Source organism: Bacteroidota bacterium (assembly GCA_018692315.1).
Classification (GTDB): Bacteria; Bacteroidota; Bacteroidia; order Bacteroidales; family JABHKC01; genus JABHKC01.
In genome coordinates this window covers 57,672-108,819 of the sequence record JABHKC010000088.1, presented here as the reverse complement: position 1 = coordinate 108,819, position 51,148 = coordinate 57,672, and the positions used below count along the sequence as shown (strand labels likewise).

Annotated in this window: 39 protein-coding genes (1 of these 39 running past the window's edge); 24 read left to right on the top strand and 15 right to left on the bottom strand. The window is 32.6% G+C overall.

All coding sequences use genetic code 11. The features are described 5' to 3' along the window. The 3 genes from HN894_07260 to HN894_07250 all read left to right on the top strand — a co-directional run. On the top strand, window positions 1–253 hold a 253-nt coding region (locus HN894_07260), incomplete at its 5' end, for a hypothetical protein (protein ID MBT7143122.1). A gap of 173 nt (window positions 254–426) precedes the next feature. Further along, entirely contained in the window at window positions 427–2,100 is a 1,674-nt protein-coding gene (locus HN894_07255) for a hypothetical protein (protein ID MBT7143121.1), read from the top strand. Window positions 2,101–2,223: 123 nt separating this feature from the next. Continuing rightward, window positions 2,224–2,676, top strand: coding sequence for a transcriptional repressor (locus HN894_07250; protein MBT7143120.1), 453 nt, complete (start codon window positions 2,224–2,226; stop codon window positions 2,674–2,676). Window positions 2,677–2,871: 195 nt separating this feature from the next. On the opposite strand, the gene HN894_07245 is transcribed toward HN894_07250, so the two are convergent. Beyond that, window positions 2,872–3,468, bottom strand: a complete 597-nt coding sequence (locus HN894_07245; GenBank protein MBT7143119.1) for a DUF479 domain-containing protein — start codon at window positions 3,466–3,468, stop codon at window positions 2,872–2,874. Between the two features lie 12 nt (window positions 3,469–3,480). Beyond that, on the bottom strand, window positions 3,481–4,359 hold the full coding sequence (gene era / locus HN894_07240) for a GTPase Era (protein MBT7143118.1): 879 nt from the start codon (window positions 4,357–4,359) through the stop codon (window positions 3,481–3,483). A 137-nt stretch (window positions 4,360–4,496) separates the two neighbouring features. On the opposite strand from era, the gene HN894_07235 reads away from it, so the two are divergent. The 3 genes from HN894_07235 to HN894_07225 are packed head-to-tail and all read left to right on the top strand — an operon-like array spanning window position 4,497 to window position 6,487. Beyond that, the gene (locus HN894_07235) at window positions 4,497–5,186 is read left to right on the top strand and encodes a MotA/TolQ/ExbB proton channel family protein (protein ID MBT7143117.1); all 690 of its coding nucleotides are present in this window, start codon (window positions 4,497–4,499) and stop codon (window positions 5,184–5,186) included. A gap of 23 nt (window positions 5,187–5,209) precedes the next feature. Then, a complete protein-coding gene (locus HN894_07230) occupies window positions 5,210–5,617 on the top strand; it encodes a biopolymer transporter ExbD (GenBank protein ID MBT7143116.1) in 408 nt (135 codons plus the stop codon). An 18-nt stretch (window positions 5,618–5,635) separates the two neighbouring features. After that, complete coding sequence (locus HN894_07225; protein ID MBT7143115.1) at window positions 5,636–6,487, top strand: energy transducer TonB; 852 nt, start codon at window positions 5,636–5,638, stop codon at window positions 6,485–6,487. Between the two features lie 13 nt (window positions 6,488–6,500). Here the strand turns inward: HN894_07225 and mreD are convergent, their stop codons facing one another. From mreD to HN894_07195, 6 genes are all read right to left on the bottom strand, one after another. Continuing rightward, complete coding sequence (gene mreD, locus HN894_07220) at window positions 6,501–7,007, bottom strand: rod shape-determining protein MreD (GenBank protein MBT7143114.1); 507 nt, start codon at window positions 7,005–7,007, stop codon at window positions 6,501–6,503. Further along, window positions 7,000–7,827, bottom strand: a complete 828-nt coding sequence (mreC, locus tag HN894_07215; GenBank protein MBT7143113.1) for a rod shape-determining protein MreC — start codon at window positions 7,825–7,827, stop codon at window positions 7,000–7,002. Before mreC ends, mreD begins: the two co-directional genes overlap by 8 nt. A 123-nt stretch (window positions 7,828–7,950) precedes the next feature. After that, window positions 7,951–8,973, bottom strand: coding sequence for a rod shape-determining protein (locus tag HN894_07210; GenBank protein ID MBT7143112.1), 1,023 nt, complete (start codon window positions 8,971–8,973; stop codon window positions 7,951–7,953). A gap of 56 nt (window positions 8,974–9,029) precedes the next feature. Next, a complete protein-coding gene (gene purH / locus HN894_07205; GenBank protein MBT7143111.1) occupies window positions 9,030–10,553 on the bottom strand; it encodes a bifunctional phosphoribosylaminoimidazolecarboxamide formyltransferase/IMP cyclohydrolase in 1,524 nt (507 codons plus the stop codon). Between the two features lie 122 nt (window positions 10,554–10,675). After that, window positions 10,676–11,452 (bottom strand): DUF3108 domain-containing protein, encoded by a 777-nt coding sequence (locus tag HN894_07200; protein MBT7143110.1) that lies wholly within the window; start codon window positions 11,450–11,452, stop codon window positions 10,676–10,678. Between the two features lie 55 nt (window positions 11,453–11,507). After that, window positions 11,508–11,891 (bottom strand): methylglyoxal synthase, encoded by a 384-nt coding sequence (locus tag HN894_07195; GenBank protein MBT7143109.1) that lies wholly within the window; start codon window positions 11,889–11,891, stop codon window positions 11,508–11,510. Window positions 11,892–12,026: 135 nt separating this feature from the next. Between HN894_07195 and HN894_07190 the strand changes: the two genes are divergently transcribed. Together HN894_07190 and HN894_07185 are read left to right on the top strand one after the other, a co-directional pair. Then, window positions 12,027–13,595 carry a T9SS type A sorting domain-containing protein gene (locus HN894_07190; protein MBT7143108.1) on the top strand — a complete coding sequence of 523 codons (1,569 nt, stop codon included), beginning with the start codon at window positions 12,027–12,029 and terminating at the stop codon, window positions 13,593–13,595. A 96-nt stretch (window positions 13,596–13,691) separates the two neighbouring features. Next, complete coding sequence (locus HN894_07185; protein MBT7143107.1) at window positions 13,692–14,489, top strand: ABC transporter permease; 798 nt, start codon at window positions 13,692–13,694, stop codon at window positions 14,487–14,489. A 229-nt stretch (window positions 14,490–14,718) separates the two neighbouring features. Here HN894_07185 and HN894_07180 read toward each other — a convergent pair whose 3' ends face one another. Together HN894_07180 and HN894_07175 are read right to left on the bottom strand one after the other, a co-directional pair. Continuing rightward, a complete protein-coding gene (locus HN894_07180; protein ID MBT7143106.1) occupies window positions 14,719–16,053 on the bottom strand; it encodes a response regulator in 1,335 nt (444 codons plus the stop codon). 24 nt (window positions 16,054–16,077) lie between these two features. Further along, window positions 16,078–18,372 carry a tetratricopeptide repeat protein gene (locus HN894_07175; GenBank protein MBT7143105.1) on the bottom strand — a complete coding sequence of 765 codons (2,295 nt, stop codon included), beginning with the start codon at window positions 18,370–18,372 and terminating at the stop codon, window positions 16,078–16,080. A 318-nt stretch (window positions 18,373–18,690) separates the two neighbouring features. Between HN894_07175 and nhaD the strand changes: the two genes are divergently transcribed. After that, window positions 18,691–20,139 carry a sodium:proton antiporter NhaD gene (gene nhaD, locus HN894_07170; GenBank protein MBT7143104.1) on the top strand — a complete coding sequence of 483 codons (1,449 nt, stop codon included), beginning with the start codon at window positions 18,691–18,693 and terminating at the stop codon, window positions 20,137–20,139. A gap of 286 nt (window positions 20,140–20,425) precedes the next feature. On the opposite strand, the gene folB is transcribed toward nhaD, so the two are convergent. Continuing rightward, window positions 20,426–20,779 (bottom strand): dihydroneopterin aldolase, encoded by a 354-nt coding sequence (gene folB, locus HN894_07165; protein ID MBT7143103.1) that lies wholly within the window; start codon window positions 20,777–20,779, stop codon window positions 20,426–20,428. A 196-nt stretch (window positions 20,780–20,975) separates the two neighbouring features. On the opposite strand from folB, the gene HN894_07160 reads away from it, so the two are divergent. The 6 genes from HN894_07160 to HN894_07135 all read left to right on the top strand — a co-directional run bounded on the left by HN894_07160 (window position 20,976) and on the right by HN894_07135 (window position 27,902). Next, window positions 20,976–22,652: a glutamine--tRNA ligase/YqeY domain fusion protein gene (locus HN894_07160; protein MBT7143102.1), complete on the top strand. Its 1,677-nt coding sequence runs from the start codon at window positions 20,976–20,978 to the stop codon at window positions 22,650–22,652. A 113-nt stretch (window positions 22,653–22,765) separates the two neighbouring features. After that, a complete protein-coding gene (locus tag HN894_07155; GenBank protein ID MBT7143101.1) occupies window positions 22,766–23,428 on the top strand; it encodes a hypothetical protein in 663 nt (220 codons plus the stop codon). Window positions 23,429–23,563: 135 nt separating this feature from the next. Continuing rightward, a complete protein-coding gene (locus HN894_07150) occupies window positions 23,564–24,796 on the top strand; it encodes an ABC transporter permease (protein ID MBT7143100.1) in 1,233 nt (410 codons plus the stop codon). A 114-nt stretch (window positions 24,797–24,910) separates the two neighbouring features. Then, complete coding sequence (locus HN894_07145; GenBank protein ID MBT7143099.1) at window positions 24,911–26,173, top strand: ABC transporter permease; 1,263 nt, start codon at window positions 24,911–24,913, stop codon at window positions 26,171–26,173. 70 nt (window positions 26,174–26,243) lie between these two features. Further along, window positions 26,244–27,344: an efflux RND transporter periplasmic adaptor subunit gene (locus tag HN894_07140; protein MBT7143098.1), complete on the top strand. Its 1,101-nt coding sequence runs from the start codon at window positions 26,244–26,246 to the stop codon at window positions 27,342–27,344. A 96-nt stretch (window positions 27,345–27,440) separates the two neighbouring features. Further along, window positions 27,441–27,902 carry a DUF5606 domain-containing protein gene (locus HN894_07135; GenBank protein ID MBT7143097.1) on the top strand — a complete coding sequence of 154 codons (462 nt, stop codon included), beginning with the start codon at window positions 27,441–27,443 and terminating at the stop codon, window positions 27,900–27,902. A 69-nt stretch (window positions 27,903–27,971) separates the two neighbouring features. Here HN894_07135 and HN894_07130 read toward each other — a convergent pair whose 3' ends face one another. The 4 genes from HN894_07130 to HN894_07115 all read right to left on the bottom strand — a co-directional run bounded on the left by HN894_07130 (window position 27,972) and on the right by HN894_07115 (window position 32,751). After that, window positions 27,972–28,655: an outer membrane lipoprotein carrier protein LolA gene (locus tag HN894_07130; protein MBT7143096.1), complete on the bottom strand. Its 684-nt coding sequence runs from the start codon at window positions 28,653–28,655 to the stop codon at window positions 27,972–27,974. A 73-nt stretch (window positions 28,656–28,728) separates the two neighbouring features. Then, on the bottom strand, window positions 28,729–31,236 hold the full coding sequence (locus HN894_07125) for a DNA translocase FtsK (GenBank protein MBT7143095.1): 2,508 nt from the start codon (window positions 31,234–31,236) through the stop codon (window positions 28,729–28,731). A gap of 111 nt (window positions 31,237–31,347) precedes the next feature. Beyond that, window positions 31,348–32,013, bottom strand: a complete 666-nt coding sequence (locus tag HN894_07120; protein ID MBT7143094.1) for a hypothetical protein — start codon at window positions 32,011–32,013, stop codon at window positions 31,348–31,350. 24 nt (window positions 32,014–32,037) lie between these two features. Then, a complete protein-coding gene (locus HN894_07115; GenBank protein MBT7143093.1) occupies window positions 32,038–32,751 on the bottom strand; it encodes a hypothetical protein in 714 nt (237 codons plus the stop codon). A 342-nt stretch (window positions 32,752–33,093) separates the two neighbouring features. Between HN894_07115 and HN894_07110 the strand changes: the two genes are divergently transcribed. The 9 genes from HN894_07110 to HN894_07070 form a co-directional block, all read left to right on the top strand. Continuing rightward, window positions 33,094–35,169 (top strand): serine protein kinase PrkA, encoded by a 2,076-nt coding sequence (locus HN894_07110; protein ID MBT7143092.1) that lies wholly within the window; start codon window positions 33,094–33,096, stop codon window positions 35,167–35,169. Between the two features lie 99 nt (window positions 35,170–35,268). Continuing rightward, window positions 35,269–36,630: a DUF444 family protein gene (locus tag HN894_07105; GenBank protein MBT7143091.1), complete on the top strand. Its 1,362-nt coding sequence runs from the start codon at window positions 35,269–35,271 to the stop codon at window positions 36,628–36,630. A 77-nt stretch (window positions 36,631–36,707) separates the two neighbouring features. Continuing rightward, a complete protein-coding gene (locus HN894_07100) occupies window positions 36,708–38,306 on the top strand; it encodes a SpoVR family protein (GenBank protein ID MBT7143090.1) in 1,599 nt (532 codons plus the stop codon). Window positions 38,307–38,317: 11 nt separating this feature from the next. Continuing rightward, window positions 38,318–40,636 carry a serine protein kinase PrkA gene (locus HN894_07095; GenBank protein MBT7143089.1) on the top strand — a complete coding sequence of 773 codons (2,319 nt, stop codon included), beginning with the start codon at window positions 38,318–38,320 and terminating at the stop codon, window positions 40,634–40,636. 199 nt (window positions 40,637–40,835) lie between these two features. Continuing rightward, the gene (locus HN894_07090) at window positions 40,836–42,647 is read left to right on the top strand and encodes a T9SS type A sorting domain-containing protein (GenBank protein ID MBT7143088.1); all 1,812 of its coding nucleotides are present in this window, start codon (window positions 40,836–40,838) and stop codon (window positions 42,645–42,647) included. 213 nt (window positions 42,648–42,860) lie between these two features. Continuing rightward, window positions 42,861–45,761 (top strand): hypothetical protein, encoded by a 2,901-nt coding sequence (locus tag HN894_07085; GenBank protein ID MBT7143087.1) that lies wholly within the window; start codon window positions 42,861–42,863, stop codon window positions 45,759–45,761. 301 nt (window positions 45,762–46,062) lie between these two features. Next, a complete protein-coding gene (locus HN894_07080) occupies window positions 46,063–47,535 on the top strand; it encodes a PKD domain-containing protein (GenBank protein ID MBT7143086.1) in 1,473 nt (490 codons plus the stop codon). A 54-nt stretch (window positions 47,536–47,589) separates the two neighbouring features. Further along, window positions 47,590–48,699 carry a glycoside hydrolase family 16 protein gene (locus HN894_07075; protein MBT7143085.1) on the top strand — a complete coding sequence of 370 codons (1,110 nt, stop codon included), beginning with the start codon at window positions 47,590–47,592 and terminating at the stop codon, window positions 48,697–48,699. Between the two features lie 195 nt (window positions 48,700–48,894). Further along, window positions 48,895–51,148, top strand: the 5' portion of a protein-coding gene (locus HN894_07070) for a TonB-dependent receptor (protein MBT7143084.1). Its footprint extends 845 nt past the window's final position; only the first 2,254 of its 3,099 coding nucleotides appear in the window; the start codon lies at window positions 48,895–48,897; its stop codon lies beyond the right edge, outside the window.

The window sequence follows — 51,148 nt, the reverse complement described above, 5'->3', positions numbered from 1 at the left end:
TGCGATTGTCCCGGAGTGGTCGCCATTAGCACTATTGCAAGACTGGAACATAATTGGCTACCTACGCCAAAATAGCGGTGTAATAAGCACTATGCTCAATGATATTTCACAGAATATTGTAATGGTAAAAAATGGTAATGGGTTAATCTATTGGCCAATGTATGGCATCGACAATATTGGAAATATGAACCCGGGCGAAGGCTACCAAATAAAAATGCTGGCGGCTGATACTTTGCTTTATCCGGCGAATTAGATTTTAGCAGCATCTTTCCAAAAGTTCAAAACTTTTTGAAAGTTTCTGATAATATAAAGTTTATATATTTTTTATCGTAATACGAAATAGTAATTACTTTTCAATACTTTCGTTAAAATTAATCGTCTTTGATAAATTTGGAATTATTAACTATTTTTGAAAAAAATATATTTATGAAAAAATTATTACCCATTATTATTTTTCTATTATTTCTGAAAATTGGAAATGCCCAACATCCTCCCTGGTATTTTGTTAACACAAATAAAAATCATATAATTTTATTTCATAGTAGTGCTATAATTACGATTGACAATGTTCAGATTGAACCCGGAGATTTTATTGCTGCATTCTATTACGATGAATTTAATAATTTGAAATGCGGGACAGGTGTTGGAATGACCGGCGATATTGGCGGATTAATGTACACCGGAGAAACTTCAGCTGCAACTTGCTGGGGCTCAGAAGATAATGTTTTCAATGGTTTTCAGTTGAACGAGGAATTTAAATGGAAAATCTGGAGATCGTCAGACGGAAGTGTTTTAGATGCAACTCAAATGGAATATGATACCCAAAGCTGGAATATCCCTGATTCAAATTTATATGTTACCGATGGCATCAGTAGTTTATTGATGATGAGAGCTGAAACAATTCCGGGAATCGATATGAGCGTAAATTCGCTATTGTCGCCACAAACCGGATGTACACTTAGCGAGACAGAAGAGATAACAATTCTCATTGAAAATCATCATACTGAAGTTGCTACAAATTTTAATATTTCGTATTCGATCACAAAAAACGATACACTGATGATTTCTGATACGGAATTTTTTACTGATACTATTCCAGTAAATTCTACTTATGAATATACTTTTCAACAAACTGTAGATTTTTCAGATTCGGCTGTATATGTGGTTTCAAATTTAGTTGAAATTCCAGGTGATGTAAATTTTACAAACGATGACAATCACAAGGAAATTCTTTCATTAGGACTTTTATTTGTCGATTTGGGCGAAGACAATCAAATTTGTGAAACTGGAGGGATAAATATTTATCCTACTGATAATTACACAGAATATTTATGGAGTGATGGCTCCACGACAGAATCTATTTATGTAAATACTCAAGGAACATATTCCCTAACTGCAACCGATCAATATGGTTGTTTAGGAAGTGGTTCTGTATATGTTTCAGTAGTTTCAAATCCCTATTTTAATTTAGCCGATGAGGTGTTTTTTTGCGAAGGAAACAATTATACCCTTGATGCCGGAGGTAGTTTTAATTACTATTATTGGAATACTGGTTCATCCAATTCATATCTAAATTTGGTGCAAGGTGGTACTTTTTCAGTAACTGTTACTGACGAAAATGGTTGTAAATCGAGCGATACAATAATTGTTACGCAAGTTTTAATTCCAGAAATTAATCTTGGAAATGATACTTCTTTAGTGGCTCTAAATAATTATATTTTAAATATTGATGAGCCCTATGATTCGTATTTATGGAATACCGGCAGTACAAATTCGGCAATTGAAATTTCAGAATTTGGAGAATATTTTGTTGTAATAAATGACCATGGTTGTTTTGCCAGTGACACAATAAATTTTACTAAAGATGAGAAACTATCTTTCATTATCGACTATAAAAATGAGAATCTGACTATTTATATTCCTGAATATTCTAATGGCGACCTATCTATTTTTAATTATTTGGGACAGGAAGTATTATCGTATCCGCAATTGGTTGATAATGTGTTGCCTATTTCAATAAGACCTTTTCGACAAGGAATTTACTACCTTAGAATTTCAGTTGATGGAATTCAAACAGTTAAAGCTTTCTTTTTCAATTAGTAACTATTGGAAAAATTCTGCATCTTTCTTTTTTTTTGTAAAATTATTTTTATTAATTCTAAATAATGATTTCAAAATATGGAGTAAAAATATATTTTGAGTATCTTTGTGAAAAAAGATATTATGATTTGTAGTAGCACAAAAGACACTGTAAGACAGATATTTACAGAATATTTGGAAAGTAGAGGATTTAGAAAAACTCCAATTAGATTTTCTATATTAGAGGTAATATATTGCATCGAAGGTCATTTCGATATTGAGCAGCTTTATATTCACATGAAGAACAATAATTATAGTGTTAGTAGAGCCACTTTGTATAACACTATTGAAGTGCTTTTAGATTGCAAACTTATTGTGAAACATCAATTTGGCAAATTGGTTGCTCAGTACGAAAAGTCATACGAATGCAAACAACACGATCATTTAATTTGCACTGAATGTGGAAGTGTTAGCGAATTTTGCGATCCTCGAATAAATGAGATAAAGAAAACAGTTGGCGATTTAATGGTTTTTAAAATTAAATCTCATTCTTTATATTTTTATGGATTGTGCAAATCTTGCTTTAAACAAAACTAAGGGTTTGTAAATAAATAAAGTATTCAAAATGTACGAAGATATTTTGTTTATTTTCAAGGCGTAAAAGTTACGAATAGCCACAGTTTATTTAATGCTTTTACAACGAAGAAAATGGACAAAAGAGCAAGTAAAGATGGATAGTTTATTTATTTACGAACCCTAATATTTTAAAGAATTAAAATTGTATCTGGTTTCTCAGGATACTAATTTTTGGTGCTCATTCTTTCTATTTAAAAATGTAATTAAATCTCCATAAAATTCATTAAATTCCTGATTAAATGAAATATAGTGCTCATTTAGAATTTCAATTCCAAATTTAGCCTCACTCGGGAGCGATGTTCTATTTGGCATTCGTTGTAAAACTAATTCTATCATTTCAATTTTTTTGTATGATTCAAGCCAATTCCCAAGAATCATAAAAGGCACCATTCTTTTTGCCTTTGCAGGAAGAGAGAAATAATTTAATGCCATCAAAACGTAGATTTCTCTGGCAAAAGAAGGAAGAGTTTGCTTGGAATAAGAATCCCAATTTGTAGCTAAAAAATGATCGTAAAAAATATCAACTACAACTCCGGCATACTTTTTATACTTTTTTCGCAGTCGAGTTTTACTTTTTTCAACAAGTTTATGCGAATCTGTGAACGCATCAATTTTACGATGCAACAAAATCCCGGATTTTATTTGTGGCGAAAAATTATGAAAATCGTTTCCTTTTATAAAATCAGCAATAAATCCTCCAATTCTTATGTCATCATTTTGTCCGGAGAAGTATAAATGTGCAAGAAAATTCATTTTGTAATATTGCTAATAATATCCGAATTTTTGCAACTGAGTATCTTTATTTCTCCAATCGGGATTAATTTTGACATAAGTTTCTAGAAAAATCTTTTTATTGAAAAAAACTTCCATTTGTTTTCTCGCTTCTGTCCCAATTATTTTAAGCATTTTTCCTTTATGCCCGATTAATATTCCTTTTTGCGATTGCCTTTCAGCATAAATTATTGCACGTATTCTAATAATTTTTTCATCTTCTTTAAACTCTTCTACCTCAACTTCAACAGAGTAAGGTATTTCTTTTTTGTAGTGCAATAAAATCTGCTCTCTAATCATTTCTGAAACAAAAAACCTTTCTGTTTTATCTGTAAGATCTCCTTTCGGATAATATGCCGGCGATTCAGGCAGCAATTCCAAAATCATATCGAACAATTTTTCAATATTGAATTTTTCGAGTGCTGAAATCGGTACTATTTGGGCATTTGGCAACAAAGTTTTCCATTGGGATAATAGCTCTTTAGTTTTTTCTTCAGTTGACTTGTCTATCTTGTTCAACAAAAGAATAATCGGAATAGAGATGTTCTTTAGTTTTTCAATGAAATCTTTGTTTTTGTTGATATTTTCCACAACATCGCTCACATATAGAATAATGTCTGCATCTGTCAAAGCATTTTTTACAGAATTCATCATAGATTCTTGCAAGCGATAATTTGGCTTTAGCACACCCGGAGTGTCAGAATAAACTATCTGAAAATCTTCACCGTTGACAATACCCATAATTCTGTGTCGCGTAGTCTGTGCTTTCGATGTTATGATTGAAAGTTTTTCGCCAACCAAGGCATTCATTATTGTCGATTTGCCAACATTCGGATTTCCAATAATGTTTACAAAACCAGATTTATGTCCCATGTTATTTTGTTGTTAAAAGCATTTTTCATCATTAAAAAATGCAAATTTAAGAAAAAGCTGATTAAGTATCTTTTAAATATAATAGTTACAAGTTTATATCGTTTTTTGTATTTTAGCCGAAAATTAAATATTTAAAAATGAGCTTGTTTTCAATCTTACAAATTAACATTGCTGATACTTCAGCTGTATCGGCAGCAACCGAAGAAAAACTTTCTTTCATTGAGTTAGCTTTAAAAGGAGGATATATTATGATTCCTATTTTGGTTTTATCCATAATTGCTGTTTATATCTTTTTCGAAAGATATTCGGCAATTCAAAAAGCTGCTAAAATAGACTCTAACTTTATGAACAATATCAAACAATACATTCTTGATGGAAAAGTTGAGGCATCGTTAACTATTTGTAAATCAATAAATAGTCCGGTTGCCCGAATGATTGAAAAAGGAATTAACCGAATAGGAAGACCTCTGAACGATGTGAATGCCGCCATTGAAAACGTAGGTAAATTGGAAGTATCGAAACTCGAAAAAGGTTTACCAACATTAGCTACAGTTGCAGGAGCTGCCCCAATGATAGGATTTCTTGGAACTGTTATGGGCATGATTGATGCATTTTATAATATGTCGAATGCCGGAAACAATATTGATGTTTCATTGCTTTCAAGCGGAATATATGCTGCAATGGTAACAACTGTAGCTGGTCTGATTGTTGGGATTATTGCATATTTTGCCTATAATATATTAGTGGCAAAAGTTGAAAAAGTTGTATTCAAACTCGAAGCTTCAACCACAGAATTTATGGATCTTTTAAACGAGCCTGCCAGTTAAAAAAACAATTTAATTCAAAAGAAATGGCTTTACGTTCAAGAAATAAAGTAAGTGCAAGTTTTAGTATGTCTTCAATGACAGATATAGTTTTTTTATTACTTATATTTTTTATGGTAACTTCAACTTTGATTCATCCAAATGCCTTAAAGTTGTTATTGCCAAAAAGTAATAATCAAACCGCTGCAAAACCAAACCTTGCGGTTTCAATTGATAAAGATTATAACATTTTTTTGTATAATCCTTCATCAGGAAATCAGGAGCAATACAATATTAATTCGCTTGAATCTGTTCTTCAAGAGAGATTAGGTTTAGGATCAGATATATACATTTCGTTACATGTAGAAAAAACCGTTCCAATTGAAGAAGTTGTGAAAGTTATGAATATTGCAAAAAGAAATAAATACAAGATGGTATTGGCTACTAGTCCCTAAAGAATAAAGTTAGAAGTTATGGAAATCAGAAATTATTTTAAAAAACATAAAAGAGGGATACTAGGCACTTCAGTATTCCATCTGATAATTTTAATTTTTGTAATAATATTCGGCTTTACCACTCCGCTACCTATGCCGGAGGAAGAAGGATTTTTAATTAATTTTGGCACCAGTGATGTTGGTGAAGGTTTTGTTGAACCAAAAAAAAATGAGACTGTTCAGCCTGTGCCAAAAAAAGCAAATACTGCCCAATCATCGAACACAAAATCGGAAAAGGAAATTGTTACGCAAGATATGGAAGAGAGCGTATCTGTTGAAAATTCGATAAAAAAAGAAAAAAAGGAAGAGAAAAACGACCCTATTGAAAAAACTGAAAAAACTGAAAACGAGGAAACAGTAAAAGAAGAGCCAGAAGAAAAAAATGAAGAAGTTGTTGAAAAACCAAGAGAGGTAAATAAGCAGGCATTATTTAAAGGAAAAGGTGATAATAATTCGACATCAGGCGAAGGAGAAAAAAAAGGATTAGGTAACCAGGGGAAACCTGATGGAGATATAAATAGCAAAAATCGTGAAGGCTCGGGGTTGGGCAATAGCGGAAACAAATGGAGCTTAAATGGCAGAAAACTTATTGGAAGTCTTCCGAAACCAATTGATACAAGCCAGAAAGAGGGAATTGTGGTAGTTGAAATAAAAGTTGACAAAACAGGAAAAGTAATATCTGCAAATGCAGGAGTTAAAGGTTCGACTACTCTCGACAAACATTTGTGTAGAGTTGCAAAAGAAGCGGCTCTAAAGGCAAAATTCAATAAAAATTCCAATGCCAATTATGTTCAAACAGGTACTATTACCTATCATTTTGTATTGGAATAATTGTAGATTTTTTCTATTTTCTGAAAATCAAATATTGCGATAGTATTACAACTATAAAAGTGAATATTGAACTCAAAAATACCTTTATCATTGTAAAATCAAATCCTTGAAAACTAAATGCTTCTATAAGAAAATAGAAAAAGTGGTGCACAAATATGATTATTATCGAGTATTTTGCAAACCATAAAAATCCAAAATAAAAAATTCTTGGGAAAGTGCCGGGCTCGTATCCATCACGTGGAGAAATAAAATTGAGCACATAAGGCCTCAAAAAAGCAATTGAAACACTTGCAAATGCGTGCATCCCGAGCGAGTCGGAAAAAATATCGATTGATAAGCCTAAGAGAAAACTCGTGAAAATCAGAAACCATCGTGGAGTTTCAAATGGCAAAAGCAAAACAAACAAAATATATAGATATGGATTTACAAATCCGCTGAAGTTCATATTGTTAAGGATCAAAACCTGCAACAGTATCAAAAAAATAAAGCGAAATATATTTCTTGAAATAATATTAATCATTTGTCGATAGATTCTCTAATTCTCGTTGTTCTGTAAATAGTTTGTTTTCGATAATATATACATAAGAAAGATTTTTAAAACTTGCCAAAAGTCTAACTTTGATAGAATGAAAATTACTTGTTTTTTCGTTTTCTACTTCGGAAACAGTTCCAATTAGTAAATTCTCTGGAAATATTGCAGAATATCCGCTTGTAACAATAGTGTCTCCTTCATTTACTATAACGTGCGAAGGAATTTCGTTTAAAGAAACGATTTTAAAATCGGTTCCGTCCCAATTAATAGAACCAAAATATCCATTTTTCTTAATTTTTGCACTCAATCTCATATTTGGGTTTAAGAGTGAAATTACTGATGAGAATTTTGAAGATACATTTTGGACGATTCCTACTACTCCTGAAGGAGAAAAAACTGCCATCTCTGGTTTTATCGAATCACTTTTTCCCTTATTTAAAGTCAAATAATTGTATTTTTTATTTATGGTATTGTTTATCACTTTTGCAGGAATGTAGCGATATTGCATCTCATTGGTAGTTATCGTTTTTTCTTCAAATGCCTCGCTAATAAGAATTTCGGGTTTGTAGCTTCTGTACAGTAGTGCATTTTCTTCTGCAAGTTCAAAATTTGCTTGTTTTAACGAAAGATATTCGATGAAGGAATTATATGAATTAAAAATATTTCCGCTGACAATATTGCTCGAATTTAAGAAAATAGATTTGTGAGGCTGGTTGTATTCAACTACTAAAATAAAGGAAAATATTTCAAAAACAATAAAAATTAGAAAAGCATGAAATCTTACTATTAACCTTATTAAACTCCTCACAACTAATATTTACAAATTAAAGCTATATATTTTTAGAAAATTATAATTTCAAATTTTATCAATTAAAAATCAACAATTAAAAATAAAAAAACCGAATTGTTCAATCAAAAATCATCAATATTTTTATCTCATTAGAAATGAAAACTTATCGGCATTTTTCAAAGCAATCCCTGTGCCAATTGCCACGGCTCTTAAAGGATCGTCCGATACATTGAAAGGAATATTGGTTTTGTCTTGCAATCGTTTGTCGAGACCACGAAGCAAGCCTCCACCACCTGTAAGATATACGCCATTGTTGAAAACGTCTGCATAGAGTTCTGGTGGAGTTTCTTCCATCACGTTAAGAATTGCAGTTTCAAGTTTTGTAATAGATTTGTCGAGGCAGTGGGCAATTTCCTGATACGAAACAGGTATTTCAATTGGCAATGCCGTCATTTGATGCGGACCTCGAACAATAAAATCCTGTGGAGGATTTTCTAAGTCTGGTAAAGCCGAACCTACATTTATTTTTATCATCTCAGCTGTTCGTTCTCCAATTTTTATGTTGTGCTGATGACGCATATATGATTGAATATCTTCGGTAAAATCGTCTCCGGCAGATTTTATAGATTTGTTACAAACAATTCCGCCAAGAGCAATAACAGCAATTTCGCTAGTTCCTCCACCAATATCAACCACCATATTTCCTTCAGGAGCTTCAACATCAATTCCAATACCAATTGCGGCAGCCATAGGTTCATAAATCATAAATACTTCACGTCCGCCTGCGTGCTCTGCAGAATCTCTAACTGCACGCATTTCAACTTCAGTACTCCCGGAAGGAATACAAATTACCATTTTTAAAGATGGAGAAAACATTCTTTTTCGTCTGGTAATCATTTTAATCATGCCACGAATCATTTGCTCGGCTGCATTAAAATCGGCTATAACTCCATCTCTCAACGGACGTACTGTACGAATGTTTTCATGAGTTTTACCGTGCATTTGTTGTGCTTTTTCGCCTATAGCTATCAGTTTTCCTGTTGCTCTGTCAAGTGCTACTATCGATGGCTCGTCAACCACAATTTTGTCGTTGTGAATTATGAGGGTGTTTGCTGTGCCTAAATCAATCGCAATTTCTTGATTTAAAAATGAAAATAATCCCATTTAATTATATTGTTAATTTTTATTTGTTTTATGTTTTAAATTTATTCAGTCAAATTTTAATGTCTGAAATGTCGAGTTCCTGTGAAAACCATGGTCATTTTATTTTTATTGCAAAATTCAACTGAGTCTTTATCTCTGATTGAGCCACCGGGTTGAATTATATGCATGATATTTTCTGAATGTGCAATTTCTACCGAATCTGAAAATGGGAAAAAGGCATCTGATGCCATTACGGAATCATTCAAATCAAATTTGAATTGCTTGGCTTTTACGATAGCCTGTTTTAGTGAGTCAATTCTTGAAGTTTGCCCTATTCCGCTGGCAACCAATTGCTTGTTTTTAGCAAGAACTATAGTATTCGATTTTGAATGTTTAACAATTTTATTGGCAAACAATAAATCTTCAATTCTTGAATTGGGCGGAGAAACTTCAGTAACAACTTGCAAGTCATCAGGAGTTTCCATCTTCAAATCTCTGTCTTGAAATAAGGTTCCATTCAAAACCGATTTGAATTGAGTTTTAGGAAGTTCTGTGTTTTTTTGAATTAAAATAATCCTATTTTTTTTACTTTTTAAAATTTCGAGTGCCTGCTCATCATATTTAGGAGCAATTACTAGTTCGCAAAACAGTTTGTTTATTTCTTGAGCAGTTTCGTAGTCTATTTCTTGGTTTGTGATTAATATTCCGCCAAATGCAGAAATAGGATCTCCGGCAAGGGCATCTTTCCAGGCATCCATAAGTTTTTCTCGCGAAGCCAAGCCACAAGCATTGTTGTGCTTCAGAATTGCAAACGTTGTTTCATCAAATTCAGAAATTAAATTTACTGCTGCATCAATGTCGAGCAAATTATTGTACGAAATTTCTTTGCCATGAATCTGTTCAAAAAAATTATCGAAATCTCCAAAAAACAATCCTTTTTGATGTGGATTTTCGCCATATCTAAGTTTACGGGATTGGGAGAATGACTTCTTGAAACTTGAAAATTCACCTTCGTCAAAATAGTTAAAAATTGCAGAATCGTAATGCGAAGAAATATTAAATGCTTCTTTTGCAAAAAGTTTGCGTTCGGTCAGAGATGTTTGCCCATGATTTTTTTCTAATAGAGAAAATAAATCTTCATATTGATTTCGGGACGAGACAATTAGCACATCTTTATAATTTTTTGCAGCGGCACGAATCAGTGAAATTCCACCTATGTCTATTTTTTCGATAATTTCTTGTTCATCAGTGGTTTGCAAAACTGTTTCCTCGAAAGGATATAAATCTACAATAATCAAATCGATTTCAGGAATTTCGTATTGTTCTATTTGTTCGGCATCATTCTCATTGTCGCGACGAGCTAATATCCCGCCAAAAACTTTTGGATGAAGGGTTTTTACCCTGCCTCCGAGAATAGATGGGTATGATGTCAGATCTTCTACAGCTTTAACTTCTATGTTGAGCTCTTCAATGAAACTTTTTGTGCCGCCTGTCGATATTATTTTAATATTTAATTCGTCTAATTTTCGAACTATTTTTTCCAGATTTTCTTTATGATATACAGAAACTAAGGCTGTTTTTATATCTTTCAAATTATTCATTTCCAACAGTTTTAAAAGCCTGCAAAAGTATTAAAAATAAACTTCATTTTTTTACATTTTGGATTTTATTTAATAATATTTTATTATAGAAAGTTAGGTGTTGAGATGAGGAAATTAATGAGCTATTTAGGATCCATAAACTCATATTTCAATCCATCATATTCAATCAAATCGCATTTTAGCGAACCTATGAATAATTCAAATTTTACTCTGATTGGAATATAATTTTTGTCGTTCGAGAACCAAATTGTCATATCGTCTTTTGTTTTGAAAACTCTGCCAACTTCTACCACAGGAGCAAACTTTATACATTTGATTTTTCCAAGTTCTGTAGAAATTGTTTCAAAACCTAAAAACCTAATTTTCAATGGAAAAAGTTCATCGCCAAAAAATGTGCTGAAGCTGATAGTACTGTCTTTTTGGAAATCGAATTCGGAGAGTGAATTTCTTAACATGTAAAGTGTTGAAAGCATGTCGGTAGTTTTTGGCCTGACTTTATGAATACCTGACTTTTGGCTTCTGACGGTAGTGTCATTTCTAAGAAAGAAGATTTCGTTGTAGAATCTATAATTATTTTCATGAATATTTCTTATGCCTTTGTGCGATAGAGTATTGTGCTTGTCGAAGAAACTTTCGTAAGTGTCTCTCACTCTGTAAAGCTTGTTGGTGATTCCAATTGATTTTGCAAACATACGAGCATGAAAAACTTCTGTTGTGTCAAGCAAACTATCTTTTAAGGATAAATAGGCATAGCCTCCATCGAACCAGCCATAATGCATTAAATATTTCAGGTTTTCGCCGGTTTGATATACAGGCTTCTTAGGGAATGGCTCGTTTTTCCAATTTATAAGAATAAATGCCAGGAGAATCAGTGAAATGATAATATTGAATCTTTTCATTAAGGTAATTTAGTTGGGTTGGTTTTTGCTATTTAAAATTGTCTTTCATTGTTTATCAACTCTTCATTTCAGAAATGAGACTTTTAATAAGGTGTTTTGCTGTTGAGGGATTTGTTGCGAGTGGAATATCATAAACATCGCACAATCTCATTAACATTTGCACATCAGGTTCGTGTGGATGTTTTCCTAAAGGATCCCGGAAAAAGAATACCATCGTAATTTTATCTTCTGAAACTAAACCACCAATTTGAGCATCACCGCCAAGTGGTCCACTATTATATCGAGTAACTTCAAATCCTGCATTCTGAGCATGTTTGCCAGTAGTTCCGGTTGCAACAATTTTAAAATGCTTAAGGAATTCTTTATTCTCATTAAGAAAAGCTACCATTTCTGCTTTTTTCCCATCATGTGCTATTATTGCAATTCGTCTCACTTTCATAATATTGATATGTTTAATAAATATGCAAATATAATAAATGAAAAATCTGTTTGAAAAGTAAAAATTGTTTTATTAAAGTCATAAACTTGTACTATTTTTATAAAATGTAATATTATTGAATGAAAAATATATACTATGATTAATAAGTTTATTTTCAGTTTGTTGATTTTTATAATTTCGTTAAATCTAATTTCATCGTCCCAGCATCAGAACATTCTGATAAGTAATTTGAACGAACCCGAAGAACCAACTATTGCAATCAATCCATATAATACAAATCAAATTGTTGCCGGTGCAAATATTAATAATCTGTATTTTTCGAATGATGGTGGACTTTCATGGCAAATTTCAACATTAAGTTCTCAATACGGAGTTTGGGGCGATCCTTGTGTAATAGTAGATACTGCCGGCGATTACTATTTTTTCCATTTAGCAAATCTTGTTCCTCAAGGAGGCAATTGGATAGATAGAATTGTGTGCCAAAAATCAAGTGATGGAGGTTTAACATGGACAGATGGAAATTATATGGGACTAAATGGAGCAAGAGCACAGGATAAAGAGTGGGCAACTGTTGACAGAAATACGAACAGCATATTTGTTACATGGACAGAGTTTGATATGTATGGGAGTTCGGCAATTGAAGATTCAAGCCGGATACTTTTTTCGCTTTCGCACGATGGTGGAGCAAGTTGGTTAGATCCACCGATAAAAATTAATCAAATTTCGGGCGATTGTGTTGATGGTGATAACACCGTTGAAGGTGCAGTGCCGGCGATTGGTCAGAATGGAGAAATTTTTGTTGCATGGGTTGGTCCTGCTGGAATTGTATTCGATAGGTCATTAGATACAGGAGCTACATGGTTAGAAAACGATATTTTTATATCAGACATTCCTGGAGGTTGGGATTTTTCTGTTCCCGGAATTAGCCGATGCAATGGCTTGCCTGTAACTTTGTGCGACACAAGCGGTGGGCAATTTCATGGGAATATTTATGTAAACTGGTCTGACCAAAGAAACGGAGCAGACAATACCGACATTTGGTTGACAAAATCTATCGATGGTGGAAACACATGGTCGCAAGCAACAAAAATAAATGATGACACCACGACTTCTCATCAGTTTTTCACATGGATGGCAATAGACCAGACAAATGGAAATTTGTATTTTGTTTTTTACGACAGAAGAAATTATAGTGATACTCAGACAGATGTTTACATGGCATTTTCGTCGGATGGCGGAAATAGTTTTGTGAATTTTAAAGTGAGCGAATCTCCATTTATTCCAAATCAGGGGGTGTTTTTTGGTGACTATACTAACATTTCTGCTCATAATAATGTAATTCGCCCGATTTGGACAAGCTTGGACAATCAACAACTAAGCATTTGGACAGCAATAGTCGATTTAGATACAATAGTTTCTGGCATTTCAGAAAATTCAAAATTCAGTTTGCAACAAAATTTTCCAAATCCTTTCCGTCAAGAAACATTTTTTAGTTTCAAACTTACAAAGCCCTCAGTTGTTAGCCTAAAAGTTCATGATATTTTAGGGCATGAAATTGCAACAATTGTTGATAATAAAAACTACAACACAGGTTTTTATATAGAATCTTTTAATTCCGAATCTTACAGTTTAGCAAAAGGGATTTATTATTTTTCCTTAATTTCAAATCAAAAAACTATTAGAAAAAAAATGATAGTTCAGTGAAAGAATTTTTGAAAATCAAATTTGAGAACTGAGGACTAACTTTTTGTTGAATTGAAATTTTCCTCGAAAGCATAACCCAAACCCAAACCCAAACAAATGGACATTTACCAAATAGATAATTCCAATCTCGCACTTGGCTATATTTTGCTTGTGATACCCGTATTTTTCCTCTGGTATTTTCAAACCGGATTGGTAAAAGATACCTTGATTTCTGCAATTAGAATGACGATTCAATTATTGCTGGTTGGGGTTTATCTTGAATATATTTTTGAAATAAATTCGTGGTGGATAAACTTTTTGTGGGTGGTAGTAATGGTTTTTATTGCTAGCTACACTATAACTAAACGAAGTGGTTTGACTATAAAAGTCTTTATTCTTCCAATTTTATTTAGCATTTCGATTAGTTTGTTGATTATTGATACTTATTTTTTTGGGCTTGTAATTCGCTTAGATAATTTTTTCGATGCACGATATTTTATCCCAATTACCGGAATGCTGTTGGGTAATTGCTTGCGAACTAATATTATAGCTTTAAATTCTTTTTACCTAAGCTTAAAAAAAGACGAAACTTTATATCGTTTTTTTATAGCCAACGGAGCTACCCGAAACGAAGCTATAAAATATTTTATGCGAGATTCTTTACAAAAAGCATTTAATCCTACTATTGCAACAATGTCGGTAATAGGTCTGATATCCTTGCCTGGAATGATGACAGGACAAATTCTTGGTGGAAGTAGCCCAAATGTCGCAATCAAGTATCAAATTATGCTTATGCTCACTATTTTTGTTTCGGCTATGATTAGCGTAATCTTATCAATTCTATTATCTAATCTGTTTATTTTCAATAAATTCGATAATTTGAAATATAGAATAATTGATACTAAGGGTTTGTAAATAAATAAGATATTCAAAATGTACGAAGATATATTGTTTATTTTCAAGACGTAAAAGTTGCGAATAGCCACAGTTTATTTAATGCTTTTACGTCTTGAAAATAAACAAAAGAGCAAGTAAAGATGGATAGTTTATTTATTTACGAACCCTAAGCGAACTGAAATTTGAAAAACGAGTTTTGAATTGACTTTAAAGATTTTTTATAATCCTTTGAAATCTAAAAAATTGATTAGTAATATGAACTTATCATTTTCAAAAGTTCATTTGCATTCACCGGTTTTGCAATGAAGTTATCGAATCCTGAATTTAAAATCTTTTGCTTTTCGTGGGCAAAACCATGGGCTGTCTGAGCAATAACAATAATATCGTCTCTTAGGTTTTTTATTATTGAAGTGGCTTTATAGCCGTTGAGTTCAGGCATTTGAATGTCCATTAAAATAAGGCTAATTTCTGGATTAGTTTTGACAATTTCTATAGCTTCTCTTCCATTCTTTGCTCTAAGAATTTTTGCTTTAGTACGTTTCAAAATAGCTTCAAAATAAAAGAAATTAGAGTCGATATCTTCTGCAATGAGTATTTTTCGATTTTCCCAATCAAATACCTCATCACTTTCTAAATTGTATTGTGTAATTTCTTTTTTAAGTATTTCGCTCTTCTCTCTGCTAATAGGGAGGCTTACCATAAAACTTGAGCCTTTGCCGGGCTCCGACTCTAAAAATATTTCACCCCCTAAACTTTCGGATATCGATTTCGATATTATCAATCCTAATTTTGTGCTTTTACTACTTCGCGATTGCAAAACTTCAGTGTCAAAATCTTTTTGAAAAATATTTGCTTGCTTCTCTTTTGGAATTCCAAAACCGGAATCTTTTACAGAAAATTGGATTGATTTATTTTGAATAATTTCAGCTGCAATTTCAATAAATCCTGAATCGGTGTTTCTAAAGGCATTTTCTATTAGGTTGGTTAAGACTTGCTTCAATCGCAAATTGTCAGAAAGAATTGCTAAATTTCCAATGTTTTTATCAATTTTCAGTCTGAAATCAATTCTCGGATTTTCTATTGTAAAGGGAGAATCTTTAATGTTATCGAACAATTCGTGTAACAATTGTTGAACATTTATTTTAGTAAGAACAATGTGAAAGTTCCCAGTTTCCAATTTAGAAAAATCAATAATGTCATTCACAATTCGTGACAGTATATTTGAACTATTTTGAATATTTTCAATATAAGTTTTACCATCAGATTCAGATGTTTTATTATTGTAAAGTAAATTTACAAAACCTATTAGCGAATTTATCGAACTTCTGATTTCAAATGAAAGATCTGACAAAAATTTTGTTTTTATTCTATCGGATTCTTGTGCTTTGGTTTTGTCTTTCTCTAATTGATTTAAAAGGGTAGCTTTTTCAGATTCATCTCTTATTATTACAATATAACCTTCTGGCTTTGAGTTTTTTCCTCGCAAAACGCCTATTGATAATTCGGCATGAAACTTATTATTGTCTTTTCTGATTAATGTAAATTCTTTGCCGAGAATTACAGATTGGTATGTTTTTTTCAACAAATCGGAAAATTTCTTGTACTTCTATTTCGATAAAATCAGGTTAAATAAATTTTCCTTCCTAAATTCTTCTAATTCTGCAAACCCGAATAGCCTTGAGATTGCTGCATTTGAATAAGTAATTTTTCCATCGAGGTCGCAAAAAACTATAGGTTCCGGAACTGTTTCTAATATTCTGTTTAAGGAATCAATTTTTTGATTTTTATCCTGATTTGTCGCATGCTGGCTGGTGATGTCTCTAACAAAAGATACAACTTCACTATCGTTACGTTTAATAATTCGTGCTTCAAAATATCTAATACCAATATCTGAATTAAAAAAGTATTCAATGGTTTGAACTTCGTTTGTCTCAATGGCTAAATTGATTGCGTTTTGTATATCTTGTATCTGTTTGATTTTAAATCCCATGTCTGAAATGTTTTGCCCAATAATTTCCGTTGCAGGAATTAGGAGCAAATCTTCATTGTTAGACTTTACATCGATATATGTGCCAGCTTTGTTTAGAACAAAAATAATGTCGGGCAAAAAATTCAAAAGAGATTCGTTTTCGTCTCTAACATATATATTGGCTTTAGTTGAATCTGAAATATCTATACCACATGCCCATTCTCGCCACTCTTTTATTGGAGTTTCGGTTGAAATATTAGACCATGAGATGACTTTTTTACTACCGTCTTTGCAACGAACTTCTGTTTTGTAGTCTTTATATTTGTATTTTTTTGATTCTGAAACTGAAAGAACGAAATTTAAATAGTTTTCATCTGGATATAAAATCGTCAATGCTTTTGGATTATTTAAAATTTCGCTTTTCGAATGTCCGGTTTTTTTTTCGCAATATTTATTCCAGAGTTTAAATTGCCCGTCGTGTCCCATTGCATTAATCATCACAGGGATATTCTCCACAATTTTTGCAAGTCGTTCTTCGCTTTCGCTAAGATTCAGGTTAATATTTTGCAACTCAATTTTTGATTGAGTAACCTTACTATGTTGATTTTCAAGTAGCCGAAGTCCTTTTTGATTTTTTCTATATAAAATATATACCCAGAACGAAAATCCAATAATTATTATTAGTAAAAGTATTGCAGCATATAGCAGAATTTTCTGAAATTTGACTTCTTGCTGTTTGCTCTGGAGTTCCATTTTGCTCCATTTGTTTTTTTTGTAGAGATCAGAAATTTCTCTATCTCTTTTTTCGGAAGCAAACTTTTCTTGCAATTCGGTTAATGCGTAGGAATGAATTTCTTCTTTAAGTTTTTCATATTCTTCATTATAACTTTTTAGATAAAAATTTGAATTTTCGAATTGCTTTTGTGCTGCATATACTTTTTGTAAACCAAAATATATGTCAACTAATTCGCTCCTTGATTCTGTTTGGGTTGCAATATCTAATGCTTTTCTAAAATATTTTAACGAATTCGAATATTCATTTTTCCTGAAATACAATTCGCCAATATTATAAAGAGTGTTTGCATCTTTTAGTTTTAACTCATCTTTTAGTTTTTGAGCTTCCAAACAAAACGACATAGCCACTTCCTCATTTCCGCCTTCAAGATATATTTTTCCTAAATTTCCTAAAGCAAAAGCTATTCCTTCATCATTTTTAACTTCTTTAGAAACTAATAGCGATTGATTGATGAATTTTTCTGCCTCAATAAAATTTCCAAGCTCAATATAGGCTGCTCCAATATTATTGTAAGCCTTTAAAATTCCATGTTTATTGTTAATATCCTTATATAGAAAAAGTGCCTCATTTAGATGGAAAAGTGCTTCGTCGATTTTTAAAAACCTCAAATATAATCCTCCTATATTTAAGTTAGTTTTTGCATATCCGCTTTTGTTATCCGCTTTATTTTTATATTGAAAAGATTCTAAATAATAGAGGAGAGCATTTTTGTAATCGGAGTTTAATTCGTGAAAAATGCCAAGATTGTTTAAAACCTTTGCAACTCCAGCAGAATCCTTAATTGCAAGAAAAACTGTTAAGGCCGAATCAGTATAAATGATAGCTTTGTCTGTTTCTCTTAGAAAATATAATCCGCCTCCTATATTTTTATACGATTCTGCAATATGCTTTTTGTTTTTTAGCTGTTTTGCAAGAATTAAGGCAGATTTTGCAGATTTTATTGATTGCTCTGTCGAGGAATTAACATATTTTTTAGAGTAAGAATTAAAAATTTCAATTTTTTTTAAAGTGTCAGTTTCGCTCGAAACTTTAGCTTCTAAACTATCAACATTTACTTCTATATTTACTGAAGCATTAATTTTTAGGTTGATACAGTTGATAATTAAAAGGATTAAACTTACTTTAAAAAAGTTCATAGAATTTATGTTCATCCATATTTATTAGATACAAATTTCTTAAAAATTTAGCTCATTTCAAAATAAACTTTTTATTCATTTCTAAATTTTGAAAAAATAGCAAAACAAAGTTATTTCTAATAGATTAATAGTTTATTTTTTAGCAAATACGAATAATTAATTTTAGAAATATATTATTGTTTCTGTTTCAGAAAATTATTTTAAAAATATTTGCAAAAAAACATATATTAAATAATATATACATGAACATAATGGTATATTTGCAAATTTTTAACATTTTAATGATTCTTTCACTAACAAATTAAATTTTAGAGAGTTATGTTTATACTAATGGTAGTAATTTTTGTGATGGGGTACACTATGATTGCTCTTGAACATCCTTTGAAGATTGATAAAGCTGCATCGGCTTTATTGACAGGTACAATCCTTTGGGCTTTATATGCTTTATATCATGCAGGTATCTTAGATTTGGGTATGAGTCCGGCATGGGAAATGGCTAAAGAAATGGCTCATAATGTTTTAGATTTTGTAAAACCAGCAGTTCAAGATGGGCATTTTGATCGTGCATGGGGAACTACAGTTGAAAATGGACATGATATGATCCATTTCGTAAAACACGATTTGGAACATCACCTTATCGAAATTTCAGAAATTCTATTTTTCCTTCTCGGAGCAATGACGATTGTTGAAACTGTTGATCAGCATCAAGGTTTTAAACTTATTACTGATAAAATCACTACCACAAGTAAAGTTAAGTTGCTTTGGATTTTAAGCATTCTAACTTTTTTCATGTCGGCAGCATTAGATAATTTAACTACTACTATTGTATTAGTAGCTCTTTTACGAAAACTTATTGACGACAAAAAAACTCGTTGGTTCTTTGCCAGTATGGTTGTTCTGGCAGCAAACGCAGGTGGAGCTTGGTCTCCAATTGGCGATGTTACAACAATTATGCTCTGGATTGGCGGACAGATTACTGCTGTAAACATAATTATATATGTTATTGTCCCAAGTTTGGTAACTATGATTGTTCCTTTATTAATAGTAACTTTTACAGTGAAAGGGACAATAACTCGTCCACAATTGGAAAATGGGGAAACACGAGAATTTACCACAGCTTTCGAAAGAAGATTACTTTTAATTATGGGAGTTTGTGCACTCCTTTTTGTTCCGGTTTTTAAAACAGTTACACATTTACCACCATATTTGGGAATGTTATTTGGCTTAGGAGTAATTTGGCTTACTACAGAAATAATGCACCGTAACAAACCATTAGAAGACAAAAGAAAGCTAACCGTAATTGGTATATTGAGAAAAGTTGATGTTCCAACCATCTTTTTCTTCCTTGGAATTTTAACAGCAGTTGCAGCCCTACAATCTGCAGGACATCTTGCAATTTTGGCAGGCTATTTAGACGATGTATTTCATAACATTTATATTATAAATATATTTATTGGTGTGCTTTCTGCAATAGTAGATAATGTGCCACTTGTTGCAGGAGCTATGGGAATGTATCCTGTAGTTGACGCGGGTACTGTAGGATTTATGGCAGATTTTGTTGTTGATGGGAAATTCTGGCAATTCTTAGCCTATTGTGCCGGAACAGGAGGAAGTATTTTAATCATTGGATCTGCTGCTGGTGTTGCTGCTATGGGACTAGAAAAAATAGATTTCATATGGTATATGAAAAAAATAAGTCTTCTAGCTTTGATAGGATATCTTGCTGGTGCAGGAGTTTATTATTTGCAAATGACGCTGCTTCAATAATAAGTTTGTAGAAAACTACACTGTTAGATTTTCGCTAAAAAGTGAAAATCAACATAAAAAAAACGTCTTAAAAAAAATTAAGACGTTTTTTTGTTTAACTTATGCCGGACAAACAGGAACAAAAAAAAATTCAACACTCAATAAACAATTTCAACAACAAAATTATCGCAAAAAACTTTTATGCGTATGTAATACTTGAATGTTGAATATTGCATGTTGAGTGTTGAATATTAATAATTTCTGCCAAAAAATACAAGAATATTAAAATTTAGGTTTAAGATGAAATCTACCTCGAAATAGTTACACTCACCGCATCAACCTGCCCGCCAATAGGTGGATGAATTTTTGAAACCTTGAGTTCGGCATTTTCAATTTTGTCGAAATTGTTGTACAAAGCATCTAAAATTCGATTGGCAATATTCTCAAGCAAGTGCGATTTTTCCTCCATTTCTTTCTGTATCAGCTTATAGATTTTATGATAATCTAAAGCATCGTCAATACTATCGGATTTTGCTGCAACATCTGTATCGGTTTCGATATAAAGATCAAGCAAAAATCTGCTGCCTATGTTTCTTTCTTCTTCATAATGACCATGATAGGCATAAAACTCCATTCCTTCAAGTTGTATTAGTCCCATAATTTTAATTTTTAATTTATAGTATTTTATTAATTCAAATGTACAATTTATAATTTTATATTTCAAGTTTATTGAAAAATAATTCAAATATTAAATATTCAGTATATTTTTGCAATAAATAGATATTTAAAAATTTGAATTAAAAATTATTGCAAACAATTGCATAAAGGACTATATGTCAATTAATAAACTGTAAATTATGTCAGAAACAAAATCGCTGAATTTTATTCAAAATATTATTGAAGAAGATTTATCAAACAATAAAAATCAATCTAGAGTTCACACAAGATTTCCACCCGAACCGAATGGATATCTTCATATTGGTCATGCCAAATCAATTTGTTTGAATTTTGGTTTGGCAAAACAATACAATGGATTGTGTAACCTGCGTTTCGATGATACAAATCCAGTAAAAGAAGATATAGAATATGTAGATTCTATTAAAGAAGATGTTGAATGGTTAGGTTTCAAATGGCATGATGTTGCATATTACGCATCTGACTATTTTCAGAAATTTTATGATTGGGCAATAGAACTTATCAAAAAAGATTTGGCTTATGTTTGCGAATTGTCGGCCGAAGAAATTAGCCAGAAAAGAGGCACTCCAACAGTTCCGGGAAAAGAAAGCCCATACAGAAATCGTCCTGTTGAAGAAAGTTTAGACCTATTCGAAAGAATGCGAAAAGGTGAATTTGAAGATGGAAAAATGTTGCTTCGTGCAAAAATTGGGATGACTTCGCCAAATATGCACATGCGCGATCCCGCAATTTTTCGAATTCGCCATGCAGAACATCATCGCACCGGTAACGATTGGTGCATTTATCCAATGTACGATTTTGCACATGGTTTGTCAGACTATGTTGAAGGAATTACTCATTCGGTTTGCACGCTCGAATTTGAGGTTCATCGTCCGCTATACGACTGGTTTTTAGACCAATTAATTACTGGAACTTATCGCCCACGACAAATTGAATTTGCCAGATTAAATTTGAGTTATACAATCATGAGCAAAAGAAAATTGCTTGAGCTGGTCGAACAAAATTATGTGAATGGATGGGACGATCCGCGTTTGCCCACAATTTCCGGACTACGACGAAGAGGATATACGGCTGAATCAATCAGGAATTTTGCCGAAAAAGTTGGTGTTGCCAAACGCGACAATATTATTGATTTGGCACTTCTCGAACATAGCATCAGAGAAGATCTCAACAAAAAAGCAATGCGGGTTATGGGCGTTCTCAATCCTGTAAAAGTGATTATCGATAATTATCCTGAAGGAAAATCGGAAGAGCTCACCGCCATAAACAATCCTGAGGATGAAAGCATGGGAACTCGAAAAATTAATTTTTCAAAAACCTTGTATATCGAAAAAGATGATTTTATGGAAAATGCACCAAGAAAATTTTTCCGACTTTCGCCGGGCAAAGAAGTTCGATTAAGATATGCGTATTTCATAAAATGTACTGATGTTGTGAAAAACGAAAATGGCGAAATCATTGAAATTCACTGCACCTACGACCCTGAGTCGAAAGGCGGAAAATCGCCCGACGGTAGAAAAGTGAAAGGAACATTGCATTGGGTTTCGGCAGATCATGCTTTAGATGCAGAAATTAGACTCTACGATAGACTTTTTGTAAAAGAAAATCCTGATGTAACGGAAGAAGGGAAGGATTACAAATCTAATATTAATGAAAAATCATTAAAAATTATAAAATCGAAAACTGAAAAATTTCTGGAAAACTCAAAAGTAGGAGAAAGTTTTCAATTCGAGCGACAAGGATATTTTTGTGTAGATCTCGATTCAACAAAGAAGAAATTGGTTTTTAATAAAACTGTTGGATTGCGAGATTCCTGGGCTAAGCAGAATAAAAAATGATGCAAGTCTTTTCTTAAAATTGAGTATAAAATAGAATATTTGGAAATTTTAGATTTCGAGTTTCATAAATAATTAGTTGTAACTTGCTAAAAGTTTTAATGAAATTGAAAGTTATGAAAAAAAATATTCTTTTGACAATATGTTTTTTGTGGTACATATCATTGACTGCCCAACATGATGAACTAACTTTTTATGATAAATCTCCAGTAAAAAAGAAATACGATGGCTATATTATTACTTTTCAGAATGATACTATTTATGGAACCATAAAGTGTTATGACTATGAAGTTTCAAGCCTGAAATCAATAGTATTTTGGGATAAGTTGAATAATAGAAAAAAATATACCCCAGACGACATTTTTGCTTTTAAAATTCGGAATAAGACATATGAATCTGTTACTTTAGTGAAAGCACCATCAATTTTTGGGAAAAAACGAATTTTTATTACCAGAATTATTTGCGGTCCAATGAATTTGTATAAGTACGTTTATATAAAATCTGGTTTTAGTTTAATAAAAAGTAGTTCAGTATTAAATTGTATTGAATATTTCTATATCAAAAAAATGAATAGAAGTACTGCAATAATGGGATGTAAAAAAGAGTGTGGAACTACTGGAATTTTTCAAAGCATTTCTCAACCAAAAAATGAAATAGAATTTCAAAATTATTTTATTGACACGCCTCTTTTGCATGAAAAAATTATTAATAATATATATTCTAGAGTAGGAATTAGATCAATTGTGGAAGAATATAATTCTTTAAATAAAATTGAATAAGAATACCTTTTTGAAGTATATAATATTCCTATACAATAATATTATTAGATGTTTGTTAGTTTGTTTTACAGAATTTAGATTTATTATGGCAAAAGTGCTGAATTTGGCAAATTAGAACGTACATTTTTTAAATAAATGTTTGATTTAGATAAATGGCAAGAAATATATAACACTATAAAAAAGAATAAGATACGAACTTTTCTTACGGCTTTTAGTGTAATATGGGGCATTTTCATGCTTATAATTTTACTTGGCTCGGGCAAAGGACTTGAAAACGGGGTGCGAGACCAATTCAAGGGCGATGCCTCCAATAGAATTTGGATTGGTGGTGGAGAAACGAGCCTTCCTTACAAAGGTCTGAAACCTGGACGACATATTATTTTTCGAGACGACGATTATAAAAAAGTAAACGAAGAATTTGGCGAAGAAAATAAAATTTCGGCAAGGTTCAATCTTTGGAATAATAATACTATTTCTTATAAAAACGAAAATGGTTCGTTCCAAATTGCCTGCATTCATCCAAATTATGGATATGTTGAAGCCCTAATAATTGATGAAGGACGATTCCTAAACGAAATTGATGTAACCGAGTATAGAAAAGTTGCTGCCCTCGGAAAAAATGTAAAAGATGCACTTTTTAAGGAAGTAAATCCTATTGGAAAATACATTAATGTAAATAATGTGCCGTTCAAAGTTGTGGGTGTTTTCACTGATGAAGGAGGCGAAAGAGATATGAACAGAATTTATATTCCAATTTCTACAGCACAACGAGTATATAACAAAGGAAACTGGATAGGAGCTTTAAATGTAGTAACAAATTCTGATGTAGAACGAAGCAACGAAATTCTTGAAGGAATAAAAAAAGGAATGTCTGTCAGGCACAAATTTGATGTGAACGACAGCCGGGCACTTCACTATTGGAATGGCTTAGAAGATTTTGTTAAATTTATGAATCTGATGAATGGAATCAGAATATTCATTTGGATTATTGGAATAATGACAATAATTGCCGGAATAGTTGGCGTGAGTAACATTATGCTGGTTGTGGTAAAAGAACGAACCAAAGAAATTGGCATTAGAAAAGCCCTCGGTGCGAAACCAAGATCGATAATCGGACTTATAATGTTTGAATCGGTGCTAATAACTTCCTTTGCCGGATATATCGGTTTAATTCTTGGAATAGGTCTGCTTGAGCTAATTGCACCATATTTTACAACCTCCGATTTCTTTTTTATGAATCCGGAGGTTGATATGAAAGTGGCTATTTATGCTACATTGCTGCTCATTTTTTCAGGAGCAATTGCAGGATATATCCCAGCAAAAAAAGCTGCTAGCGTAAAACCTGTTGAAGCATTAAAAGACGAATAAATAATTATGAATTATGAATTAGAATTTAGGTATTTGCCCTTAGCCATTAGCTCTTTGCCAACAGCAACAGCCAAAAACCAAAAGCCAATTAAATAAAATAAATTAAAAATTGTGATAATAGACATAGACAAATGGCAAGAAATAATTGGAACTTTAAGTCGTAACAAACTTAGAACCTTCCTCACCATATTTGGAGTTTTTTGGGGAATTTTCATGCTAATTGTTATGATGGGAGCCGGCAATGGACTTTTTAACGCTGTTACAGGAGATTGGGGAAATTCTGCTACAAACAGTTTTTTTATGTGGACAAATAATACAAGCATCCCATACAAAGGATTTCCTAAAGGCAGATACTATAATTTCACAAATGAAGACACAGATGCCTTAATAGATAATATTCCTGAAATTAAATACATCGCTCCCCGAATTGATGGTTGGAGTGGACGTGGAGGAAATAATGTTGTTCGAGGATTAAAAACAGGAGCTTTTTACATAAAAGGAGATTATCCTGATATTAATAAAATTCAACCTTCTGAAATTACACAAGGGCGATTTGTGAATAATTTGGATATAGAACAAAAAAGAAAGGTAGCAGTTATTGGTACAAGAGTTCGGGAAGTGTTATTCGAAAACGAGGAAGACCCACTTGGAGAATATATTCGAATTCAAGGAGTATATTTTCAAGTTGTGGGTGTTTTTTTACCAAATACTACTTTTGGAAATAAGGAAGAATCTACTCAAACTATTTTTATACCTTTTACAACTTGCCAAAAAACATACAATTATGGCAATATTGTTGGCTATTATGCAATTACAGCAGAAGATAATATTCCGGCATCTGTTCTCGAAGAAAAAGTAATTTCGATGGTTAAGCAAAGACACACCATTGCACCCGAAGACGAACGAGCAGTTGGTCATTGGAATATGGAAAAGGAATTTAATCGCATGAAAGGTTTGTTTACCGGAATCAATATTTTAATTTGGATTGTTGGTTCAGGGACTTTAATCGCAGGTGTAATAGGCATAAGCAATATTATGTTAATAATTGTAAAAGAACGAACAAAAGAAATTGGAATTAGAAGAGCGATAGGAGCAAAACCTCGAAATATTATTTTTCAAATAATAAACGAAGCAATATTTATGACAACTATAGCCGGTAATATTGGAATAGTTGTAGGGGTTGGTGTTGTCGAACTTGTCAACTATCTGTTAATTTCGAGCGGTACAGAAAGCGATACGTTTAAAAATCCTGAAGTTGATTTTAGTCTTGCTTTAACAGCATTGATTATTTTAATTGTTTTTGGAACTTTAGCAGGGCTTATTCCTGCAAAAAAAGCTGTGAGTATAAAACCAATTGAAGCAATTAGAGATGAATAAAATTCAAATAATAAACATTTAGAATTCGATTTTCAAATAAAGAAATAAACTATTATAAAAACATAAACAGATGAAAATATTTTTTAAATCACTTTTGGTTATAGCGATCGTTGCAATTATTGTTTACGTATTTTATTTTTTGTATCAAAAAAATCAGGAAAGCCCAATAGTTTACGAAACTGATACTGCAAAAATTACAAATATTATTAAAAAGACTGTTGCCACCGGTTCTGTTGTTCCTCGCAAAGAAATTGAGATAAAATCGCAATTGTCAGGAATAATTGAAGAAATTTATATAGAACCGGGCGACATGGTTAAAAAAGGACAATTGCTCTCAAAGGTTAAGATTATTCCAAATATGGTGAACCTGAACAATGCAGAATCAAGATTGAACAGAGCAAATATAAACTACGAACATGCAAAATTGCTTTTCGACCGGCAAAAAGAACTTTATGAAAAATATGTTATTGCAGAAGTTGAATATCAGCAGGTTGAAACAAACTTTCGAGAAGCCTGCGAAGAATTAAATTCTGCAGAAAACAACCTTCAATTAGTGAAAGAAGGTGTATCGAAAAAATCCGGTAGCGGAACAAATACATTAATTCGTTCAACAATTGACGGTATGGTGCTTGATGTTCCTGTAAAAGAAGGAAATCAGGTTATTGAAAGTAATACTTTCAACCCGGGCACAACCATTGCCACAATTGCAAATATGAATAATATGATTTTTATGGGCGAAGTGGATGAATCGGAAGTTGGGAAAATTCATATTGGGATGGATTTAATTTTGTCTGTGGGAGCTATCGAAAATGTAAAATATAATGCAAAACTCGAATATATTTCACCTAAAGGAATTGAAAAAAATGGTGCAATTCAGTTTCAGATAAAAGCTGCTGTGCAATTAAACGATACAAATTTTATCAGAGCTGGATATAGTGCTAATGCAGATATTGTGCTCTCTCGAAAAGATAGTGTTCTTGCTATTAACGAAAGCTTGTTGCTTTTCGATAAAGATACTGTATTTGTAGAAATTGAAACTGCTCCTCAGATTTTTGAAAAAAATATTATTAAAGTTGGAATTTCAGATGGTATAAATATTGAAGTAACTTCCGGACTTAAAATTGAAGACAAAATCAAAATTCACAAAGCTATTTTTACTTCTCAGATATAAAGTATAGTTGTTATTCAGGGAATGTTAAAATAATGATTTTTAAAATAATTTTAAAAATTTTACTTTTGCAAAAAATAAAACATTAATATTAGTGATATGGAATTAAAAGATATTTTGTCAATTTCAGGATATAGTGGGCTTTACAAGCTTATTTCTCATGCAAAAAGTGCAATTATTGTTGAGTCGTTTGAGACCAAAAAAAGGATGCCTGCTTATGCAAGTTCAAAAATTAGTTCATTAGAAGATATTTCTGTTTTTACTGAGGAGGAAGATATTAAGTTAGCAGACGCTTTTAAAAGTATTTATACAGCTCAAAATGGCGGCGAAGCTATTAGCCATAAAAGTTCAGGAACCGAATTGAAAGAGTTTTTTGCAAAAGCAATACCAAATTACGATAAAGACCGTGTTTATGTGTCTGATATTAAGAAGATTATCAGTTGGTATAATATTTTGCTAAAGCAAGATTTAATGGTCTTCGATGAAGAAAAGGAAGAAACTCCAGAATCTGCCGACAGTAATGACACTGAGCCAATGGAGAAAAACAGTAGTGAAGAATAAAATAATACAGGAAACTCGTTTGAAAAAATAGTTCATCCCTAAGAAAGAATTCAAGCTAAAAATTTGATTTTAATCTCTTAAATCAATTACTTCTACCTCTTCATAATCTTTTGCATTAAAAATAAAGGATTTATCGTCAACATCTTCGTTTGATTGAAACTTTTTAATGTCAATTGTATAATTGTTTCCGTCTTTTCCAACAAATTTTATAAGCCTGATTTGCTTATTCTTTTGATCGATATGTAATACAATTTTGCTGAAATTGTTAGATTCGTCGTCATCCTCTTCAAATAAATCTAAATTGAGTTTTTCAGGATACAATTCAATTATGTGTACAATATTTTTGCTTACATATTTATCTTCAATAAATTTATATTTATAGCCTTTTTGGTAGCTCGAAAAAATATTTGTAGGATTGCTTAATATTGAATTATCGTTGGTGTCGGGTTCCGAAATGTTCACCTCATTGGCATCCTTCATATATGTCCATATAGTTATTCCATCACAGAAAGTGAGAACGTCCATTAGGTCAAGTTTATATTTGTCTTCTTTCAATAGCAATTTTCCTTCAATAGTTTCATAGATATTCTCTTGTTTATTTTCCATAATAAAGTCGAATTCTGCCCTCATAGAAGAATAGGAATTTATTTTTCCATTTGCTTCATCTAAGATTTCTTTTGCCTTTCTGTCGAATTGCGAAAAAGCTGAAATAGAAAAAATTGTGAAAATTGCAATGACAAGGATATTTTTCATAATATTATTTTTTAAAAATACGGTAATATACAACAAATTATTATAAGTGTATAAGAAAACTCATTATTTTTTACTATAAAGAATTCAAAAATTGTTCCAATGAATACTCATCAGTATATAAAACCTGTCGAGCTTTACTCCCCTCGAATGGGCCTACTACTCCAGCAGCTTCAAGTTGATCAATAATTCTGCCTGCGCGATTGTAACCAATAGAAAGTTTTCGTTGGATGAGCGAAGTGGAACCTTGTTGATGAATTACAACCATGCGTGCTGCTTCTTCGAACAAAGCATCTCGCTGAGATAAGTCTAATTCGGGACTTTCTTCTGTATTTTCATCAACATATTCAGGCAAGAGATATGCAGATGGATACGATTGTTGTGAACTAATAAATTCTACTATTTCGTCAATTTCGGGAGTGTCAATAAAAGCGCATTGAATTCTCACAAGATTGTTGCCTGATGAAATTAGCATATCGCCTCTACCAATCAGTTGATTTGCTCCGGGTGTATCCAGAATTGTTCTTGAATCAATCATAGATGTAACTTTAAAGGCAATTCTTGCAGGAAAGTTTGCCTTTATCATTCCGGTTATAATGTTTGTTGATGGACGCTGGGTTGCAATTATCAAATGAATCCCTATTGCCCGTGCAAGTTGAGCAATTCTGGCAATCGGATTTTCAATTTCTTTTCCGGCAGTCATTATCAAATCTGCAAATTCATCGACTACCAAAACAATATATGGCAAAAAACGATGTCCTTTTTCAGGATTTAAGCGCCTGTCAGTAAATTTTCTATTGTATTCAATAATATTTCTAACCGAAGCGTCTTTCAATAGATTATATCTCAAATCCATTTCGATAGTCAACGAATTTAAAGTATTCACTACAAAACGAGTATCGGTAATTATGGCATCTTCAGTGTCTGGTAATTTTGCTAAATAGTACTTTTCAATTTTCGAATATATAGAAAGTTCAACTTTTTTAGGATCAACAAGCACAAATTTCAATTCAGCAGGATGTTTCTTATATATTAACGATGTAAGTATGGCATTCAAACCTACGGATTTTCCCTGACCGGTAGCTCCGGCAACGAGCAAGTGTGGCATTTTTGCCAAATCGAAAACATATGTTTCGTTCGAGATTGTTTTTCCAAGTGCTACAGGCAGTACATATTTCGATTCCTGAAATTTTGTTGAGGCAATAATTGAACGCATCGAAACTATTTCAGGATTTCTGTTCGGGACTTCAATTCCAATTGTTCCTTTGCCGGGCATAGGCGCAATTATTCTAATTCCTAAAGCAGATAAGCTAAGAGCGATATCGTCTTCAAGATTTTTTATTTTTGAAATTCGAACACCTGGAGCCGGAACAATTTCATACAGGGTAATTGTTGGACCTATAGTTGCTTTAATTTTATCTATCTGAATCTTGTAGTGTGCAAGAGTTTCTACAATCTTATTTTTGTTGGTAATTAACTCTTCTTTACTGACTTCGGAATTCTCCGATTTATGATTTGCAAGCAATTGTATTGAAGGAAGCTGGAATGACGACAATTCGAGCTTAGGATCGAAAGGTTCTAAATTAATTGCTTTTGGGGCTTCTTCCTCTTTTTCAGTGGTTTCTGTTTCTATTTCCGGTTCAGCACCATCTTGAGTTTTGTCATCTACCGTAAGTTCAAGATCTCCTTTTTCTGTAATATTGTTTTTTGGAATTTCAACTGAAGTTTCAAGATCAATTTCTTTAATTTCTCCTTCAACTGACACATTTTCTTCGGGAGTTCTTTCAATTTCAGTATCCGGAATTTCTATAGACAAAGGAGTGTTTTCAGCGAATTCTTCTAAATCCTCTATCTCGCTTTCTGTTGAGTTTTCAAAAGTTTTTTTTGTAGCATTATTCGATTTTTTATTCAAGGGTTTTTGCTTTTGTCTTGCATAAGCTGATTTTAAAATTCCTTTTAACCAATCTGCAAAATTGTTGAAAGTATAAAGAATAAAAACTAAAAGTGAAATGAAAAGTACGAAAAAAGTTCCAATTTTTCCGATGAGTGAATTCAGCCACTCGCTAATGAAAAATCCGTAAGCACCTCCAAGATATAAATGGGTATCCTGTTCTGAATTTACAAAAATATAACCCAAACAAATTGATAACCAAACAGTAACAATTGCGGAGTATTTTATTGATTTCCCAAATGGAAGCATTCTTAATTTTAAAAGGCGAAAGCCCACAATTACAAACAAAAATACAAAAGAAAAAGAGGCAATACCGAATCCATTACTAATGAAAAAATTTGAGAAAAAAGCACCAATTTTACCAACCCAATTGGCAACCTCACCGTCAAAATTTAACATCAATTCCCAAAATCCTTTGTGTTTAAGGCTTTGGTCTGCACCACCGGTAAAAATGAATGATATGAATGAAATAGTTAACAGTACCGAAAAAGCTATGGTTGACAAACCAAGCGAAATATGAAATCGTTCGTCTTTCAGAAATGCAACAAATCTTGAATACCTTTTCGAAACAGTAGCTTTCTTTTTCGTTTTTGGTTTCGAGTTTTTACCTTTACTATTTTTCTTTTTTGCCATTTATCTTTTCGGTATAAAAATAATACTCGAATTAATAAATAATCCGAGCATTATCGAAATTTTGTAGAATATGTTTGTGAAGAAAATGGAGTTTTCTTAAAGCACTATTTATCAGCCTCCAAACATTTCCTGAAGTTCTTCTATTGTTTTTCTTTCGTATTCGTCAGGAATATTAAATACTTTTTCCTTAATTTTCTTTTTCTTGATAGTTTGAGCAAAAATAGTTATTTTTTTGTTTTCGAGACCTGGTTGTTCATACTCCAGCATTACTCCTTTTACTTCTTCGAAAATTGAATTCCAATTGGCATTTTCAATATTCAAATCTTCGGTGTAATAGCCCACAAGTGTATCGGTTTCAGTAATAGCAACAACTTTTTTGCAATCGTAGCCGGCAATTTTTTTCGTTTCATCAGAATATGTAAATTTTGTTTCCGATTCTTTTGCCTTTTCTAACTCTTTTGCAATTTCACCAGACATATCCATGGCAATCATATTCCCCATAATGTCCTGAAGCATAACTACCTCTTTCTTTTCATAATCGCTGAGAATAACCATTTCTTGTGTTGGCATCTGTGTAACTGTTTTTGTTTTAGAACCTAAATATGTTACAACAATTGTTTTTGGTAATTGCAACTTTTCTGCTTCTGAAAATCCTTCAGCATTAATGCCATAAGTAATTATTCCTGAAAATGGTTTTTTAGCTTTTTGTGCAAACAAACTATTCGACAAAACCACAAATAATAGAAACAATGATGATAATTTTAATATTTTTTTCATTTTAATATTTTTCATTTTAATAATTTATATAAAATCGTTAATAAGTTCTTCGATTTTTTCTTTTGTTACGAATTCGTAATCAGGTGGAATTTCAAATTCTTCTTTTGGAATATCTACATGTTGAATTTCTGAAGCTACAAACTTCATGTTTATTTTATATAACTTTAACTGAAATTCTAACAAAACACCTTCAATGGCAGCAAATGGTGTATTTTTGTTTGGGTCAGAAAAGTTAATTTCATCAGTGTAAAAAACTTCGATAGGATTCTTTTTGTCATTAGGAAATGTTACAATAGCTTTTTTGCACAGAAATCCTGCAATTTCTTTAGTTTCTGAAGCATATTCAATATTGACATTTTCATAATTATTATTTACAAATGGTCCGTCGTCTAAAGTCTCTTTGCAAACATATTTTTTACCTTGAATTTTTATTAATGTATAATTAACTCTTTCTTTAGTGTCTGAAATGATTTGTGTGCTAAAAAATCCGAGAAAACCAACCATTTTGCTTTTCGAGCATTTACTGTTGAAGCTAACTGTCATGATTTCAGGCATTAGCCCAATCACAGGGTATTCTTCCTCGCTGTCTAAATATATAACCTCATATTCTATTATGCCTTGATTTCTTGACTTTTTTAGCTCTGAGCATGAAATAATAAATAATGAAATTGAAAGAAAAGCAGCAACAAGAAATCGGCTATTTATCAATATTTTATATGTGTATATTCTTTTTAACATTTCAATTTGCAAATGTATTAATTTTTCATTTTGAAAATACTATATATTTTAAAAAAAACAATCTGTAGGATATTCATCATAAACTTAGAAAAAGTCGCAAAACTTAACCCAAATAATTGAGACTTTTTTTGATAAGTAAAGTGCTGATACTTTGCTTTATTCTTCAAATGGAATAATGTTTAAAATATGATTATTTTCTTGTTTAATAATAGTCAATTATTCAAAAAAAAGTTTATCTTTGTAATAGTGATTTGATTTTTTAGATATTGAAGTTCTTTCGCGGCATTGAAGATTGATAATGAAGGCAAAGGCTTTTTTACAGCACCATAAAAGGAGGGAATTATGAAAAAAAAGGAAAATACTTATCCACGTAAAAGTTTCAATCACCATCTCTTTGAGGTTTTTGCAAACAAGCGAAAATTCGAAAATGTTTACCAAGCCATAACACGTATGATTCTTGGTGATCCAAAAAAAATTAGAAAGGTAAGTGTAAACGGTCGCTACACTTTCGATTTTGATATCTTGAGGCAGAAAAGCCGCCACCTTATTGGAATGTTTGATGAACTAAACAGTTTTGTTTCTTATGTTAAAGATGCTGCTGAAGGCGGTTCGTCAAGAGAAATGGCTTTCGTGCTGATTGGTGAACCAGGAAATGGAAAGACATTTTTTGTTGATTATTTGAGCAAACTCTATAGGGAATTTGTCTCAAAACCTGAAAATATGCGTTATACATTCAGGTTCAGCAATTTGAGTATTCTTGGGAGATATGGTCAAATTACGTCTATTGAATCTCAAACATTTGAAGATCCTCTCATATTGGCTATGAATCTTTTTGAATCGAAGGACAAAAATGTCGATTACTTATTGAAATTTGGTTTTCGTAAAGCGCAAATTGAAGTGTTTTATCAAAATTATCGACCACTTGGGGCATGTTCCGATTATGTGCTTTCCCAATTTAAAGAACATTTTGATAACGATATTGAAAAAGTATTAGAGAATATCGAAATTGTGCCAATTCCAATTTCTGAATCGAGGGGCACTCTTACTGGAAAATATGCCGCTAAAGATAAAATTACCTCATCTGCTATTGATTTGCTTGGCGAAGAGTCAATTACACGATTGCTACATATTACTGATACTGATAATCCATATCGTTTCGATTTACGAAGAGGAGCTTTAGCACGAGTTGCTGGTGGAGGTATTCATTTTGCCGATGAGATTTTTAAGAACAAAAAGGATCTGGTACAAGTTTATCTTAGTGTAATCCAAAACCGTACAGTTGATGTGGAAGGATTCAAATGGCCATTGGATACCTTAATAATTGCAACAAGCAACAACGATGAATTTGCACGCTTCATTGAAGAAAAAGAAGAAGCTCCAATTGTAGATAGATGTCGAATTTCATACATGGCACACAATACAAATTATATTCTTCAAGAGCAGCTAACCAATTACGCATTGGGTAGTATTGAAAAAACTACATTCACAGGAGCAAAACTACATATTGACCCAAATTTGAATCATGCATTATCTACTACAACCATATTAACCAGAATGCCACTATCAAATAAACTAAACCCGCTGGAGATGATGAAACTTTCGGCAGGTGAAGTTGCAGGTGAAAAAAGTCTTAAAACACTCAGCGAAGTTATTGATCAGTTAAATGCAGAACCGGATATCACTAAACGTTTCGGACAAAAAGGATTAGGGCACAGAAATCTTGGTCGTTGCATACAAATACTACTTGAAAGTTCTGAAACGCAAGAAGGCAAGTGCATGTATGCCGGCGATGTGTTTATGGCTATGGAAAAGATCATATTGGACTATGTGCATGAACCCGACTATAGAGTAAAATATTTGAACGACTTGAAATTGGGCAAAACATTATATCGCAAAGATGTAATGACAACTATTTTTAATGCCTATATGGACGAACCCGATGCCATAGAAAAAGATGTGCTGAATTATGTAAACATGATAATTGGATTAGATGCCAAAAATTTAGGAACAAATAAAATATGGACATATAGAGATCCTCAAACGAACAAATTAGTCCCATTAAAAATTGATGAATCGTTTATCAATAGTGTAGAGTCAAGATTAGGATTAAAAACCAAGGAGCAAAAAATGAGCTATAGAACAACTATCTCAAAAATTTATGGGCAAAAAATGATGCAGGACACTAGTTACAATTTTATGGATAACAACGATTTGGTAAAAGCAGTAACCGATGTAAGATTAAAGTCTGATGTAGCGGGAGCTGGCAGTCTTGTTGGGGCATTAAGCAATCGAACAAATGAAGAAAATCAAAAACTGTTTAACCGAATGCTTAACACTATGCAAAACAAATTAGGCTATTGCGAAACTTGTGCTTTGAAAACTATTGAATATTTCTGCTCTCAGGATGATGTTTCTTAAACTGATGAGCAAAAATTTTTGCTTTTATTGAAAATTAGAAATTATGACAATGCAAATATGTTCAGTTTCTAATTTATACATTTTAAAACTTTAAATAGAATGAATTGTAGCGAAAAAGAAATAGCGAAAAAACTCTTCGATCAAGGTATTGATTTCGAGCAAAAACAGCTTATTATAAAAGAGCTTGAATTTATCGAAAATCAAAAAAAAGTCGATAATGTAAAGCTCGAAAACTATAAGCACTTTTTTACTATTAATGATTTACAATTTCGTTCCGATTTCAATAAAAATTCACCAAAAGCCCACACACATTTAAAAACTCTCGACGAACTTCTCGAGCAAGATAAGCAACGAGATGCAGACGGATTTCCGAAGAGAGTGAAAATTGGCAGATTAATAAAACCTGAAAAAGGTAAAACAGGAAAAGTAATAATTGTTCCAACAACTACCGAACCAAAGTTTTATCATACCGATTCGACAGATGAAGATGGTGAGGGACAAACTGGCGGAAGTGGTGAAGGACAGGAAGGTGAAGTTATAGGAAAACAACCTGCAGAGCCACAAGATGGTGATGGCACGGGTGCCGGTGAAGGTAGTGGAGGAGAGCACGATATTAGTTCCGAAGCATTTGACCTCGGAAAATTGCTGACAGAAAAATTTCAGTTACCTAATATTAAAGACAAAGGCAAAAAAAAATCCATTACAAAAGTTAAATACGATTTGACAGACACGAATAAAGGTTTTGGGCAGATACTCGATAAAAAAGCAACTTTAAAACAAATTATTGAAACTAATATTTTATTAGGACGGATCAAGCCAGAAGAACCTTTTTCAAGCGAAAATTTATTGGTCAATCCAAAAGATAAAGTTTTCAGAATCATGTCTAAAGAGAAAGATTATGAAAACCAGGCAATAGTATTTTTTATTCGAGATTACTCGGGCTCAATGTCAGGAAAGCCCACAGAGGTAGTTTGTAAGCAACATTTATTTATTTATAGCTGGCTGATGTATCAGTATCAAAACAATGTGGAAGTAAGATTCGTCCTGCACGATACAGCTGCTAAAGAAGTGAAAGATTTTGCTACATATTACAGATCCCAAATTGCCGGAGGAACTCAAATACACCCGGCTTTTCAGCTTGTCAACAAAATTGTGAACGAAAAACAATTGGCTATTGATAACAATATTTATGTGTATTATGGCACAGATGGAGACGATTGGGATCTAACTGGCAGGAATACATTATCAGCAATCAATGAAATGTTGAAATATGCAAATCGTATAGGTATTACAATAGCTAAAAACAGCTGGTCTTCACAAATAAAAACGACATTAGAAAAATATATTGATAAGTCTGGAATACTTACAAAGCATTCAGAACTTATGAAATTAGATAGCTTCGAAGCTGCAACAGTTTCTGAGGATAGAATAATTGAAGGAATAAAAATACTTAATGATTAAGTAATAAATTATGTCCCGATAGCTGTCGTGATAATTGAATTTTGAATTAATGTATAGTTAAAAATAAGTGTCAAAAAATGCAGTTGATAGATCAAAATATAAAGAGAATAATGGAGGGCTGCAAAGAAAGGGCCAGAGACGCTGGTTTGCAGTTCGACAACGAATCCTTAGAGTACATAGTCTCAAATAAAGACATGATTAATCTATCACCAAAAGTAATGATTCCGACTTTGTATGATTATTGGGTTCAGGATATTGAAGTTCTTAAAGGTCATGGACAATATGAGGTTTATCCGCACAATCCTTTCGAGACAGTTATAAACTCACGCCCTGCAATTTCGTTCTATAACGACAACAACCCTGACTGGATGAACATTATGATTTTTTATCATGTTTTAGGGCATATTGATTTTTTTCAGAATAATAAACTTTTTCAAAATACATGGGACGACGACTTTGTTGGGCAAGCTCTCGCAGATAAACGCCTGATTGCACAATTGAGAAGCAAACATGGCAGATGGGTCGATTATATTATCGAATTTAGCAGAAGTATTGATAATATAATTGGTTTTTATAGTATTATTTCGAAAAATCAATATCCGCAAAAACTAAATTTGTCTGCCATGCTCAACTTTTATTTCGACCATTTTTTGCAAGTCGAAAAAAAACTGTCTCAACATGAAATTTATAGAGAAATTGAACGATATAACAAGATTTCTATAAAATTTAGGGAAACAGCAGAGTCAGTGTTTTTTGATGATGTAAAAAATCGTTTTCCTGAGTTTATTGAGCTTTTTAGAAATCATAGTAAACAAACTAAATTTGTAGAAGAAGATTTACTTCAATATTTATTGAGAAAATCTCCATTTCTTAATAAAAGTTCAAATGTTTGGATGAAATCGGTAGTAAATATTGTTCGTGAAACAGCATTGTATTTTAGTCCGCAAATTCGAACAAAAACCATCAATGAAGGCTGGGCAAGCTATTGGCACGACGAACTTTTCAGAAAGGATGATAGAATTGCTGGTCATGAAATCTCTTACGCCAAACTTAATGCTTCGGTAACTTCTCTTAGCAGAATTGGTTTAAACCCTTATGCAATTGGTTTACGATTGTTCCAACATATCGAAAATTTGGCTGAAAAAGGAAAAATGAGTTACAAGTTCGAAAAAATAAAAAATATCTCAGACCGGCAAAAATATAACAAAAAAACAGGGAAAGGAAAATCTGCAATATTCAGAGTAAGAGAAGAATTTTCAGATTTCACATTGTTCAATACATATATATCTCAAGATTTTGTTGATGAGTATGGAGTATTTATTACTGGAAAAAGATTGAATTCTGCTGACAGAACAATTGAATATTATATTAAAAGTCGCAAAGCCGAAGAATACAAAAAAATGTTAATAGATTCATTATATCACCCACCACACATTACCGTAAATCATGAAAAAACTACCGACAAAAACCTATTTTTAGAACACCATTTCGAGGGTAAATCTTTGTATAACGAATTTATTCCTGATACTCTGCTTGGAATAGAATACCTTTGGGGAGGAAGTGTGCAACTACAAACCACTGAGATACAAATCGATAAAAAAACCAGAGAAAAGACTCTTAATAAATTTATATACACAATGAAAGAAAGAAAAATAGAGAAAGTAAAACTTAGTTAATAAAATGGATTATGGGTAAACAAGAAGAACTTCAAAAACTAAAAGAAGACTTGATGCAACAAGGCGAACGACTTGAAGCACTTACCAAATTGGGCTCTCGTCTGCGTATGGATGAGAAACGATTAAAACTTAATTTTAATGAATTTTTAAATGTAGCTGCCCGAAAACCAAATCTTGTTTTCAGAGATATTTACCAATTATTTCACGATATGGTCAATTATTTCGTTCCCAAACCAATAGACGAATACGAAGGAGATCCACTATCAATGGGACTTTTACATTTCGATTGCAAAGATCTTTTCGAGAAAGATTGCGATGTGCCATTTTTTGCAGACAATCTTTTTGCAAACCGATTGATAAATATTATTAATGCTATTAAGCAAGGTGCAAATGTCAATCGTATCCTGCTTTTTGAAGGACCTCCGGGAAGTGGTAAAAGTACCTTTCTGAACAATTTGCTCCAAAAATTAGAAGAATATTCCTCTACTCAAGCTGGCACATTATATAAAACGCAATGGAGACTTAATATTCAACAATTGGGAGGCTTTCATAGCTTCGAAAAAGAAATGAAAAAAATAGCTGAAAAAGATGGCAATGATGAACAATTATCATATTACACATCGCAAATTCGGCAGCTTGAATATCCCGGCTCGCAAGATTTATATTTTTCTTGCCCAAACAACGATCATCCAATTCTTCAAATACCTAAAAGCTATAGAAAAGAATTTTTAGAAGAACTTATTAAAGATGAATCTTTCAAATATGATTTGTATAATAAAAAAGAATACGAATGGGTATTGAAGGATAAATCGTGTAGCATTTGTACATCCTTATATGACACTTTGCTCAACAAACTTCACGATCCGCTCGATGTGTTCAAAATGTTGCATGTGAAACGTTTCAAATATATTCGTCAGTTTGGACTTGGAATAAGTATTTTTTACCCGGGCGATGAAATAAGTAAAAGCCCAATAACCAACGATAGTTTGCAACAAATGCTAAACAATCTTCTCAGATCAAATAAAGTGCAATATATACATTCGCACTTGGCATTGACCAACAATGGAGTCCTGGCACTTATGGACATTAAAGGATACAATGTAGAAAGATTAAGTAACTTGCATGGAATAATAAGCGATGGTGTTCATAAAGTAGGATTAATTGAAGAAAGAATAAAATCTCTTTTTGTTGGATTGGTAAATCCTGTGGACAAAAAACATTATGAAAAAATTCCATCTTTCAAGGATAGAGTAACAACTGTAAAAATTCCGTATGTCCTTGATTTTAATACGGAAGTAGCTATTTATAAAAACAAATTTGGGGAAGAACTCAATTTAAGTTTCTTGCCAAATTTGATCGAGTATTTTGCTAAAATTGTCATTTCAACTCGCATCAACTCAAAATCTACTATCATAGATAAATGGTTGGAAGACAAATCGAAATATAAAGAATTTCTTGACGAAAACTACTTATTGTTGAAGATGGATATCTACACAGGTAAAATTCCTGTTTGGCTTAGCGAAACCGATTTGAAAGCATTCAATAATGAAATTAGAAAAAGTATTATTGATGAAGCAGAAAAAGAAGGGTTGCAAGGGATTTCCGGTAGAGAATCGGTCTTTATTTTCAACGAGTTTATAAGCAAATTCAAAAATTCTGAGGAGTTAGTAACAATTGAAAAGATAAAAAGTTTCTTTGAGAGTAACCAAAACCTTTTGAAGCAAATTCCAAACAATTTTGTCGAGGCTGTGGTTAAAATGTACAATTTTCAGATACTTCAGGAAGTAAAAGAAGCTGCGTATTTATATAACAAAATCCAAATTAGCGATGATATTTTGAATTATATTTATGCCATTAATTTTGATTCTGAAGAAGTTTCAAAATGTATATATACAGGCGATAGATTGGAAATTACTGATGAATATTTTGATGACTTCGAATCCGTAATTTTAGGAACCTCTTCGAATAATAAACAGCGAAAAGATTTCAGGGCAGATCAACATCAAATATATATATCAAAAACTTTAGCACAAGAAATTAACATCAAGGATATAGACATAAGCAATACAGAACAATACAATAACTTATTTGAGAAATATACTCAAAATTTGAAAAATCATGCACTTGTTCCTTTTGCCAACAACGATATTTTTAAACATGCCATTCAGGACTATGGAACTGCCGCCTTTGGCAAATACAACAGCCGTATGAAAAATCATGTCAGTCATATGATAAAAAATTTGATGAAAAATTTTTCTTATACACTGGAAGGAGCCCTTCAAATTTCTTTATATGTTCTTGAAAAAAATATTATGTCTGTCTATTCTTGAAAAAGAATAAGATAATATTTATTTGTGTTATTTATATTCCTGTGATATAATTCATATAATAAGCATTATAAATGTAATTGGTAGTATTATTGATGTATCTATTTTTGGGTGGTGATGTATTTTTAGTGGGCTCATAATTTCATTTCTTTACTTTTTTCATTGAATATTTGCAACTATTATTAAATGAAAAATAATCGTTATGAAAAGAAATTTTGATACTCCGCTTTTAACCATAATTTTTATCTGTAGTATATTTTTTGCATTTTCAGTAAACTCCAGTAATGGTCAAATTGGAAACCTAATTTGGGAAGAAAATTTTAACAATCTTGACAACTGGATTATAAATACCGGAAATGGTTCATGGGGCTGGGGAAATGGAGAATTGGAATTTTACAAAGAAGAAAATGTAACAATTGATTCTATTCCGGGCGAACCTGGGAACTATGGCCTGTATATCACAGCTAAGCAAGAAACCGGAACAGGAATAGTAGATCAATGGGGCAATCCTTTGAATTATACATCAGGAAAACTCAATACAAAATCTAAAATTTCTGTAAAATACGGAATGATAGAAACCAGGGTGAAAGTTCCGGATTTAGATCTTGGAGGCTGGCCTGCAGTTTGGCTATTAGGCACATCTAATCTTGGCTGGCCTAATTGTGGCGAAATGGACATGATGGAAATGGGACAAAGCCAATCATTCAGAGATTTGCACGATGGACATAATGGTGGAAACGACTTGAATAATTCAACTGTTAATCAGGTAGTTGGAGCTAATGCCATTTATTATTCAGATGATGCAGTTACTCCGGAAAATCCTTCAGGAGCAGCGAGTATATCTTGGGATCCTGACGACGATTTTTGCAGGCCATATTATAACTATACAAATCCGTTAAACGACAGGTTTTTAATCTATAGATTATATTGGGATGAAGATAGTATTCGTTTCACTGTAATCGACAATAATGTTGAATATGATTTTTATACCAAACCATTTCCGATTGACAGCCTTTCGTACGAATTTCATCAACCATTTTATTTCATAACAAATCTGGCAATTGGTGGTGCATTTACTGATGCTTATAATTTGGGAGATCCGGGAAGTGGAGCACCGGTTTCTATGCCTTTTCCTGCGGACATGTATGTTGACTATATTAAAGTTTACGAATGGAATGGGCAAGCTGAAGTTACGATAGGACCACCAACACCTGAAACAGGAACCTTTGGTTTATTTACAGATAGCACTTCAACCAACGGAGGCTTAGAGTTAGGGATTGATTCAGAAATATATGTCTGGGAAGGAACATTATCCGGTGGATCGATACCGCCATTTGAAGGTGAAAATGGGATTTCATGGGCTTCAACCGGACTTGGTTGGTTTGGTGCTGGAATTATGTCTTTGCAGCCAGTCAACCTTTTCAATTTTGGAAATGGAAATTTGAAATTCAGGATTAAAATTCCAGCAAATGTAAGTTTTCAAATAGGAATTATAGATGCCTGGGGTAATCAAAACTATGTCGATTTTCCGGCAAATCAAACAACCTATGGCCTTGTTAGAGATGGAAATTGGGGACAAGCAACTATTCCTGTAGAAGATATACGTGGAGCTTTTATTGATTTGAGAATGCTAAGCTACGAATTTGTAATATTGGAAGTAAATGGAGCTTCCTGCGAATTTGCTCTTGACGACATTTATTGGGAAGGTGGAGAAACAAACAATATCATAGAAGAGAACAATTCTGTTTCATCGTCATTTAAACTGAACAATTGCTACCCCAATCCTTTCAGTGAAGCAGTAAATTTTTCATACTACATATCTAAAACAACTATGGTGAATCTCAGCATTCACGACTACACCGGAAGAATTATTGAAACCCTTATCAGTAAAACTCAAACAGAAGGAAACTATGTCTTAAACTGGGATGCAAGCAAATTTCCTCCCGGAATTTATTTCTATAAAATTATTGCAGGCGAATTTATTGCTGTTGATAAGTGTATTTTACAAAAGTAATAACTAATTTTTCCTAATTGTAAAACAAAAGTGAAACCTGCTGTTGTTATAGTTTAGCAGCTATTTTCATGACAATATACCTGCAAAATCAGGAATATTCCTGATAGCAAGCGTCTTTGCAAGAAATTTTTCAGCTATGTTTTGTTCATAATTATCTAAATTGCATCAAAAAAATATTATCTTTGATTTCCTTTTTTTGAAGTTTTTTTATTAATGAATATAACACTGAAATATACAATTTTCCTTTTTCTGAACTTCCTGTTCTTTCTTAATACTACTATAGCCCAGGTAAAAGATATTGGGACACCATTTATTCGGAATTTCGAGCGTTCTGATTATAAAGGCGGGCTACAAACCTGGATGATAGAAAATTCCGATAATGGGAAAATGTATTTTGCCAACAACAACGGATTGATTGAATATGACGGGCACAACTGGGAAATTTATCCAATATCAAATTCCTCTGTGTTGCATTGTTTTTTGCTTTCTGAAAATGGGAAAATATACGTGGGTGGCTTCAACGAATTTGGGTATTTCGAGACAAACGCTTTAGGTAAATATCAGTACCATTCAATGACTTCCATACTCCCTGAAACGAAAAGAGATTTTGGAGAAATTTGGCGAATTCATTCAACTCCCGATGGACTGATTTTTCAGTCTTTTTCCAAACTCATAATAATAAATGACGATGAAGTAAAAGTAATTGATGCGCCTGGTTCATTCCATTTTTCGTTTTATATAAAAGGACAATTGTTGATTTGTGATCTCGAAGCCGGACTCTTACGATATGCAATGGGAAAGTTGTTTAAGCTGAACGGAACCGAACAATTAAAGGGAAAAGAAATTTGGTCAATTTTGCCTCTTGAAGAAAATCTATTAATAGCTACATCCGAAAGTGGATTGTTCTTGTATGATGGTAATACAATAGTTGAATGGAAAAATCCGGCATCGGCCTACCTGAAAAAAAATCAATTGTACTGTGCAAAAAGAATTGATAATGAATATATTGCATTTGGTACAATACAAAATGGCCTCATAATTTGCAATAATGATGGCATCCCCTTACAAATTATAAATGGCCGAAACGGATTACAAAATAATACAATATTGAGCTTGAATACCGACGATTTCGGAAATCTTTGGTTGGGAACCGACAATGGAATTGATTATGTCGAAATTAATTCAAATCTAAGTATATTCTCGTATTATGATGGTCTTAGTGCTGGATATGCTGCAATATTTCACAAAGGATATTTGTATTTCGGAACAAATCAAGGTATTTTTTATAAAAAATGGAGCGACTTTTTTCAATATCCCCAAAAAGAGAATAATTTTAAGTTTATTGAAAATACACGCGGTCAAGTCTGGAGATTGCAGATTTTTGACGATAAACTTTTTTGTGGGCATCACAACGGAACTTTCATTATAGAAGGTGGAACTGCACGTAAAATCGCAGACATTCCGGGCTGCTGGACTTTTCTCCAATTAGAAAGTCATCCCAACAAAATAATAGGTGGAACATATACTGGTTTAATTCTTCTGAAAAAGGAAAATGGAAAATGGAAATTTTTCGGAAAAATCAAAGCATTTAATGAAACATCGCGCGAAATGGTGGCAGATAAGAACAATAGTCTGTGGATAAGTCATGGCTACAAAGGAGTTTATAATATTTCACTAAACAACAATCTCGATAGTGTTGTTAGTTCTAATTTGTATAATTCCTCAAATGGATTCAAATCTGATTATGGAATTAACGTTTTTAAACTTCGAGATGAAATTGTTTTTATTTCTCCAAATGGGTTTTTTAAATTCGACAAAAACAAAAAGTTATTTTCACATTATTCATATTTTGAAGAACTATTTCATGGGAAAACCATAAAAAAACTTTGCGAAGACCAGCAAGACGATATATGGTATTTTACCGAGGGGAATTCCGGAGTTATGCGAATACAAGAGGACGGAAGTTATTTAGATATAAGCTTGCCTTTTAGGCAATTAGTAGGAAGCTTCATAGGGGGATTCCAGTTTGTTTATACTTTAAATGAAAGAAATACTTTCTTCGGAACTGAAAATGGATTTGTACATTACGACCAGCTTTTTCAGAAAAGTTATGATAAGAAATTTAAAGTTTTCATCAATCAGGCATATTTAAGCCAGCCAGATTCAATAATCTGTTATGAAAGAAGAATAGAAGACTCGACTGTTCAAACAATTCTTGAGTATGATCAAAATAATCTTGGTTTTAAATTTTCCGCAAATGATTTCGAAAATGTTGAAATGACAAAATACTCTACTTTCTTAAAGGGCTATGACGATAATTGGTCAAACTGGGATATTAGATACACAAAAGAATACACAAATCTGAAAGAAGGAGATTACACTTTTTTCGTAAAAGCTCGCAGTACCTATGATGTTGAAACGCAAGCTTCAAAATATTCTTTCAAAATAAAACCGCCTTGGTATAAATCCTTAAAGGCTTTAATTCTCTTTAGTTTCATTTTTTTGATGTTGATTTTTCTGTTTTTCTATTGGGTAAAATTAAGGATTGAAAAATCAAAAATGAAAGAAAAACTCATACTGGAACGAAAATCAAAGCAAAGAGAAAATGAAATGAAACGTCAAACACTCGAAGCGGAAAAAGAGGTAATTAGAATACGGAATGACACTTTGCGTGAAAAGATGATTATGAAAGACAAAGAGTTAGCTAATGCAACTATGCAAATGATTCAAAAAAACGAATTACTCTTTAATTTAAAAAATGAATTAAAAGATATTGTTTCTAAAAGCCGTAGTGAGAACAAATTAGGTATGATTTCGCCATTAATAAAGAAAATTAATAAAGATATAGAAAGCGAAAATCAATGGAAAGTTTTTGAAACACATTTCGAAAATGTGCATGAAGCTTTTCTTAAAAGGCTAAAAAACCAATATACCGAACTTACACCAAGAGAATTAAAGCTATGTGCCTACCTGAGAAGAAATATTTCAAGTAAAGAAATAGCACTACTTATGAATATATCGACAAGAGGTGTTGAAATAAGTCGCTATCGTTTACGTAAAAAACTAAATCTTGACAGGTCAGTAAATCTTACTGATTTCATTATTTCCTTTTAATAAATCCTCCAAGTTTATTAGAACTTCTTAAAAATATCTTCAAAAAACAGAATCAAAATATTTTATTCTTGTTGATGCGTTTGATGAACGTATTGAGAATATGTAAATGTTTTATAAATGTCAGAAAATTAGAATGTTTAGGCAATTTGATGTATTTTTGACGTATGATAATTCTTTCAATGATGTAGTTTTGTTTAGCAAAATATATTTGTGAATTACATTTTTGTTACTTACTTTGAAAACTTAAAATCAATATTTCTTTATATTTCTTTACATTTATTTTAACTAAAAACATTTTACGATGAAAAAAGCTTTTAAATTTTTGGCAAGTATATTCTTGCTAATGGGAATTTTTTCCCTTGTTGTATTAAATTCTTGCGATAAGGATGAGGATGAAAACACAGTAATGCCAGTTGCAAGTTTTCAGTACGAAATTGGTGCTACAAATTTTCTTGAAGTAGCATTCACAAACTTCTCACAAAATGCAACCTCATATAGTTGGGATTTTGGCGATACTGAAAGTTCAACTGAGGAAAACCCTGTACATATTTATGCGGCCTCAGGAGACTATACTGTTTTATTAACTGCTACAAATGATGCAGGCTCCCATGAGTATTCTATGGATATTACGATTACCGATCCTGACGATGCATATAAATTGCTAACAGGAGATGTTTCAAAAACTTGGAAATTGTACAGAGAAGGCGTTTCAATGTCGCTTGGTGAAAATTCTGAAAGCCCTGGAAGCTGGTGGGAAGGATTACAAAACGACGGAGCAAGACCTTGTGTATATAATCAGGAATTTACTTTCCAATTCGATGGCATATACGAATTCAATGACAATGGTGTGTTCTGGGGAGAATATGGTGTATTCAACGACCAGTGGAACTATGAAATTTGTTTTGATGCTTTACCAGAAAATATGATAAATAAAGATGGCGTTGATGTAAGCGACTGGCTATCTGGAACTCATCAATTCACATATGATGCATCTACAGGAACTGCAACTATTACAGGACTTGGCGCTTGGATAGGAATCCCAAAATTAGGAACTGCTGCTGAAACTACTATACCAGTTGCCAGTACTACCTTTAATGTTGAAATTACTCAGGAAACCGGATATGATTTAATGGTTGTTTCTTTCGACTGGGGTGCAGATGGATTCTGGAAAATTGTTTATGTAAGTTATTCAGATCCTTCATTAGAACCAGAAGTAGTTACTGTGCTGGAACCATATGGAGAAGACCTACCTGATTTAACTCCAACTGAGATGTATAATACTTTTGAAACATCTACCAGTTTTGTTGTTTTAGATACATCAAAAGCCAATAGCATGAGTTTTGCAATGGGTGTAACTGATCCTGCAGGTACAGGTGCTGATTGTGGTCAATATGACAGATGGGGAATGTGGCAAGAGCTTCAATTTTTCATGACTAATGATATTCAGTTTGATAATTTCACAACTGTTTCTTTGGATGTTTATGTTCCAAGTACAAATGATTATTCTGGTGATTTAACCAAGGATATAGCAATAGTAATTGCCGAACATAGCGAAACTGAAGAATGGTGGACCGGACATATTCAGTATGACACGGTAGCCACTGTAATGGACGAATGGGTTACTTATACTTTTAATTTAGACTCACCAACAAGTGGAGCAGGTTCATACACTCCTTTCACAAACGATAAATTAGATTTCTTTGCAATCTCTCTTGGTGGAGGAGGTCATGAAAACGCTGGTGTTTTCTATATCCGAAACTTCATATTTAATTAAAAATATAAATAAAAGCTATGATCGTATTGGTCATAGCTTTTTATTTTTCCTATTATGAGACTATTATCAAAATACAATATTATATTATTTCTGCTTTTCTCCCTTACATTAACTTTTTGTACTGAAAAAAGTGAAGTTAATACAGACGATCCTTCAAATTTAGTTGTAGAGATTGTGTCTATTGACCATGAAATAGGATTTGTACAAATTCAGGCTACTGCTGACAATGCTACACTTTATCAACTTTATATCGGTTCTGATGAAACTCCTGAAGAAGTAAATAATACAGGATATTTTGAATATAAGTTCGGAGGTCAAGGAATTTATGAATTTACGATAAGAGCCTACGGTTCTTCCGGTAGGTATGTGAAAAAAAATAGGCAGGTGAATGTAGCATTTCAAGCTGAAGAAATTCCATTAAACAAAGGTAACTTTTCGCCTTTGGAATATACCGGATATAACTTAGTTTGGCAGAATGAATTTAATGGATCCCAGTTAAATACTGATGATTGGAGTTATGAAACCGGAGGCGGTGGATGGGGAAACAATGAACTCGAAAATTATCGCCCGGAAAATGCTTGGGTCGGAGATAGCGTACTCACTATCGAAGCTCGTATGGAAAGTTATGGCGGTGCAAATTATACTTCAGCAAGAATAATTACTAAAGGGAAACAGGAATTTCAATATGGCAGAATTGACATAAGAGCATTATTGCCTGAGGGGAAAGGAATTTGGCCTGCACTATGGATGTTAGGAGGAAATATTTCGTCGGTAAGTTGGCCAGATTGTGGTGAAATTGACATTATGGAAATGGTTGGAGGAAACGATGGCGAATACCATGTGTATGGAACTTTACATTGGGAGTATAATAATGAACACGCCGATGCCGGAGGATCAATCTTACTACCCTCGAGTGTAGATAATTTTGCCGAGGCATATCATGTATTTTCTATTGAATGGAACGAAAATCTGATACAATTTTTTGTTGATGATCAAATATATTATACTATTGATATTACAGGTTCTGATATGTCAGAATTCCATCAGCCTCATTTCTTCATTTTTAATATAGCTGTTGGAGGAAACTGGCCTGGCTCTCCTGATAATTCTACGATATTCCCTCAACAAATGAAAGTTGATTACGTCCGAGTATTTCAAAAGTAATAAATCTTGACTTTTTAAATAAACCTCAATTTATTCGCATTTGAAGTATGAAGTTTTAAACTAAAGTGTTCCGAAACATTGGGATAACAATTTTGAAAATTGCATCCCAAGTAATCTGGTTTGGCATTTGCCTCTATGCAATATTTAATATTCGCATTTCAATTATTTAAACTTTAAAAATAAAATCATAAACATATGAATAAACATATACAAAAATTAATTTTCTCCATAGCCTTATTTTTACTTTCAAACAGTATTTTTGCACAACATACTGTAAAAGGAGTAATTACTGATAAAGCCGATGGATTGAGTATTCCCGGGACTACTGTTATACTAAAGGGAACAACAAATGGAACAATTACCGATTTTGAAGGAAATTATTCCATCACAGTTACGAAACCAACTGATACTCTTGCATTCTCTTGTATTGGATACGAAACTATTGAAATTCCAATTAATGGTAGAGCAACAATTGATGTTGTTATGATGGTTGAACATACCGAACTTGAAGAGCTGGTTGTGATTGGTTACGGAATTCAGAAAAAGAAAGTTGTAACCGGAGCTATTGCTTCTGTCGATGCTGATGAGATAGCCAAAACGCCTATTCTCCGTGTTGAACAAGCAATGCAGGGACGAACTGCCGGAGTTCAGGTTACACAAATGTCAGGGCAACCTGGAGAAGCACCTACCGTACGTATCAGAGGAACCGGAACAACAGGAGATGCAAACCCTCTTTATATTATAGATGGTATGCCTGTTAGTGGAATAGATTATCTGAATCCCGGCGATATTGAATCTATGGACGTATTGAAGGATGCTGCATCCTGTGCAATTTATGGAGCCAGAGGAGCAAACGGTGTTGTTCTGATAACCACCAAAGGCTCAGGTATCGGACAGAAATCAAAAATGAGTGTAAGCTATTCAGGATATTACGGAATACAAAATGTTGCAAATACTCTGGATATGTTAAATGCAGACCAATACCGCGAATTGATGAACCAAGGTGCAAGAAATGCCAACCAAGATGAACCTTTTGATATGAATGAGGTGGCACATAATACTGACTGGCAAAGCTATATTTTCGAAAAAAACGTTCCTATAGTAAACCACGATATTAACGTGTCAGGAGGGAACGAAAAATCATTTTATTCTTCTTCAATTTCTTATTTTTCTCAGCAAGGTATAATAGGTGGCAGTCAATCGCAATTCGATAGATTAACAGCCCGCCTAAACAGCTCGCATAAAGTTACCAATTGGTTTAAATTTGGAAACACATTCGCCTACTCAAGTATCACAAAAAGAGGTATAGGCAGTAATGAATCATTCAATGGCGTATTTAGTAGTGCATTAAACTTAGATCCGCTTACACCTCTTTACGAAACAGATCCCGATATACTTGCCGAACAGCCTTACTCAAATCAACCGGTGGTTGTAGATGAAGATGGAAATGTTTATGGAATTTCAAATTATCTCGGAGCAGAAATAGTTAATCCACAGGCATTATTAGAAATACAAACATCCGAGTACAAATTAGATAAAATTGTAGGAAATGTGTTTGCTGAAATTTCTCCATTTGAAGGTTTGGTTTTTAAAACAAGCATGGGTATCGATTTGGCATATGGAAATGGCGGATCATACAAACCATTGTATTATATGAATGGTGCACAATATAATACTGAAAAAACTTCAGTGAATAAGTACATGCAAAGATGGTACAACTGGCAAATAGAAAACACTCTTACTTATTCAAAGAAGATTAAAGATCATAATTTTTCTGTACTTGCTGGAACCACAGCAAAGGAAGACAGGTTTGACGATTTGAGTGGTTTTAATGCCATGGTTTCAACCTACGACCCTGAAAACGTTTACCTAAATATGGCTTCAGATACTGCATGGAAAGCGGATGGAGGAGCTTCACATTATGCCCTTTACTCAGTGTTTGGAAGAATTACTTATGATTACAAAAGTAAATATGCCTTTACAGGAATTTTAAGACGAGATGGTTCGTCAAATTTTGGTGCCAATAATAGATTTGGAATTTTCCCTTCGCTCGGTGTTTCATGGTTGATTTCCGATGAATCTTTTTTTCCGCAAATAAGTCAGCTTAGTTTTGCAAAACTTAGAGCATCCTGGGGGATAAATGGAAATGATAATATCGGTCCATATAAGTATATTTCGGTTATGTCAACACCAGATTTTGGATATATATTTGGAGGAGGCAGGCTTATCGGCATGTATCCTGAATATATCGAAAATGCTGATATTAAATGGGAAGAATCAGAACAAATAGATATTGCACTCGACTTTGGTGCATATAATGATAGATTAACTGCAACATTCGACTTCTATATTAAAAATACCAATGATTTATTGGAAATAATACCTATACCTGCACATGTTGGAAATAGTGCTCCTTATTCAAACGTAGGAAGCGTTCAAAACAAAGGTA

Bases quoted from the DNA above. Each gene is read 5' to 3' on its own strand.
- HN894_07120 (MBT7143094.1), bottom strand. From the start codon at position 32,013: ATGAAAAAAATATTAAAATTATCATCATTGTTTCTATTATTTGTGGTT.
- HN894_07245 (MBT7143119.1), bottom strand. From the start codon at position 3,468: ATGAATTTTCTTGCACATTTATACTTCTCCGGACAAAATGATGACATA.
- HN894_07140 (MBT7143098.1), top strand. From the start codon at position 26,244: ATGAAAATATTTTTTAAATCACTTTTGGTTATAGCGATCGTTGCAATT.
- HN894_07100 (MBT7143090.1), top strand. From the start codon at position 36,708: ATGCAGTTGATAGATCAAAATATAAAGAGAATAATGGAGGGCTGCAAA.
- HN894_07230 (MBT7143116.1), top strand. From the start codon at position 5,210: ATGGCTTTACGTTCAAGAAATAAAGTAAGTGCAAGTTTTAGTATGTCT.
- HN894_07255 (MBT7143121.1), top strand. From the start codon at position 427: ATGAAAAAATTATTACCCATTATTATTTTTCTATTATTTCTGAAAATT.
- HN894_07150 (MBT7143100.1), top strand. From the start codon at position 23,564: ATGTTTGATTTAGATAAATGGCAAGAAATATATAACACTATAAAAAAG.
- HN894_07200 (MBT7143110.1), bottom strand. From the start codon at position 11,452: ATGAAAAGATTCAATATTATCATTTCACTGATTCTCCTGGCATTTATT.
- HN894_07190 (MBT7143108.1), top strand. From the start codon at position 12,027: ATGATTAATAAGTTTATTTTCAGTTTGTTGATTTTTATAATTTCGTTA.
- HN894_07175 (MBT7143105.1), bottom strand. From the start codon at position 18,372: ATGAACTTTTTTAAAGTAAGTTTAATCCTTTTAATTATCAACTGTATC.
- HN894_07095 (MBT7143089.1), top strand. From the start codon at position 38,318: ATGGGTAAACAAGAAGAACTTCAAAAACTAAAAGAAGACTTGATGCAA.
- HN894_07225 (MBT7143115.1), top strand. From the start codon at position 5,636: ATGGAAATCAGAAATTATTTTAAAAAACATAAAAGAGGGATACTAGGC.
- HN894_07250 (MBT7143120.1), top strand. From the start codon at position 2,224: ATGATTTGTAGTAGCACAAAAGACACTGTAAGACAGATATTTACAGAA.
- HN894_07085 (MBT7143087.1), top strand. From the start codon at position 42,861: ATGAATATAACACTGAAATATACAATTTTCCTTTTTCTGAACTTCCTG.
- HN894_07105 (MBT7143091.1), top strand. From the start codon at position 35,269: ATGAATTGTAGCGAAAAAGAAATAGCGAAAAAACTCTTCGATCAAGGT.
- HN894_07210 (MBT7143112.1), bottom strand. From the start codon at position 8,973: ATGGGATTATTTTCATTTTTAAATCAAGAAATTGCGATTGATTTAGGC.
- HN894_07090 (MBT7143088.1), top strand. From the start codon at position 40,836: ATGAAAAGAAATTTTGATACTCCGCTTTTAACCATAATTTTTATCTGT.
- HN894_07160 (MBT7143102.1), top strand. From the start codon at position 20,976: ATGTCAGAAACAAAATCGCTGAATTTTATTCAAAATATTATTGAAGAA.
- HN894_07125 (MBT7143095.1), bottom strand. From the start codon at position 31,236: ATGGCAAAAAAGAAAAATAGTAAAGGTAAAAACTCGAAACCAAAAACG.
- mreD (MBT7143114.1), bottom strand. From the start codon at position 7,007: ATGATTAATATTATTTCAAGAAATATATTTCGCTTTATTTTTTTGATA.
- HN894_07195 (MBT7143109.1), bottom strand. From the start codon at position 11,891: ATGAAAGTGAGACGAATTGCAATAATAGCACATGATGGGAAAAAAGCA.
- HN894_07235 (MBT7143117.1), top strand. From the start codon at position 4,497: ATGAGCTTGTTTTCAATCTTACAAATTAACATTGCTGATACTTCAGCT.
- HN894_07115 (MBT7143093.1), bottom strand. From the start codon at position 32,751: ATGTTAAAAAGAATATACACATATAAAATATTGATAAATAGCCGATTT.
- HN894_07110 (MBT7143092.1), top strand. From the start codon at position 33,094: ATGAAAAAAAAGGAAAATACTTATCCACGTAAAAGTTTCAATCACCAT.
- HN894_07075 (MBT7143085.1), top strand. From the start codon at position 47,590: ATGAGACTATTATCAAAATACAATATTATATTATTTCTGCTTTTCTCC.
- nhaD (MBT7143104.1), top strand. From the start codon at position 18,691: ATGTTTATACTAATGGTAGTAATTTTTGTGATGGGGTACACTATGATT.
- HN894_07185 (MBT7143107.1), top strand. From the start codon at position 13,692: ATGGACATTTACCAAATAGATAATTCCAATCTCGCACTTGGCTATATT.
- purH (MBT7143111.1), bottom strand. From the start codon at position 10,553: ATGAATAATTTGAAAGATATAAAAACAGCCTTAGTTTCTGTATATCAT.
- HN894_07080 (MBT7143086.1), top strand. From the start codon at position 46,063: ATGAAAAAAGCTTTTAAATTTTTGGCAAGTATATTCTTGCTAATGGGA.
- HN894_07155 (MBT7143101.1), top strand. From the start codon at position 22,766: ATGAAAAAAAATATTCTTTTGACAATATGTTTTTTGTGGTACATATCA.
- HN894_07130 (MBT7143096.1), bottom strand. From the start codon at position 28,655: ATGAAAAATATCCTTGTCATTGCAATTTTCACAATTTTTTCTATTTCA.
- HN894_07135 (MBT7143097.1), top strand. From the start codon at position 27,441: ATGGAATTAAAAGATATTTTGTCAATTTCAGGATATAGTGGGCTTTAC.
- era (MBT7143118.1), bottom strand. From the start codon at position 4,359: ATGGGACATAAATCTGGTTTTGTAAACATTATTGGAAATCCGAATGTT.